This is a genomic window from Rhodococcus sp. NCIMB 12038, assembly GCF_002165735.1.
Taxonomy (GTDB): domain Bacteria; phylum Actinomycetota; class Actinomycetes; order Mycobacteriales; family Mycobacteriaceae; genus Rhodococcus_F.
In genome coordinates this window covers 1-57,359 of the sequence record NZ_NHML01000006.1, presented here as the reverse complement: position 1 = coordinate 57,359, position 57,359 = coordinate 1, and the positions used below count along the sequence as shown (strand labels likewise).

Below are 57,359 nucleotides of genomic sequence, written 5' to 3'. Positions count from 1 at the left end.
CGTCCTCGTCCGGCACCAGTCGCTGCGCACGATGTTCCCGGTCCGCGGGGACTGGCCGGTTCAGCAGATCCTCCCCGCCGCAGGCGCGGTGCCCGCGCTGATCCCCGTCCCCGTCGCGGAAGAGCACCTGCGGGACGAGGTGTCCCGGCTCGTCTCCGCGGGTTTCGATGTCACCGTGGAGCTTCCGCTGCGGGCCGGGCTGTTTTCGCTGAGCGCCACCGAGCACGTCCTCGCCGTGGTGGTACACCACATCTCGGCGGACGGGTTCTCGATGGGCCCGCTGGTGCGCGACGTGATGGCGGCGTACGGCGCCCGCGCGTCCGGCGGAGCGCCCGACTGGGCACCGCTTCCGGTGCAGTACGCCGATTACGCCCTGTGGCAGCGGGAACTGCTCGGTTCGGAGGACGACCCCGAGTCGCTGCTGTCGCGGCAGCTCGACTACTGGACGACCGCGCTGGCGGGCACCCCCGACCTGCTGGAACTGCCCACCGACCGGGATCGTCCGTCCCAGCAGTCGTTCCGCGGTGCGCGCATCCATTTCTCCGTCGACGCCGACCTGCATCGACGGATCCGGGAGCTGTCGCGACGTCTGGGCTCCACGGAGTTCATGACCGTGCACGCGGCCCTGGCGGTGTTGCTCAGTCGGCTCGGCGGCACCGCGGACGTCGCCGTCGGCACCCCGATCGCCGGCCGGGGCGATCCCGCACTCGACGGACTCATCGGCATGTTTGTGGGCACGCTTGCGCTCCGCACCCGGGTGGATGCGGCCGCGTCGTTCACCGCCCTGGCCGCGCACTGCCGGGACGTCGACCTCGGGGCGTTCGCCCATGCCGACGTTCCGTTCGAGCGGGTGGTGGACGCGGTCGGGCCGACCCGCTCGACGGCGTATGCGCCGCTCGTCCAGGTATCGCTGGAATTCCAGAACAACGAGCGGCCCGTCCTGACGCTGCCGGGGCTGGACGTCCGCGGCATCGACTCCGGGCTCGCCGTGGTCAAGGTGGATCTCGAATTCCTGCTGGCGGAGGAGTTCGACGCGGACGGTGGACCGGCGGGGATGAGCGGCGCCGTCGATTTCGCCACCGACCTCTTCGACGCCGGCACCGTCCGCGGGTTCGCCGACCGGTTCGTGCGGATCCTCGACGCCGTCACGGCGAACCCCGACCGGCCGGTCGGCGACCTCCCGCTGCTCGACGAGGCGGAGTTGCAGGCGATGGCGCCTGCCCGCGGCGAGCCGGACGTGCGAGCGCAGTTGTGGCCCGACCTGCTGACCGCTGCCGCCGCATTCGACCCCGACTCGGTGGCCCTGTCCTACGAGGATCGGCAGGTCAGCTACCGCGAACTCGACGAGTGGTCCAACCGGTGGGCGCGGGTTCTGCGCGGCCGTGAGGTGGGACCGGAGACGTTCGTGGCCGTCGGAATGCCCCGCTCGATCGAATCGGTGGTCGCGATCTGGTCGATCACCAAGGCCGGTGCGGCGTTCGTGCCCGTCGACCCCACCTATCCGCGCGAGCGCATCGACTACATGCTCACCGACTGCCGTGCCGCACTCGGCCTCACCGTGAGAAGTCGCCGCGGCGACCTGCCGGACACCGTCCCGTGGCTGATGCTCGACGACGAGGAGGTCGCCGCGCAGGTGGCAGCGGTATCGCCCGCGCCGGTCACCGACGAGGACCGGACGAGTCCGTTGCACCTCGCCCATCCGGCCTATCTCATCTACACGTCCGGGTCGACCGGAAGACCGAAGGGCGTCACCGTCACCCACCGGGGGATGGCCGATTTCACCGCGGAGACGCACGAACGGTTCCAGGTCACCCACGAGTCCCGGGTGTCGCAACTGGCGTCCCCGAGTTTCGACGCCTCCGTGTTCGAACTGATGATGGCGTTCAGCGCGTCGGCGCAGGTCGTGATCGTGCCGCCCGCCGTCCTCGGGGGCAGCGAGTTGGCGGACCTGTTCCGCCGCGAGCAGGTGACCCACGCGACCATCACCCCGACCGCACTCGCGGCGCTCGACAACGACGGACTCGATTCGCTCCGCGTCCTCGACCTGGTGGGCGAGGCGTGCCCGCCGGAGGTCGTCGCGCGGTGGGCGCCGGGCCGGAGCCTGCACAGTGGGTACGGACCCACGGAGACCACCATCCAGGCGAGTGTCAGCGCCCCGATGCGCCCCGGCGACGGTGTGAACATCGGTTCGCCCGCATTGGGATTCGCGTTCCTCGTCCTCGACGAGCGGCTGCAGCCCGTGCCTGCCGGGGTGCCCGGCGAGTTGTACATCGCCGGGCCGGGTATGGCGCGCGGGTACCACAACCGGCCTGCGCTCACCTCGGAACGATTCGTGGCCTGCAACTTCGGGGAGCCCGGCTGCCGGATGTACCGGACCGGCGACGTGGTGCGCTGGAGAAGCGACCACACCCTGGAGTATCTGGGCCGCAGCGACTTCCAGGTCAAGGTCCGTGGCTTCCGCATCGAACTCGGGGAGATCGACGCCGTGCTCGGCAGACACCCCGCCGTGGCCTTCGCCGCCACCGTCGGTCACACCGGCCCGTCCGGCGACACCGTGCTCGCCTCGTATGTGCGGGTTCAGGACGGACAGGACGTCGAGCCCGCCGGGCTGCGCACCTACGCGTCCGAGCGCCTGCCCGCCCACATGGTGCCGTCCGCGGTGGTCGTGCTCGACCGGATACCGATGACCCCGGTGGGCAAACTCGACCGGAAGGCGTTGCCTGCCCCCGAGTTCGGCTCCACCGGTGCCGCGTTCCGGGCCCCGGCCACGGACACCGAACGCATCGTCGTGGACGTCTTCGCGTCGGTTCTCGGGCTGGACCGGGTGGGCACCGCCGACAGCTTCTTCGATCTCGGCGGAAACTCCCTCCTCGCCACCAGGATCGTCAGCAGGCTGCAGGCCGAACTGGATCGGCGGGTTCCGCTGCAGTGGATGTTCCTCGACCCCACCCCGGCGGGGATCGCAGGCCGCCTCGACCTTCCGCACCGGAGCACAGGCCTGGAAGAGGCACTCGCCGTCGTGATTCCGCTGCGAGCGCAGGGCAGCGGCAGGCCACTGTTCTGCGTGCATCCGGGAATTGGGCTGTCCTGGGGGTACGCCGGTCTGGTGCAGTACCTCCCGCCGGACCGGCCCGCGTACGGGCTGCAACTGCCCACGATCAGCGGGGACGGCGACTACCGGACGATCGAGCAGCTGGCGCACCGCTACATCGAGGAGATGCGGGCGATTCAGCCCACCGGTCCTTACGATCTGCTCGGCTGGTCACTCGGTGGGGTCATCGCGCACGCCATGGCCGTCGAACTGCAGGCCGCGGGCGAGGAGGTCGGCACGCTGGCCGTCATGGACAGCTATCCAGTGGGCGGCGAGGAGCCGCCGACCGGCAGGCTGGACATCCGGGACCTCCTGCGTGGACTGGGACTGGAGGCAGACCCGGACGCCGAGATGACCTACGAGCACGCGGCCCGGCTGATCGACGAGTCGTTCGGCACCGAGACGGGTGTGCGGGGACGCGACCTCGAACGGATCTCCGCCGGCTACGAGAACTCCCGGTGGCTCGCGCACCACTTCGTGCCCCGGGCCTACGACGGGGACCTGCTCGTCTTCCACGCCACCGGCGACGGGGACGGGACCGCCCGCGCGCACTCGGCCGGCGAATGGCGGCCGCTCGTCACCGGCCGGATCGACGAGCAGCCCGTGGACTGCGGGCACAACGACATGATCGAGCCGCAGTCCCTCGCCGTCATCGGGCCGGTGCTCTCGCGCGCGCTCACCGACCGGCCGTGACCAGGGTCAGGCGATGCGGAACGGGGTGAGGCCGCGAATCGGCCACTCGCCGTTGACGTCCGACGCGTCGCGCCCCTGCCGGACGAGGTAGTCGGCGAAGTCGCGCTGCCGTTCCGCGTGCCAGTCGGCCTGATGGGTCATGATGTCGAGGGCCCGCAGATTCGGGAACTCCTGCGCCAGCCTCCGGGCGAGGTGCGCGGCGGCGAGCGCGTCGGCCTCCGCCTCGTGGGCGTCCTCCAGTGCGATGCCGTAGTACTCACACACCGCGCCGAGGGTGCGCCGGCCCTTCCGGTACCGGTCCATCTCGCGGTCGATGACGTACGGGTCGATCACGATGCCGGTGACGAGTTCGGGCAGCCCGAGCCGCAGACCCTCGGTGTGCATGACGGTCAGGTCGTAGGACGCGTTGAACGCGACGACGGCGTGGTCCCGGGTCCACGCGTCGTACAGGGCGTCGCGGATCTCGCCGTACCCGGTGGCGTAGTCCTGCCCGTGGGCCCGGGCGTACTCCGTGGAGATTCCGTGCACGTCCGACGCGCCCTGCGGGATGGCAACCTCCGGGTCGAGCAACCAGGTGCGCGACTCGAAGTGGTGAGCGTCGACGACGGCGATGCATGCGGAGACGATGCGGGCGTCGCTGGGGTCGGGCCCCGTCGTCTCCAGATCGAACGCGCAGATCGGTCTGTCCGACCAGCTGGTCATGGGGGCCTTTCGGTGGTGATTCGGTGCGCGCCCAGTATCTGCCGCGGGAGGCGCCGGATCCGGGACCGACACGGCGGGGATCCCAGGTTGTCGTGGCCGGTCGCCAGGGGTATCGTGTCCTGCGGTCTGCAGTTCGCCGAGGTCGTGAACTGCGTTTTCGAGAGGGTAAGGAGGTGTGGCATCCGATGAGAAGCCAACCTCCCAGTACCAACTGAAACCGTTCCACCGGTAGGTGCGCGGTTTCACGGTCCGTGTTCCTCAGTGCCGTCCCGCGCTGCCCTTTTCCCTCGAAAGCCCCGTGCCATGCCTCAGTTGCGCCCGATCCGTTCCCTCCTGCCCAGCCGCTCCGCCGGTCTGTCCGATGCGGCCGCCGGTCACGCCGTCACACGCCGCGCCGTCGAACCGACGCCCGCGGAGGAAACGGTCGTCAACAGCGCCGTCTATCGCGACGGCCGGAAGACGGCCACCCCGGCCACGCTGTCGGAGGCGCTCGCGAGCCTGCCGGATGCGGCGTCGATGGCGTGGATCGGGATGTACCGGCCCAACGACGCCCAGCTGTACGCGGCGGCAAAGCAATTCGATCTGCACGAGCTGGCCGTCGAGGACGCGATCGTCGCCCACCAGCGGCCCAAGCTGGAGCGTTACGGCAAGACGCTGTTCGTGGTGCTCCGCGCCGCGCGGTACTGCGACGAGACCGAGCGCGTCGAATTCGGTGAGCTGCACGTCTTCTGCGGTCCGACGTTCGTGCTCACGGTCCGGCACAGCGAATCCCCCGACCTGTCGGCGGTCCGCAGGCGGATGGAAAGCAACCCGGACCTGCTCCGGCTCGGACCCGAGGCCGTGCTCTACGCCATCCTCGATGCCGTCGTCGACGGGTACGCGCCGGTGGTCGCCGGGCTGCAGAACGACATCGACGAGATCGAGACCGAGGTGTTCAGCGGAGCGCCCGGCGTGTCGCGGCGCATCTACGAACTCACCCGCGAGGTCATCGAATTCCAGAGGGCCACAAGGCCGCTGCTCGGAATGCTGCGCGGGTTGTCGCAGGGTTTCGAGAAGTACAACACCGACGAGGAACTGCAGCGGTACCTGCGTGACGTCACAGACCACGCGACGGTCGTCGTCGAGCGGGCGGACGGGTTCCGTCAGCTGCTCGGGAACATCCTCACCGTCAACGCCACCCTGGTGTCGCAGGAGCAGAACGAGGAGATGCGCAACCTGACCCAGGCCAGTTACGCGCAGAACGAGGAGATCAAGAAGGTGTCGGCGTGGGCGGCGATCCTCTTCGCGCCCACCCTGATCGGAACTGTGTACGGCATGAACTTCGACCACATGCCCGAACTGCACTGGGTCGGCGGGTATCCGTTCGCGCTGTCGCTGATGATGCTCACCTGCGCCGGGCTGTACACGATCTTCAAACGCCGGGGCTGGTTGTGAGCGAGGCCGGCTGCGGGCGGGACCCGCAGCCGGCCTGACCCGCTGTCAGAGTTCGTCGACGCAGACGACGAACTTGCGTTCGGAGTATTCGTAGCCGTTGGACGACGTGCTGCACGAGTCCACGGACGTGGCGCCCTGCACGATCTCCGTCACCTTCACCCCGTCGACGGCTTTCGTGTCACCGCACTCGATGCGCGCGGGATCCTCGCCGCCGACGTCCATGCAGCCTCCGATAACCCAGTCCACGTCGAGGCAGATCGCGCCCTGCTCGATGCCGCCGAGGGTTTCGTAGTAGTACGAGTCGGCGTCGCTGATGCACTGGCTGTTCTTCGCGGCCTTTGCGATCACCTTGTAGTTCGAATCGGGGCTGCCGCACACCGCCTTGTCGATCTCGGCGTCGGTGACGGTGCCGCCGAGCTTCACGCACTCACCGATCGCGACCTCGAAGTCGACGTCGCCGCCCGCGTCCTCGCCTTCCTGCCCGTCGATCACGGTGGTCGATTCGCTCGTGGAGGTGGCTGCGGAGGCACCGGACTCCGGCACCGCGGTGGGCGTCGTGTCCGAACCGCACCCTGCCACCAGAACTGCCGTCGCCGACAACGCGACGACCGCGGTACACACCCGCCGAACTAACCCTGTCATGTCTGACCCCTCCGTCGGGTGACGGCCCGCCACCCGTGCCTCTGAGATGACCGTGCCACCTCGACCGTGTCCACCGCGATTGCCGTGTCGCGCATTATTTGATTACATCGCTGTCCGATTTGCCAATCGTGGTGACAGTATGGACGGGTGGACCTCCCCGTGATGCCCCCGTTACAGCCGATGCTCGCGAAGGCTGCGTCGTCCGTTCCGGCGCAACCGGAGTCCGGACTCGCCTGGTCGTACGAACCGAAATGGGACGGGTTCCGCGTCCTCGTCTTCCGCGACGGCGACGAGGTGGTGCTCGGTTCCCGCGGGGGAAAAGACTTGGCCCGGTACTTTCCCGAACTCGTCCGCGCCGTGAAGGACGAACTGCCCGAGCGGTGCGTGGTGGACGGCGAACTCGTCGTCCCGCGCAACATCGACGGACGCACCCGCCTCGACTGGGAGTCGTTGTCGGAGCGCATTCATCCCGCGGAGAGCCGGGTGACGATGCTGGCGGAGAAGACCCCGGCCCAGTTCGTCGCGTTCGACCTGCTGGCCCTGGGCGACCGCGACCTGAGTCAGGAGGACTTCTCCGTGCGCCGCGCGCAACTCGTCGACACGATCGGCGGCGGGCCCTCCTGCCACGTCACCGCGGCCACCGAATCCAGTGCGACGGCCACCGAGTGGTTCGAGGCGTTCGAGGGGGCAGGCCTCGACGGGGTGGTGGCGAAGAAGCTGGTGGGGCCGTACCTGCCGAACAAGCGGGAAATGGTGAAGGTGAAGCACGCCCGCACCGCCGACTGCGTCGTCATCGGATACCGGCCGCACAAGAGCCAGCCGGGAATCGGGTCGATGCTGCTCGGACTGTACGACGGCGACCAGATGGCGATGGTCGGTGGGGCGTCGGCGTTCACGGCGGCGCGGCGGATCGAACTGCTCGCCGAACTCGACGAACTGCGGGTCGGCGACGACGTCGTCGCGGACGGGGCGCCGACGCGGTGGCAGTCCGGCAACGACCGTACCTGGGTGCCGCTGCGACCCGAACGCGTCGTCGAGGTGGCGTACGACCAGATGGAGGGTGCCCGGTTCCGGCACGCCGCGCGGTTCCTGCGCTGGCGCCCGGACCGGACACCCGACGAGTGCACGTACCAACAATTGGAGGTCCCGGTGCGATACGACCTTGCCGACGTCCTGGCCGGAGGTTCCTAGATGGCGAGTCCTGCCGAAGAACTCGACGTCGACGGCGTCGCCGTGCGGCTGTCGAGTCCCGACAAGATCTACTACCCGAAACTCGGTGCCGACGGCGGCACGAAACGGCACCTGGTGGAGTACTACCGGACGGTGGCGTTGAACGGTGCGCTGCTGGGCGCCCTGTTCGATCGGCCGACGCACCTGCAACGGTTCCCGGACGGGATCGAGGGCGAGGAGATCTACCAGAAGCGGGTGCCCGCGAAGCGCCCCGACCACGTCGAGTCGTGCGAGGTCACGTTCCCGTCCGGCCGCAAGGCCGACGTGCTCCGCGTGCGCAGCGCCGCGAATATCGTGTGGGCGGCGAACCTGGGCAACATCACGTTCCACCCGTGGGCGGTGCGGTGTCCCGACGTCGATCACCCCGACGAACTGCGCATCGACCTGGACCCGCAGCCCGGCACCGGATTCGACGACGCCCGGGCGGTCGCGCTGGACGTGCTCCGGCCGCTGCTGGACGAACTCGGTCTGATCGGCTATCCCAAGACCTCGGGCGGTCGCGGCCTGCACGTGTACCTCCGCATCGAGCCGCGCTGGGATTTCATCGAGGTGCGGCGCGCGGGCATCGCCCTGGCGCGGGAGATCGAGCGGCGCAGCGGCGACCGGGCCACCACGTCCTGGTGGAAGGAGGAACGCGGCGAACGCATCTTCCTCGACTTCAACCAGAACGCCCGGGACAAGACCATCGCGTCCGCCTACTCGGCCCGCAAGACGCCGATCGCGACCGTGTCGACGCCGGTCACCTGGGAGGAACTCGTCGACGTCCACCCCGACGACTTCACCATCGCGACGGTGCCCGCGCTGCTCGAGAAACGCGGCGACCCGATGGCGACCATGGGTGAGGTGGCGCAATCCCTCGACGTGCTGCTGGAGTTGGCGGAACGGGACACCGCGAACGGCCTCGGCGATCTCCCGTATCCGCCCAATTACCCCAAGATGCCCGGGGAACCCAAGCGCGTACAACCGAGTCGGGACCGAGACCGCAAATAGCCGGCGCTCACGTAGGCTCGGGACGGTCGGGTCGGGAACAATGTGAGGTCGCCATGGAACGTAAGACGGTCGGAACTACCGGACTCGTCCTCGGTGTCGTCGCGACGGCACTCGGGACTCTGATGATCGCGCCTGCCACCGCGTCGGCCGTCTCCCTCTCCTGTGTGTCACCACCGGGCCGGGGAAACACGACGGTCGTCGACCGCACCGCATGCGGGGCCAACGCCGATAGGAGCAGCAATTCGGCGGCCTTGGGCACCGACGGTGTCGGTTTCGCCGACGCGGCCCGCGCGGGAGCGGCGCTCGGGGCAGGACTGGGCGGCGGTGTCGGCGCGGCCGAGGCGCACGGCGGCGTCGTCGCCGCGGTCGCGGTCGGGCCCGAGAGCGTCGCCATCGGAACGGTCGACGGCGTCGGTCCGGCGCTGGTGCTGAGCGGTCCCGGTGGGCAAGCGCTCGTCGCGGATCCGGGCAAAGGCGTGGTGTGTGCGGCCGGCCCCTCCCTGGCCATCAATTTCCTTGCAGGTCAAGCGTGTCTGAGCGATGGCATAACAGTGTGGCGGCTTCCCTGAACGCCACCCCGGTCCGCGTCGTATGGTGACGGTAGTCACAATGGGCTGACGCGCCGGCCGTAGGACTTACGGCAGCGAGATCGGAGGTGGTCGATGACGACCAGCGTTCGAGTTTCCCGGCCCGCGTCCGTGCCACGGACGGAACTGCACGTCGATCCGCGGTTCCTGCCGCTCGCCGACCGATTCTTCGCGATGTACCGGCAGCCTCAGCACGGCGGCGGGGCGCTCACCGCGTACTTCCGGGGCGAGAAGGTCCTCGACATCTGGGCCGGCTGGGCAGACCGCGACCGCCGGTGGGACCGCGACACCGTCGCACTGTCGTTCTCGACCGGAAAAGGCGTGGCCAGCACGGTCGTCCACCGGCTCGCCGAACGCAGGCTGATCGACTACGACGCCCCCGTGGCGCGTTACTGGCCCGAATTCGGTGCGGCGGGCAAGGACGACATCACCGTCCGCGACCTCCTCACCCACCGGGCCGGACTGCACAAGGTCCGGGGGCTGATGCGGAGCCCGCTCGACCTCCTCGAATACGACGCCGTCGTGGAGGCCCTCGCGGCCGCCCCGGCGGATCCGCGCAGGCTGCGCGGCCCCGGATATCACGCCGTCACCTACGGGTGGCTGGTGGCCGAACTGATCGCCCGCGTCACCGGAAAGCCGTTCGTGCAGGTCGTGCAGGATGAAATCGCGGGCCCGCTCGGTGTCGACGACTTCTGGTATCAGGTTCCCGGACAGTACCGTCCACGGATCGCGAAGCTGTTCCCGCACATCAACCCGGCCGGACTCAACTGGGACCTCACCTCGAACATGCTGTCGCTCGTCGGCCCCACCCGCGGGCTCGCCGAGGCGGCGATGCCGCAGGGATTCGACGCGCTGGTCCGGAACCCCGCGGTGCACGACGCGGTGATGCCCGGCTGGAACGGCGTGTTCAGCGCGCGGGCGCTCGCGCGGATGTACGGCGCCATCGCCAACGGGGGCAAGCTGGAGGGACGCCGGTTCCTGCGCAAGTCCACCATCGCGCGGATGGCGGAGGTGCAGACCCGTGACCGCGACTACGTCCTCGGTATCCGGCCGCTGTGGTCGCTCGGCTACCACCGGCCGATCCTCGCGTCCCGGGAGCAACCGCGGAACGCGATCGGGCACTACGGGGTCGGCGGGTCCGGCGCCTACGCGGACCTCGACAGCGGGCTGTCCCTGGGGTTCGTCACCAACCGCCTCGGCAGTTCCTTCACGGCTCTCGGAGATCTTCGTCTGGCCCGGCTCGGTGTCGAGGCACAGGCGATCGTCCGGAACGGCAAGTAACCCACGAAAGGAATACTGATGAGTGATCACGTGTACCGAGTTGTCGAGGTCGTCGGTTCGTCGAGCGACAGCACCGATCAGGCCATCAAGAACGCCATTGCGCGGACCAACGAGACTGTGCGGAACGTCGAGTGGTTCGAGGTCGTCAACACCAGGGGCCATGTCGAGAACGGCGCCATCGCGCACTACCAGGTCACGGTGAAGGTCGGATTCCGGGTGGAGCCCGGCGACGCGGTCTGACCTCGCGCACGGTTCTCGCACAAAAGTGGAACACGTTATAGTCTGGGGTCATATCTCGACGTTGGACTGCGCGTACTCAGGTAGGGGAGAACCGTGGCATATGTGATCACGCAGCCGTGCTGCAACGACGCGTCGTGCGTGGACGTCTGTCCGGTCAACTGCATCCATCCCACACCGGACGAGAAGCCGTTCGCGAGCACGGAAATGCTGTACATCGACCCGGACACCTGCATCGACTGCGGGGCCTGCGTCGAGGAGTGCCCGGTGGAGGCCATCTACGCGGAGAACGACCTCGAGGAAGTCGACGAGCCGTACCTCGACATCAACGCGCAGTACTACACCAAGCACCCGATCGGCCCCGACTGGCCCGAGCCGCTCAAGCTGCCGCAGATCGACGCAGCCCTCGGCACGCTCCACGTCGCGGTCGTCGGGTCGGGCCCGGCCGCCTGCTACGCCGCGATGGAACTGACGGCGAAGCCACGCGTCGAGGTCGACATCTTCGACCGTCTGCCCACCCCGTACGGGCTGGTGCGTGCCGGCGTCGCCCCGGATCATCCGGGCACGAAGGGCGTCACGGACCAGTTCCGTTCGGTGGTCGGCAAGCGGACGGTGCACTGCCACTTCAACGTGAACGTGGGCACGGACGTGACCCACGAGGATCTACTCGCGCACCACCACGCCGTCATCTACGCGGTCGGTGCGGCAGGCGACCGCGAACTGGGCATTCCCGGCGAGGACCTCGTCGGCAGCCACGCCGCCACCGAGTTCGTCGCCTGGTACAACGGTCATCCCGACTACGCCGACCGCACGTTCGATCTGTCGGGGGAGCGGGCCGTCATCGTCGGCAACGGCAACGTGGCACTCGACGTGGCCCGCATCCTCGTCACCGATCCGGAGGTCCTGGCCACGACGGATCTCGCCGACCACGCTCTCGAGGCGCTGCGGGCGAGCAACATCCGCGAGGTCGTCATTCTCGGCCGCCGGGGTCCCGCCCAGGCGGCGTACACCAACCCCGAACTCCTGGCGCTCGGTCGCATGCCGAACGTCGACGTCGTCGTCGACCCGGAGGAAGCGGTGCTCGACCCGGCGAGTCGCGCGTTCGTCGACGGCGACGACGCGGAGCCGTGGCAGCGCCACAAGGTGCGCCAGGTCGAGGAGTTCGCCCGGCGCACCCCCGATCCGGCGAAAAAGCGGATCGTGCTGCGCTTCCTGACCTCGCCCGTGGAAATTCTCGGCGCCGACGCCGTCGAATCGGTGCGCATCGCGAAGAACGAGATGGTCGCGGACGCGTCCGGCAGGCTCAGCGCCAAACCGTCCGACGACACCTCGACGCTGGACACCGGCCTGGTGCTGCGCTCGATCGGCTACCGCGGTCAGCCGGTGGCCGGCATCCCGTTCGACGACCGGCGCGGCGTCATCCCCAACGAGAACGGCCGGGTGATCGATCCGGAGACCGGTGCGCCGGTTCCCGGCGTGTACGTGGCGGGATGGATCAAGCGTGGGCCGACAGGCGTGATCGGCACCAACAAGTACTGCTCCGCGGAGACGGTCAGGATGCTCATCGACGACTTCTCCGCCGGACGCCTCGACGCGCCCGCCGACCGTGAGGGTCTCGACCGGCTGATCGCCGAGCGCGCGCCGGACGCCGTCGACTTCCAGGGCTGGCAGCGGATCGACAAGACCGAGCGCGCCGCGGGCAGGGCCGCGGGCCGCACCCGCACGAAGCTGATCACCATCGAGAGCATGCTCGCCGCCGCCCGCGCCGAGACCTGATCGTGAGCTCTTCTTGACCACTCGGTGACACCGACTGCCCGCAGGCCGCGGAGCGGCAACGATTGCGGGCAAATTGCTCGCGGCCGGATGATGTGTGTTAATGGCAGTGCGCGATTGATAGGTCCGTCGGGGACGCGCGTTGTACACGTCGTCGAACGAGAGTGGTCATATGGGCAAGTCAGGAATCGGTTCATCCAGGAATAAGCACTGGTCGTCACGCGTCGCTGTCGCACTGACCGGGGCCGTCGTCTCCGGAACTGCGCTGGTCGGTGCCGCACAGGCCGCGCCGCTCTTTCCCGGTGGACCGGAGATTCCAAGTCTTCCCACCCTGCCCGGTCTGCCCGGCGCGCCGCAGCTCCCGCTGCCCGAACCGGCACCGGCGCCCGCGAACTTCTCGGCCCCGTCCCTCAACCCGGGTGCGGGCGAGGTCGTGGGTGTCGCGCAACCGGTGATCATCCGCTTCAACGAGGCCATCGGCGACCGCGCCGCCGCCGAGAAGGCCATCAAGGTCACCACCAGCCAGCCGGTCGAGGGCGGCTTCTACTGGATCAACGACAGCCAGGTGCGCTGGAAGCCCACCGAGTTCTGGCCCGCGAACACCGAGGTCACGGTGGACGCCGGCGACGCGCACTCCACGTTCACCATCGGTGACGCATTCGTCGCGACCGCCGACGACAACACCAAGCAGATCACCGTCACCCGCAACGGCGAGGTGGTCAAGACCATGCCGACGTCGATGGGCAAGGTCGATCACGAGACGCCGAACGGCACGTACATCATCGGCGACAAGTTCCGTGACATGTACATGGACTCCTCCACGTACGGGGTCCCGGTCGACTCCGCCGAGGGCTACCGCACGTACGTCGAGTACGCCACCCGCATGTCGTACAGCGGCATCTTCGTCCACGCCGCACCGTGGTCGGTGAACGCCCAGGGCAACACGAACGTCAGCCACGGCTGCCTCAACGTCAGCACCGAGGACGCCAAGTGGTTCTACGAGAACTCGAAGAAGGGTGACGCCGTCGTGGTGCAGAACACCGCGGGCGGCACGCTGAGCGGCTCCGACGGTCTCGGCGACTGGAACCGCTGAATCTGATCCGCACCCGCATTTTGCCGTAGCCCGCACAGTTCAATGTGCGGGCTCCGGCAATTCACCGGCTATTCGTAAACGGTCGTCAGACTGCCGCAGTGAGATCGAGTCCGGAACGAACCCTGTCGTCGCCGGGAAAGCAGGGATTCCTCGGGCGTCCGTGGCGGGACTACGCGCTGTTTGCGGCGTTGGTGGGCCCCAATCTGGTTCTGCTCGTTCTGTTCACCTACCGTCCACTGGTCGACAACATCCGGCTGTCGTTCTTCGACTGGAACATCGCCGACCCCGCCGCCACGTTCGTCGGCTGGGGCAACTACCGCGAGTGGTGGAGCCGCCCTGATACCTGGCAGATCGTCGGGAACACCGTTGTGTTCACCGCCGCGACCGTGGTGGGATCGATGGTCGCGGGTCTCGCGCTCGCCGTGCTGCTGGACCGTAATCTGCACGGGCGCAACCTCGTTCGCTCCGCGATCTTCGCGCCGTTCGTCATCTCGGGCGCCGCGATCGGGGTGGCGTTCCAGTTCGTGTTCGACCCCCGGTTCGGGCTGATCCAGGATCTCCTGCACCGCGTCGGGGTCGACTCCGTTCCCGACTTCTACCAGGATCCGCACTGGGCGCTGTTCATGGTCACGGTCACCTACATGTGGAAGAACCTCGGCTACACGTTCGTGATCTACCTTGCGGCACTGCAGGGTACGCGACGCGAACTGGCGGAGGCCGCGGAGATCGACGGGGCGAGCGGGTGGACGACGATCCGCCGGGTCGTTCTCCCGCAGTTGCGTCCGACCACCTACTTCCTCTCGATCACGGTGATGCTGGGATCGCTTCAGGTGTTCGACATCATCAACGTGATGACCAGGGGTGGTCCGCTCGGCACCGGCACCACCACGATGGTCTACCAGGTCTACAACGAGTCGTTCCGCAACTTCCGGGCCGGATACGGCGCCACCGTCGCCACGATCATGTTCCTGGTCCTGCTCGGAATCACCGTCTACCAGGTGCGGATCATGGATCGCGGGGACGGCCGGTGACCGCGGGAGCCGTGCGCGAGCGGCGCAGCACGGAGGTGCCGGCGACGGTGGACGCGGCCCGCGACCACCGCAGGAGGGAAGCGCTCGTGACGGCGCTCGGCTACGCCGCGATGGTGGCCGTGCTGGTGGCGGTGGCCCTGCCGTTGTACTGGATCGTGATGACGTCGTTCAAGGATCGCCCGGACATCTACACCCTTCCGGTCACGTGGTGGCCCGCGACCTTTCACCCCGAGAATTATTCGGAGGCCACCACGTCGGTGCCGTTCTGGACGTTTCTGCGCAACTCGGTGATCATCACCGGAGTGCTGTCCGCCGTGAAGTTCGTGCTCGGCGTCCTCAGCGCCTACGGTCTGGTGTTCCTGCGGTTCCCGGGCAAGAATTTCGTGTTCCTCGGCATCATCGCGGCGTTGATGGTGCCCAACCAGATCACCGTCATCTCCAACTACGCCCTCGTCGCCGAATGGGGTTGGCGGAACAGCTTCCACGGCATCATCGTTCCTCTTGCGGGCGTCGCGTTCGGAACGTTTTTGATGCGCAACCACTTCCTGTCGATACCCACCGAGATCATCGAGGCCGCCCGGATGGACGGCGCCGGCCATGCCCGGCTGCTGTGGCGGGTGGTCCTGCCGGTGTCCGGCCCCACCATGGTGGCGTTCGCGATCATCACCGTCGTCACCGAATGGAACGAATACCTGTGGCCGTTCCTGATGGCCGACGACGCGTCCGTCGCGCCGCTGCCGATCGGGCTGACCCAGCTGCAGAACAACGACGGGCTCACCGACTGGGGTCCGGTCATGGCGGGGACGGTGCTCACGATGCTGCCGATCCTCGTGGTTTTCCTTGTGCTGCAACGGCACATGATCAAGGGCCTCACGTCGGGTGCGGTCAAGGGATAGCGGACACGAGGAGAGACATGAATCGGATGAATCGCCGGGGATTCCTCGGGCTCGCGGGCGCGGTGGCCGCCGGTGCCGCACTCACGGCCTGCGCGGGCTCGGGTTCGGGCTCGTCGGTGGCGTCCGGGGTGGCGGGGGATCCGAACACCATCACGTTCTGGTCCAACCACCCGGGCAAGTCCCAGGACGTCGAACGCGAGCTGATCAACCGTTTCCAGGCGGAACACCCCGGACTCACCGTCGACCTCGTCGACGCCGGGAAGAACTACGAGGAGGTGTCGCAGAAGTTCAACGCGGCACTGTCGGGCGGCGCACTGCCCGACGTCGTGGTCCTGTCCGACGTGTGGTGGTTCAACTACGCCCTGACCGGTGCCGTCGAACCGCTCGACGGACTGTTCGGCGAGGTCGGGGTCGACACCTCCGACTACGTCGACTCGCTGCTGGCCGACTACCTGTTCCAGGGAAAGCACTACGCCCTCCCGTACGCGCGGTCGACGCCGCTGTTCTACTACAACAAGCAGGCCTGGGCGCAGGCCGGTCTGCCCGACCGCGGCCCCGCCACCTGGCAGGAGTTCGACGAGTGGGGCCCCGAACTGCAGCGGGTGATGGGCAACGGCAAGCTGGCCCACGGCTGGGGCGACGCAAAGAACTACCTCGGCTGGACGTTCGAGGGACCGGTGTGGACGTTCGGCGGGGCGTACTCGGACCAGTGGGACCTGAAGTTCGGCGACGAGAGGACCCTCGCCGCGGGGACCTTCCTGAAGGACATGATCCACACGAAGAAATACGCGGCGGTGTCGAGCGACATCGCCAACGAGTTCGGGGCGGGCGTCCTCGCGTCGACGACCGCCTCGACCGGCGACCTGTCGGGGATCACCAAGTCGGCCGCGTTCGACTTCGGCACCGCCTTCCTCCCCGCGTCGGGCGCGCCGGGCTGCCCGACCGGCGGCGCCGGCCTCGCGATTCCGGCGCGGATCTCCGACGAGCGGAAGAAGAACGCGCTCACGTTCATCGACTTCGTGACGAACGGGGAGAACACCGCGTACTTCTCGCAGAACGTCGGGTACATGCCCGTCCGCAAATCCGCGGTCGAGGACCCGGGCATGAAGGCATATCTCGACGCGAACCCCAACGCGCGCACCGCCGTCGACCAGCTCGCGAAGACCCGGTCGCAGGACTACGCCCGGGTGTTCGTGCCCGGCGGCGACCAGATCATCGGCACCGGACTCGAACAGATCGCGCTCCAGAACGCGGACGTGGCGACCACGTTCGCCGGTGTCGGGGAGCAACTCCAGCAGATCGTCGACCGCCAGATCACCCCCAAGCTGCCCCAGTAGGAGGAGAAGGAACATTCATGGCCAACGTGCAGTTCGCGGGTGTCACCCACCGCTATTCCGGAGCCGACCGACCCGCGGTCGATCGGCTGGACCTCGACATCGCGGACGGCGAGTTCCTCGTCCTGGTGGGTCCGTCCGGGTGCGGTAAGTCGACGAGCCTGCGGATGCTGGCCGGCCTCGAAGCCGTCGAGGCGGGCCGGATCGAGATCGGCGGCGCCGACGTCACCGCGCTGCCGCCCCGGGCGCGGGACGTGGCCATGGTGTTCCAGAGTTACGCGCTGTACCCGAACATGACCGTCGCCGACAACATGGGGTTCGCGCTCCGCAACGCCGGCGTCGGGAAGTCGGAACGCACCGCGCGGGTGCTGGAAGCGGCGCGGATGCTCGAGCTCGAACCGCTGCTCGATCGCAAACCAGCGAAACTGTCCGGCGGGCAACGCCAACGGGTCGCGATGGGCCGCGCCATCGTGCGGCACCCCAAGGTGTTCTGCATGGACGAACCGCTGAGCAATCTCGACGCCACCCTGCGGGTGAGCACCCGCTCGCAGATCGCGGGGCTGCAGCGCCGGCTCGGCACGACCACCGTGTACGTCACCCACGACCAGGTGGAGGCCATGACGATGGGCGACCGAGTGGCGGTCATGCAGGACGGCCGTCTCCAGCAGGTCGCCCGGCCACGCGATCTGTACGACAACCCGGTCAACACGTTCGTCGCCGGGTCCATCGGCTCGCCGGGCATGAACCTCATGGACACCCCGATCCGTGGCGGCGTCGCCGAACTGGGCGACCTGCGTATTCCGTTGCCGCACTCGGCGATCGGGGACAGCTCCGTGATCGTCGGAGTGCGCCCGGAGTCGTGGACGCTGGTCGGGGCGTGGCGCAAGGACTCGTACACCGTCGAGACCGACCTGGTCGAGGAACTCGGTGCCGAGTCGTTCGTGTACGCGTCCGGCATGTCCGGGAAGGTGGTGGTGCGGGTGGATCGCACCCGCACCGTCGCCGCGGGGGAGAGGGTGCACCTGCAGCCGAAGCCCGGCGAGGTGTACTTCTTCTCCGCGGCGACGGGCGACCGCCTGCGGTAGCGGGCTACCAGATCTTGACGCGCTCCTCCGGATCCAGATACAGGGCGTCACCGGGCTGGACGTCGAATGCGTCGTGGAACGTGTCCAGGTTGCGGATCACGCCGTTGCAGCGGAACTCCGGCGGCGAGTGCGGGTCGACGGCGAGACGGCGGAGCGCCTCCGCGTCCCGGGCCTTGGTGCGCCACACCTGCGCCCAGCCGAAGAACACGCGCTGGATGCCGGTCAGGCCGTCGAGGACCTCCGGCTCGGACCCGTCCGTCGCGATGCGGTACGCGGCGATGGCGATGGACAGGCCACCGAGGTCGCCGATGTTTTCGCCGATGGTGAACTCGCCGTTCACCGTGTGCCCGGGCAGCGCTTTCGGCTCGAACTCGTTGTACTGCTCGATCAGTGCCTTCGTGCGCTTGCCGAACTCCGTCCGGTCGTCGTCGGTCCACCAGTCGATCATGTTGCCGTCGCCGTCGTACTTGGCGCCCTGATCGTCGAATCCGTGGCCGATCTCGTGACCGATGACGGCACCGATCCCACCGTAGTTGGCGGCGTCGTCGGCCGCGGCGTCGAAGAACGGCGGCTGCAGAATAGCTGCGGGAAAGACGATTTCGTTCATGCCCGGGTTGTAGTAGGCGTTGACGGTCTGCGGTGTCATGAACCACTCGTCGCGGTCGACCGGGCCGCCGAGCTTCGCGAGATCACGGTCGTACTCCGCCGCGTAGCCGCTGCGGTAGTTGCCGACCAGGTCGTCGCGGGAGATGGTGACAGCCGAGTAGTCCCGCCACTTGTCGGGGTACCCGATCTTCGGCGTGAACTTCTCCAGCTTGCGCAGCGCGGCCTGCCGGGTCTCCGGGCTCATCCAGTCCAGGTCGGAGATGTTGCGGCGGTACGCCTCCTGCAGGTTCGCGACGAGTTCCTGCATGCGGGCCTTCGCGTCCGCCGGGAAGTGCCGCTCGACGTACAGTTTGCCGACGGCCTCGCCCAGCAGATCCTGGACCAGCGACACGCCGCGCTTCCAGCGGTCCCGAATCTCCTCGGCGCCGGTCAGGGTCTTCCCGTAGAACGCGAAGTTCTCCTCGACCAGCGCCTGCGTGAGATACGGGGCGCGGGAGCGGATGACGTTCCACGTCGCCCACGCCTTCCAGTCGTCGAGGTCCTCGGACGTCCACAGCCCGGTCAGGGTGGTGAGATAGTCGGGCTGTCGGACCACGATCTCGGCGAACTGCTCCGACGTGCCCCCGAGCGCCCCGATCCACGAGGACCAGTCCAACCCGGCAGGCAGCTGGTCGAGGGTGAGCAGGTTGTAGCTCAGCTCGGCGTCGCGGCGCTTCACGACGTCCCAATGACCTGCCGCGATCTTCGTTTCCAGGTCGAACACGCGTTGCGCGTCGTAGTCGACACCGGCGAGGGCGAACATCTTCGCGATGTGCGCAACGTACGCGGTGCGGATCTCCGCGTGGTCGTCCTGGCGGTAATACGACTCGTCGGGCAGACCGATGCCGGCCTGACTGAAGTGGACCAGGTAACGCGCCGAGTTCTTGGCGTCCGTGTCGACGTAGTGACCGACCGCGCCGCCGACCCCCGTGCGCTGCAGGCGGCCGACGACGGCGGCGAGGGCGGAGCGGTCGGCGGCGGAGGCCACGTCGGCGAGCTCACCGGCGATCGGAGCGAGCCCCGCCGCCTCCACGACATCGGCGTCCATGAAGCTGCCGTACAGATCGCCGATGCGCTGCGCGTCGGTCCCCGGGGTCGCACCGGAGCCCGCCGCCTCCTCGATGATGTTCTGGACGTCGACCTCGGCCTTGTCGTAGAGCGTGCGGAACGCGCCGTCGATCGCCCGGTCCGCGGGAATCTCGTATTCGTCGATCCACTTGCCGTTCACGTGGACGAACAGGTCGTCCTGGGCGCGGGTGTCGCTGTCGAGGTGGGTGAGGTCGATGCCGGAGCGCTGAGCCGTGGTCATGCGTTCCATCCTTACACCGTTCCGCGCCGACAGGTCCACCACTGCGCTCAGGGCGAAACCAAGGACCGGGGAACGGTCAGACGTCGACGCCGAGGTTGATCGCCGCGAGGTAGCCGTCCGACTGCTTGGCGACGGTCACCAGTCCTGCGTCGTCGTAGATGCTGTCGGTGGCGTTGGTCACGTTGCTCTCACGCCCGGTGTGATCGGAGTACGGCGCCGTCGCGTACACCTCGTCGAGCAGGGCCTCGTCGAAGAACAGCTGGGTGGTGAGCACCGTCTTCTTGTCGATGTGCACCTTCAGGTGGATGTGGGTGGTCCGGCCGATGTACCAGCCGGGAAAGACGGTGGTGAACTGGGCGATGCCGTTCGCGTCCGTGGTCTGGGCGCCGCGCAGGTAGGTGCCGTCGTCCGTGGTGGTGGCCTCGCTGTCGCCGACACTGTAGGACCCGTCGGACGTCTCACCCGAGCCGCCGGACATGTCGCCACCGGGTCCGCCTTCGGGCGGCTGGCCGCCGCCGGGACCACCTGCCGGGGGTTGGCCGCCGCCACCGCGTCCGCCTTCCGGCGGCTGGCCACCGCCACCGGGCGCGCCGCCGAGGGCCGCGGCCTTCGAACCCGACTCGAAGCCGGAGTACACGCCGCCCGCGTCGCAGTGCCAGATCTCCACGACGGCATTGCTCACGACCGCGGCGGAACCGTCCGCGGAACAGTTCGTCAGGTCCTGCACCCGCAGTGCGAGCTGCAGGTTCGTCCCCGGTCGGTCTTTGCGGATGTCGCTGCGGATGGAGTCGACGTCGAACCAGTACGGTCCCTGCGTCTCCTCGACGGCCATCACGCACTGCGGCGCCTGGTCGAGCAGGGTCGTCACCGCGTCGGCGCTCGTCGTCGTCGCACTGGATGCGGCCGCGGTCGACGTGGCCGACGCCGACGTGCCGCTGCTCGCATTCCCGGTGCAGGCGGCGATGAGCCCACCCAGACTCACCGTTCCCCCGACCGCAAATGCGCGGCGGCGGCTGATGCGCAGTCGGCTCTTCTCGACGTCCTTGTTCACAATGCGTACCTCTCCATGATCGGGCTGTGTCCCCGATCGTGGCGCACGAAGCTGCGCTCGGCGTTCGGTCCGGCTGTGAACTTGCTGGGAACTCAGCCGCCGAGGCGGGCGTGCATCTCCCAGACAAGCACCTCGGCGCCGGAGTGGGAGGAGATCTGCTGGCCACCGGAGGCGCTCAACCGGACGGCGTCGCCCTCGTACAGGGTGCCGACACCCTCCATCTCCGCGGTGCCCCGGGCGACGAACACGTGGAGGAACGGCGCTTCGGGAATGGTCACCGGTGCGCCGGGGAAGATTCGCGCGACATGCAGCGCCGCGTGCTTGTTGTTGATCCGGATCGCCGAATTGTCCTTGTATTCCGGCATTCCGGACGCAACGGGCACCAGCCCGCCCATGAGGATCTCGTCCTCGATCTCGAGTTGTTCGTAACTCGGGGCGAGTCCGGGTTCGTCGGGTACCACCCACATCTGGACGAAATGCACCGGCTCGTGGTGCTGCTCACCGGCGAGGCGCCAGCTGTCGTTCTTCTCGGAATGCATGATGCCCTTGCCTGCGCTCATGCGTTGCGCAAGGCCGGGATAGATGATGCCGGAGTGGCCGATCGAGTCCTGGTGGACGAGCGAGCCGCGCAGCACCCAGGTGACGATCTCCATGTCCTTGTGCGGATGGGTGTCGAATCCCTGACCGGGGAGCACCGTGTCGTCGTTGTTGACGAGGAGCAGTCCGTGGTGCGTGTTGTCGGGGTCGTAGTGCTGGCCGAAGGAGAACGAGTGCTTCGAATCCAACCAGGAAATCTTGGTTTTCAGCCGATCGCCGGCGCGATGAACGTAGACGTGAGGTGTGGTGACTGCTGGCATATCGGTCCTCCTTCGGGTGGTACCGGTCCAGAGTACGAGGTGCCGGCGGCCGGTTCTCGCAAGACGGTGTCGATTGTGCATCGAATTCATCGCCTGCTCGTCGCGGTGGAGGTGCCCGCGTCGATCCCGAAATGAGGCTGCGCAGTGCGGCATTGGAGGATCGATGTTTCGTAAGGCGCTGCTCGGCAACGGGTTTCGGTCACGGTTCGAAAGGTGTGAAAGACGGCCGTCCAGTTCGTACCGTGACGAATGCCCGCTTTCGCCGAGCCCGCGGCGTACAGTTCGAATTGTGCGTCCAGGAGTCGCAGGATTGCGGCACGTCGCACCCGGCGGAAGGAGCGTGATGGAGGCGAATCCGGATCGACACGATCAGCTCCCCGAACACCAGCGGATCGCAGACCTTGTCGACGACATGGAAGACCGGCTGGCGGCCGAACGCGAGGCCAAGGGGATCGCCGGCAACGCGTCCGAGCGCAAGCAGGAGGAGCAGGTCGAGCCCGACGACCAGGCGCCCGAGTAGGTGGTGCGGCTGCGCCGCCCGTGAGTACTTGTTAACGTCGGGCGGTTAACAAGTACTCACGGGTAGGCTACTCGAAGAAGCGGTACACGGCCTCGACGACTACCGCGGGTCGCTCGCTGCCCTCGAGTTCGATCTGCCCCGCGACCGTCACCTGGACGCCGCCCTTGGGCAGTTCCTCGACGGACTGCAGCGTTGCATTCAGCCGGACACGTCCCTCGGCGGGCACCGGGTTGGTGAACCGGACCTTGTTCAGGCCGTAGTTGACGGCCATGGTCACGCTGTCGACGGTCAGGATCTCGTCCCACATGGGGATGATCAGCGACAACGTGAGGTACCCGTGGGCGATGGGCCCGCCGAACGGGCTCTCGGCCCGGGCGCGCTCGGGGTCGACGTGGATCCACTGGTGGTCGTCGGTGGCGTCGGCGAACGTGTCGATCCGCTGCTGCGGGATGTCGATCCACGAACTGGTGCCCAGCGACGTGCCCTCGAGCGCGGCGAGGTCGGCGAGGGTGGCGACCCGGGTGGTGGTGGCGGTGGTCATGAGTGCTCTCCTGGTTCGGTGGGGCCGGGTCAGTGCTTGATGCCGAGGACGCGCAGCGCGTTCTGCTTGAAGATCAGCGGCGCGACCTCCGGTTTGATGTCGAGGTTCTCGAAGTCCTTGATCCAGCGGTCGACCTGGATGACGGGGAAGTCGGACCCGAACAGCACCTTGCCGCGGAGCATGCTGTTGGCGGCCTTGACCAGCTGCGGCGGGAAGTACTTCGGCGACCATCCGGACAGGTCGATGTAGACGTTCGCCTTGTGGGTGGCGATGGAGATCTGTGCGTCGACCCACGGGACGGCGGGGTGGGCCATGATCACGGTGAGGTCGGGGAAGTCGGCGGCGACGTCGTCGAGGAGCATGGGGTCGGAGTAGCGCAGTTTGATGCCGTGCCCGCCGGGCAGTCCGGCGCCGATGCCGGTCTGGCCGGTGTGGAAGAGGGCGGGGACCCCGGCCTCGGCGATGGCGTCGTAGAGCGGGTAGAAGCGGCGGTCGTTGGGCTCGAATCCCTGCATGCTGGGGTGGAATTTGAAGCCCTTGACGCCGTAGTCGTCGACGAGGCGGTGGACGCGGCGGACGGCGGCCTTGCCCTGCCAGGGGTCGACGGAGCCGAACGGGATGAGCACGTCGTTGTGGCGGGCGGCGCCCTCGGCGATCTCCTCGACGGAGTTCGCGGCGTGTCCGCTGGCGGAGGCCGCATCGACGGTGAACACGACCGCGGCCATGTTGCGGGCCCGGTAGTGGTCGGCGACCGCGTCGATGGACGGGGTGCGTTCCTCGCCGGACTTGAAGTACTTCTCGGACGCGGCCATCAGTTCGTCGTCGAGGGACCGGTGTCCGCAGCCGTCGATCTCGACGTGGGTGTGGATGTCGATGGCGTCGATCTTGTCGAAGTCGATGCCGTACTCGTAGCGGCTCACTTGGCCATCAGCTCCTCGGGGAATTCCTCGCCGACGGACTGGACGGCGTCGCCGAACGTCCGGGTCCACCGGGCCGCGATGTCGTCGGCCGACCAGCCGCCGTCCTGGTACTCGACCGCGGTCAGTTCGGGGTGCGACCACAGTGCGAGCCGGTCGCCGCCGACGGCGAACGCCTGTCCGGTGATGTCGGCTGCGGCGTCGGAGGCGAGGAACGAGATGATGCCCGCGGCGTCGTCGGGGGTGCCCATCCCCACCTCGCGGCGGATGATGCCGGGCAGCGGTTCGCCGTTCTTCATGCCCTCGATGTAGGGGGCGAGGAAGGGGACGGTCTCGGTCATCGCGGTCGCGGCGACGGGGCAGACGGCGTTGGCGGTGATGCCGGCGCGCTGCAGTTCCATCGCCCAGGTGCGGACCATGCCGACGATGCCGGACTTGGCGCCGGAATAGTTGGTCTGCCCGAAGTTGCCGCGCTGACCGGCGGGGGAGCCGATGCAGATGATGCGGCCACCGTCGCCCTGGTCGCGGAAGCGCAGGACCGCTTCACGGACGCAGGTGAACGTGCCGCGCAGGTGCACGCCGACGACGGCGTCGAAGTCGTCGTCGGTCATCTTCCACAGCACCTTGTCGCGGAGGATGCCGGCGTTGGTGACCATGACGTCGAGGCGGCCGAAGGCGTCGACCGCGCCGGCGACCAGTTTCCGGGCGGTCTCGGTGCTGCCGACGGGGGCGACGACGGCGACGGCGCGGCCGCCGGCTGCGGTGATCTCGGCGACGGCGGCGTCGGCGGTGGCGGCGTTGACGTCGTTGATCACGACCGCGGCGCCGTGGCGTGCCAGGTCCTTGGCGTAGGCGAGCCCGAGGCCCTGTCCGCTGCCGGTGACGACGGCGACTTTGTCGGTGAGGTCCATGTCGTGATTCTCCTAAGGTCGTGTTCGCTGAATCACACGTAATCATTGATGATTGAGAAAGTCAATCGTTAAGATCTGCTACTCTAGCGACACTCATCGGAAGGGGGTCGTCACATGGCAGAGGCGCAGGCGTTATCAGACGACATCGGGTTCCTGCTCTCCCGCGTCGGCGGAATGGTGCTGGGCTCGGTGAACAAGGCCCTCGTTCCCACCGGACTGCGGGTGCGGTCCTACTCGGTGCTGGTCCTCGCGTGTGAACAGGCCGAGGGCGTCAACCAGCGCGGAGTGGCCGCCACCATGGGCCTCGACCCCAGCCAGATCGTGGGACTCGTCGACGAACTCGAGGAACGCGGACTCGTCGTGCGCACCCTCGACCCCTCCGATCGCCGCAACAAACTGATCGCCGCGACCGACGAGGGCAGGCGGCTCCGCGACGACGCCAAGGCCCGCGTCGACGCCGCCCACGGACGCTATTTCGAGGGCATCCCCGAAGCGGTCGTGAATCAGATGCGGGACACGTTGCAGAGCATCGCCTTTCCCGCACCTCCCGAGTAGGGCACGATGACCGACCTGCTCGCCCCGGCCCCGCCCGGCCTGTCGTTCCTCGCCACGTTCGTCGTGCAGGTCGCCGATCCGGTGGAGATCGGATCCACACCCGGAGGCAACCGCCGCATCATCCCCATCGTCGGGGGACGCGTCGAGGGCCCCGAACTCCGCGGCACCGTGCTGCCGGTCGGGGCGGACTTCCAGGTGCTCAGCTCGGCCACGCTCACCGAACTCGAGGCCAAGTACGCGATCGAGACCGACGACGGCGACCGGATCTACGTCACCAACTTCGGGCTTCGCTCGGGCACCCCGGAAGACATCGCCCGGCTGGTCGCGGGGGAGCCCGTGCCGCCCGAGCGCATCTACTTCCGCTGCACGCCGCGGCTCACCGCCGCCGAGGGCCGGTGGTCGTGGCTGCGCTCGCGGATCCTCGTCGGCACCGGCGAACGCCTGCCCGGCGAGGTCCGTCTCACGGTGTTCGTGGTGGACTGACCGGCCGTGGAAATCCGCTGGATGAAGTCGTTCGTCGCGGTCGCCGAGGAACTCAACTACGGCCGGGCCGCCGAGGTGCTGCACATCGCGCAACCGGCGGTGAGCCAGCAGGTGCAGCAACTCGAGAAGCGTCTCGGTGTGAAACTGTTCGACCGCACCACGCGCTCGGTCCGGCTCACGGCAGCGGGGGAGCGATTCCTGCAGCCGTGCAAGGACGCCCTCGCCGGGATCGATCGCGCCGTCGATGCCGCCGTGATCGCGGATCCGGAGGTCGAGGGGCGCGTCCGGGTCGGCTTCAGCGGAGCCTACGGGCAGACCGAATTGTCTTCTCTGGCAAGGTCGGTGCGCCGCCGTTACCCGCTGATCGACCTCGTCCTCGAGGGGGCGACGGTGAGTGGGCAGATCCTCGACGAGATCTGGGAGGGGCAACTGGACCTCGGGATCGTCTCCGACGCGGTCTCCCACCCCCACGTGCTCACGCGGCAGATCTCGGTGGAGTACCTCAGTGCGCTGCTCCCGAGCGATCACCCACTCGCCGAACGGAAGTCGATCGACCTCGCGGAACTGCGCGAGGAAACGTTCGTCGCAAATCCCGCCGCCACCGGATCCACGCTACGCCGGGACCTGCTCGCCGCGTGCCGTGATGCCGGGTTCACCCCGAACATCGTGCAGGAGACCACCGACGGCATCGTGCTGACTGCCCTCGTCGCGGCGGGCGTCGGCGTGGCGCTCGTGCCCGGCGACGTGCAGACGTATCCCAATCGGGTGGTGCTGATCCCCCTCGACGCCGGACGATTCGAAGTCCGGGCGGCGCTGGCCTGGTCGGACCGTCCCGTGTCGCCCGTCGTGCAGACGGTCCTCGACCTCGCCGCCGAGGTGCTGCCGACGCCGGGCACCGACTCCGACGAGTAATAAAGATCGGTTATCAATCACTGCCGATACTGCTCTTGGACGGTGATCGGTTTCTTTGGCCGAGTCTCCCTCGGCGGCAACGGATGTGACCTGGACAACTCCCGGTCCCCGGTGTCGCACCCACCTCGAGGCCTCTCCGAACTCCCGGAAGCCCTTCACTTTCAGGTAGGAACCACATGACTTCCACATTCGACGGCCGCGCCGTACGCGCCGACGCGAGCGCCCGGTCGCCCCACGCGCGCCGGGCCGCCCTGGCCTCCTTCGTGGGCAGCACGCTCGAGTACTACGACTTCTTCATCTACGCCTCCTTCTCCGCGCTCGCGTTCAACACCCTGTTCTTCCCGGATCTCGGTTCCTTCTGGGGAACCATCGTGTCGATGGGGACCATCGGGATCGGGTACGTCGTCCGGCCGCTCGCGGCTCTCGTCTTCGGGCACTTCGGGGACACGCTCGGACGCAAGCGGATGCTGGTGGTGACGCTCGTGATGATGGGCGTGGCCACGTCCCTCATCGGCTGCCTGCCCACCTACGGTGCGATCGGCGTCGCAGCGCCGATTCTGCTGGTCCTGCTCCGTGCCGTCCAGGGCGCGTCGGCGGCCGGCGAGTCGGCGGGAGCGGCGTCCCTGGCCCTCGAACACGCACCCGCAGGCCGTCGTGCGCTCGCGGCGAGCTGGGTGAACACCGGTGCGGCCGCAGGCATGCTGCTGGCGTCGCTGGTGGTCCTCGTGTTCTCCGGGCTGCCCGAGGACGCCTTCCTCGACTGGGGATGGCGTATCCCGTTCCTGCTCAGCATGTTCGTCGCGCTCGCGGGCCTCGTGATCCGCCGGATGCTGCCCGAGAGCGACGTGTTCGAGGAGGCCGTCTCCACCGGCGGGCCGAAGGAGATGCCGGCGAAGGTGATCTTCCGCGACCACTGGCCGAGCGTGCTGCGGGTCGTGGGCTGCGGACTGTTCGCGGTGGTGTCCACCATCTTCAGCGCCTTCGCCCTCTCGTGGGGCACCCACGAGGCCGGTGTCTCCCGGACCGTCATGGTGGGAGCCACCGTCCTCACCGCCGCGCTCGCTCTCGTCGCGCAACCGGCCGCCGGGATTCTCGCCGACCGGATCGGCCGCAAACCGATCTTCATCACCGGCAACCTCGTTTGCGCGGCCTCCATCTCGGGGTTCTTCTGGGCGATCAGCCAGCGTTCGACTGCCCTGATCCAGATCACCGCGTGCGTCGTGATGGTGGTCGGCTACTCGCTCGTCAACGCCATCGGCCCCGCGCTGTACGCCGAGATGTTCGAGACGCGCATCCGGTACTCGGGCATGGCGATCTCCGGACAGCTGGCCCTGGTGGCCACCGGATTCGCCCCCACCATCGCCGCGGCCCTCGTCCGGTCCGGGCCGAACGGCTGGATACCGGTGGCCGCGTTCACCGCGGGCTGCTGCCTGGTCAGCGCCCTCACCACCCTCACGGTCCGCGAAACCTACCGGACCAGCACCAGCGACCTCGGTAAATGACCCACCTCCCGTCGAAAGCGACCACACCTGTGAAACACGATGTACTGATCGAGAACGACGTCGAGGCGACGATGCGGGACGGCGTCGTCCTCCGCTCGACCGTCTACCGCCCGAATGCACGCGGCCGCTTCCCGGTGCTGCTCACCCGCACCCCGTACGGCCGCGACCTGTCCGTCAACTCCGGCTACCTCAACCCCACCACGGTCGCGGCCGGCGGATTCGTGGTGATCATGCAGGACGTCCGCGGCCGGTTCGGCTCCGACGGCGAGTTCGTGCCGTCCGAGAACGAAGGTCCGGACGGCTACGACACCGTGCAGTGGGCCGCCGAACTGCCGTACTCGACCGGAGCCGTCGGCATGTGGGGACGGTCCTACTTCGCCGAAACACAGTGGCGCGCAGCCCAGGAGAAGCCACCCGCCCTGCGCGGCATCGCGCCGGGAATCTCGGCAGGCGGCAACGCGCGGTCCGGTGGGCTCGTGCGCGGGGGTGCGGTCGAATTCGGCGCCCGGCTCGGGTGGGGGCACCTGTCGGCCGGACCGGCCGAGATCGCGAAACTGTCCCGGACCGATCCCGCACTCGCAGAACGCGAATGGGAGTCGTGGGCGCGGATCGATCGGGCGATGTCCGAGAACACGTACTTCGACGCCCTGCCCCTGCGCGGCCTGGCGGACGACGCCCCCGCGTTCTTCGCGTCGCCGATCGTCGAATCGCTCGGGTTCGCGATCGATCACCCCAGCCGCGACCTGTGGGACAGCGCGAGCGACCGGGCCGTCGACCTCCCCACGCTGCACATCGGCGGGTGGTACGACATCTTCGTCAACAGCACCCTCGACCAGTACTTCGGCCAACTCGCCCACAGTGATTCCGGTGCGGCCCCCGCGCCATACCTGATCGTGGGTCCGTGGAGTCACACCAACTTCTCCGGGCTCGGCGGGTCGGTGGTGTTCGGCAGTTCCGCCAACCAGGCGGTGCTCGACTCGGGTCAGGATCTGTCGGCGGTGCACGCGCAGTGGTACGCGGCGGTGCTCGGCGACGAGGAACCCGACTTGCCGCGGGTCCGGATCTTCGTGATGGGGGAGAACCGGTGGCGGACGTACGACCGTTTCCCGGCGCCCACCCACATTGCGGACCTGTTCCTCGCCCCCGGCGGAAGCCTCGCCGCGGAAGCGGCGCAGACGGATGGACGCGTCGACTACGACTACGACCCGGCGGATCCGGTGCCGACGGTCGGTGGGGCGACGATGATGCCGGGAACGTGCGCACCCGGCGCACTGGAACAGAGCCGGGTCGAATCCCGCGACGACGTCCTCGTGTTCACCGGCGAGGTCCTCACCGAACCGTTGACGGTGATCGGCCGGCTGTCCGCGACACTGTTCGCGTCGTCGAGTGCCGTCGACACGGACTTCGTCGTCAGGCTGTGCCGGGTCACGGCGGACGGCACGTCGATCACGCTCACCGACGGCATCGTGCGGGCCCGCTACCGCGACTCCTACCGGACACCGGGGGCGTACACGTCCGCCGAGCCGAGCCTGCTCGGGCCCGGGGAGGTGTACGAGTACGCGATCGACCTGTGGTCCACGGCCGTCACGTTCCAGCCCGGTGAGCGCATCCGCGTCCAGGTGACGTCCAGCAACCATCCCCGCTGGGACCGCAACCTCAACACCGGTGAATCCGCCTACGAATCAGACGAATTCGTGGTCGCCCACCAGAGCGTGCACACCGGCGTCCGGCACCCCAGCCGGGTGTCCCTGCCGGTCGTGCGCTGACGCGCCCGTGAGTACTTGTTAACCGCCGGACGTTAACAAGTGCTCACGGGGCGAAGCCATGTGCGTCGTCGCCGGCCTGCCGTTCAGCAGGCCGGCTTTCGCGTAAACCAGCGAACCCGTGCACACGCCGGCCATCAACGGGACCTCGGCGCGCTGCCTGCGAACCCAGCCGAGATGGGCGTCGTCAAGCAGTTGCGGCCGGGTGCCCTGACCGCCCGGGTGGATCAGGACGTCGATCGGCGGGGCGTCGGCGTAGGAATGATGCGCGCCCAGCACGAGCCCCTTGGCGCACTGCACACTCCCGCCTGATGCGGACAGGCAGAACACGGCGTAGCCGTCGTCCGGGTACATCGGCGTCCACGCGGACAGCACCTCCCACGGCCCGACGGCGTCCAACTCCTCGACGCCGTCGAACAACACGATCCCGATGTGCTTCACCCTCAAATGCTACCGCCCGTGAGTGCGGGTGCATCGAGCGCTGATGCCGGGCACTGAGTTCGAGTGCTGGACGGTGCACGGCGATGACCAGGTTCCGGTGGGCCGACCGAGCCGTAGCTGTCGTATTTGGTATCGATCGAGGAGTCGCCGAACACGGTCATGGCATATGCGCACGACTTGAAGGACGAGCTGACCTACCTGAATCGACACGGGATCGAATGACGGTCGGTGAGGCTTGACGACGTCGCCAGGTTCGTGGCTTGGCTTCGGATGTACCCGGTTTGTGATGTGGGGGTGCGTGTCATCCAAGATCATCTGTTATCCCGTCGATCTCCTACGACGGATGTACGCCAGACGGTGGGACTGCAGCCGAAGCTGGTTTTGAACCAGCGGGAGAAGTTGCTGGGTGAGGAGAAGGAGAGCATGTCGGCGATTTCGATGAGTGAGCGCCGCGAGTTGCCGACCAAGCGCCCTGCCAGTTCCGCGCGGACCGAGTCGAGTACCGAGGAGAAGGTATTTCCCTCGGCGGCGAGTTTGCGGTGCAGGGTCCGGCGGTCGACTCCGAGGCTGTGGGCTACCCGCTCCATCGAGCAGCGGCCGGTGGGTAGCAGAATTTCGATCAGTTCGCGGACCCGGTTGACTGTGGTCGCTTGGTGTGAGGCTTCGATCGATTCGAGAAACTTCTGGGCGTATGGGCGAAGAAGGGGATCGGACATGGCGTTGGGTGCGTCGAGATCTGTGGCGTAGAGCGATATTCCGTCGAAGACCTGACCGAACTGCACGATGGGTCCGAACAGTCGCGTGTAGGTGCTTCCATGCCGCGGTGCAGGGTGCGAAAAGGATACGGCGAGGGGTTGTATCTGCGGGCCGAGGAGATCCCGCAGCAGGCGGTACAGCACGCCGACCGTCAGGTCGATCGATTGCCGGAGTTCCCCGGGTTTGCCGACGTCGACTGAGACTTCGAGAGCGGCGATCCCGCCGTCTTCGCTCATGCGAGTGCGCAGCGATTCGTTGTACGTGTGCTGATAGCGCATGAGGACCTTCAGCGCGCTACGGACATCCGGCTCTTCGCGGATGACCAGGCTCAACGGTCCGAGATTGGAGAAGCGCCGGAGTGTGGCGAGGGCGAAGCCGAAATCGTCCCGTCCGGATGTGGCTGCGGAGCGCTCGAGCAATTCGGCGACCGCTGCTGCCGGCGCCCATTGGTCCTGCAGGCTGAGGCTGGCCGGATCCAGGCCGACCTCCCTGAGTGAGCGCACGGGGTTCAGGCCCAGGGACTGGGCGAGTTCGACGTAGTTGTTCAGCGCGGCGTACCGGGCAAGGGGCTTCATGACTCCACCATGTGTCCTATTTTGAATAGAAACGCGTCCCGAAATGATAAGCATCCCGGGGCCGTTCCCTCTAGCTTTAGGTCCATCACAACGACGTGGGGAAGGGAAGACCGATGCGTCTCCGCAGGTAGCGTCACCGTCCGGCGCTGGACTCCATCACCGACCCCGCCGAACTCGCCGGGGAGTCCGCCCTCGGCATCGGCTCGTCGGTCCTCGCTCTCCGACCACAAATTCGACCTGACCTACACGGTGCTTNCCGATGTACTCAGTGAAACTCCGACGATAGGGGACGCCTCATGACGACGACTGACAACACGAATCGCTTCGCGGACGGCTGCGCATGGATCGAGGGCGAATGGGTGCCCATCGACCAAGCGCGGATACCGATCCTCGACAGCGGCTTTATCCGCTCGGATCTCACCTACGACGTCGCCGCNGTCTGGGAAGGCCGTTTCTTCANGCTCGACGATCATATCGATCGGCTGCTCGGTAGCTGCGAAAAGCTGCGTCTCGCACCTCCTCTCAGNCGAGGTGAGATCAAAGACATCATGATCGACGGNGTNCGCCGATCCGGCCTCCGGAACGCCTACGTCGAAGTCATCGTCACCCGNGGCGTACCGGGNCCTGGCGACCGCGATCCCCGCAATTGGGCACCCCGCTTCTACGCGTTCGCGATTCCCTACGTATGGATAGTCNGGCCCGAACNGCAGNAAACCGGCGCNGACATGGTCATCTCCCAGCGCACCCAGCGCATCCCACCGAACTCCGTCGATCCGACCGTCAAGAACTTCCATTGGGGTGACCTCGTCCGCGGTCAGTTCGAGGCCTATGACCGCGGCGCCTGGCTGGGGGTCCTTCCCGACAGCCACGGGATGATCACNGAAGGCGCCGGCTACAACGTCTTCGCGATGATCAACGGCNCGCTCCGGACACCTGCTCGCGGAGTACTTCTCGGAATCACCCGCAGAAGCGTGCTCGAGATAGCGGAGGAGCTAGGGATCCCCTGCGTGGTAGGCGATCTCAGCGTCGACGAACTCCGCGCCGCGGACGAGGTGTTCGTAACCAGCACGGCCGGGGGCATAATGCCCGTCGCCACCCTNGACGGAACACCGATCGGCGCAGGCCTCCCGGGTCCGCACACCACAAAAATCCGCGACGAGTACTGGCGCCGCCATGCCGACCCGAGGTTTACCGAACAAGTCGACTACTGACGCGGCGAACGCGCAGTGCTGCAGAAACTTTCGTACTACCTGAGAAGCCGACGGCCCGCTCCAGGACGCAAGCCGGAACGCGGCACCAGAGTTCCCTCCCTCGAGACCATGCCCCAAGCGGGGCAGAAGCGGATACTCAGATGACAATCCAACAAAGTACAGAACCCTCCACCGGCAGCGGGCAGTCGCGCACTACGCAGCCTCGTGGGCTTTGGAACTTGGCGTTCACCGAGATCTGGGAACGCTTCAGCTACTTCGGCCTACAAGTCACCCTGACCTACTACCTGGTCGCTTNCCTGGCGGAGGGGGGCCTTGCGCTCGATCCGGCGACTGCCGTCAGCATTGTCGGGGCCTACGGCGGCTCCGTCTACCTCTCTCAGCTTATCGGCGCCTGGGTGTCCGACCGTGTGCTCGCACCGCGGTCCGGGGTTCTGTATGGCGCCGTCATCATCATGTCCGGCCACATTTGTCTAGCTCTGATTCCGGNAATGCCCGGCTTAGCTGCAGGCCTTGGCATGATCGCTCTCGGTACCGGGGCGCTCAAGACGAATATCGCCACCATGGTGGGAATTCTCTACGACGGCCGTGACCGGATAGAACGCGATGCAGGCTTCTCGTACTTCTTTCTGGCCATCAACATCGGTGTGATCGCGGGTCCGGTACTGACCGGATTCTTGCAGAGCCGTTTCGGATTCCACATAGCCTTCCTGGCTGCGGCGATTGGAATGTTCTTGGCACTCGTGCAATACAGTGCGACCTTCCGCGCCTTGCCGGCAACAACGGCTGTGGTCAAATACCCGATCAGTCCCCAGCGCCTGGCCGCGGTTGCCGTCGGCACAGTTGTGGTCATTGCAATTTTCGCGTTGCTATTCCGGATTCACGTCATCACTCAGGCCAACATGACCTACTTCGTCGGCNTGCTCATCGTGGTCGTAGTGGCCTGCTACTTCGCACTCATGCTGCGCACCGACACAATCTCTCCGAGCGAGAAGCGTCGGGTCCGCGGCTACATCCCGATGTGGGTTGCCGAGGCGGTGTTCTATGGGCTGCTGCTACAGGTCTTCACCACTGTTCCACTGTTTGTCCTCGACCGTGTCAATCTCGACGTCGGTGGATGGACGATCCCGCAGGCGTGGTTCTCCGTCGTCGGNTCAGTTGCGTTGGTGATTGTGCTGCCACTCATGGCCTCAGTGTGGAAGGACAGCGCGGTTGGGCGACTCTCGCCGTCAAAGAAGTTTGCCGTCGCTTTGTCCGTCGTCGGAGCCTCCTACCTACTCATGCTGTTCTCCGAAGCCTCGCCAGGGCGCACCGTCTCGCCCTTCCTGATCGCCTTCTGCCTCATCGTCGCGGGTGTCTCCGAGGTCCTCGTAGCTCCCGTCGGGTTGTCGCTGATCACTCGCATCGCACCGGAACGGTTCAAATCCCAGTCAGTNGCCTTGACGATCCTCTCCTTGGGTGCGGGATCGTCNCTGGCCGGAGCCCTTGCCGTGCTGTACACCAGGATTCCCGTCGCCGCCTTCTTCTGTCTGAACGGCATTCTGGGTCTTGTTGGTGCGCTACTCCTCGCGGCCGCCGCCCGAAAGATCGATACGGCGCTGGCGGTGTGACGGTTGCGCGCTGACGCACCCGTGAGTACTTGTTAACCGCCGGACGTTAACAAGTACTCACGGGCGGAGGTTCGCAAGTCGGGTTTGCGGATCTTGCCGGTCGCGGTGCGGGGGAGTCCCTCCGCGATCCGGATGAACGTGGGAATCTTGAACCCTGCGAGCTTCTCTCGCAGCCGGGCGCGCACCGTGTCCTCGTCGAGGGCTGTGCCGTCGGCGGCGACGACGAATGCCATGCCGGTCTCGCCCCACTTCTCGTGCGGGACGCCGATCACCGCCGCCTCCCGGACGCCGTCGAGCTTCAGCAGCGCCGCCTCGACCTCGGCGGGGTAGACGTTCTCGCCGCCCGAGATGTACGTGTCCTTGTAGCGGTCGCAGATGAAGAGGAAACCATCGTCGTCGAAGTAGCCGGCGTCGCCGGTGTGCAGCCAGCCGTTCACGATGGTGCGGCCGGTCGCCTCGGGCTGATTCAGGTAGCCGAGCATCACATTCGGTCCCTTCGCGACGATCTCACCGATCTCGTTCGGTTCGGCGCTCGACCCGTCCGGGCGGACGACATCGACGTCGGTGAAGAACGTTCGCTTGCCTGCCGATCCGACCTTCGCGCGGACGTCGTCCCCCGACAGCATGGTCACCGACGGCGCGGTTTCCGTCAGACCGTAGGCCTGCGCGATCGCGACGCCGCGTTCCTGCCACGGCGAGATCAGCGCTTCGGGCAGGGGAGCCCCGGCGACGCAGATGGCCCGCAGGCTGGACAGGTCGGCGCCCGCGAACCGGGGGTGGTGCCACAGTTCCTGGATCATCGTGGGGACGGCGAAGAACGTGGTGATGCGTTCCTTCTCGATCGTGTCGAGGACGGCGCCGGCGTCGAACTTGCGCAACAGCACGACGGTGCCCCCGGACAGCAGGGTCGGTGTGACAGCCCCGCCGATACCGCCGATGTGGAACAGCGGCGCCACCGACAGTGTGCGTTCCTTCGACGTCATGTCCTGGGCGAGAAGCTGGTTCATGGCGTTCCACAGCATGTTTCCGTGGCTGAGCATGACGCCCTTCGGTGCCCCGGTGGTGCCCGACGAGTACATGAGCACCGACAGGTCGTCGAGACCGACCTGCTCGTCGATGCGGGTGTCCGGCTGCCCGGCGAGCACCCCCTCGTAGGTGTGGGCGGACCACGAGTCGCCCAGCCCGATCCAGGTCGTGACCGGGGACTCCGACAGCGCCAGCTCCTGTGCGACGTTGGCCTGCTGATCGCCGAAGATCACTGTGGTGCAGCGTGAATCGCCGAGAACGTAGCGCGCTTCCTCGGCGGTGAGGCGGGCGTTGAGCGGGAGGTACGTGGCGCCAAGAAGCCCGGCGGCGAACATCACCTCGAGCGCGGCGGGGTCGTTGAACCCGAAGAAGCCTACGCAGTCACCCTTCTCGACGCCGAGGGCGCGCAGGCCGTGGGCGAGTCGGCGGGTCCGCAGGGCCATCTCCTCGTAGGTGACCGCTCGTCCGTCGAAGACGAGCGCCTCGTTCCTCGGCGTCATGGTGATGCGGCGCTCGAGCCACGAGCCGATGCCTTCGTTGTCCATGGTGACTCCTCGTTCTCTTCGAAACTACTCTCGGGCTCGTGTCAGGCCGACGGGGTGTCGGCGCTCAGGTCGTTGTCCTTGCTTTCCTTCGTCGCGACGAGGAAGACGGCGCTGACCACGCACAGTGCGATGACGAACAATCCGACCGGGACGATCGACTTGCCTGACGACGCGAACAGCGACGCCAGGATGACGGGGGTGAATCCGGCGCCGACGAGGGTGGCCAGCTGGTATCCGAGCGACGCCCCGGTGTAGCGCGCGCGGGTGCCGAACTGCTCGGAGATGAATGCGGCCATCGGCCCGTAGGTGGCCGAGTGACAGATGGTGTACCCCACGAAGGCGAGCGCGATGAACAGGAACCGACCCGTGCCCAGCAGCAGGAACAGCGGGTAGACGCTGAGGATCATCGCCGCGAGACCCGCGAGCATGACCGGCCTGCGGCCGATCCGGTCGGACAGCCGCGCCGATCCGAGGACCAGGAAGATCGCACAGAACTGGCAGAAGGAGAACGCCAGCAGCGCGTCGGATCGCTGGGCGCCGCTCGACACGGCGTAGGTGATGGCGAACGTGGTGAACGCGGTCTGCATTCCGAAGCTCGCGATGCAGCTCATCGATGCCACGACGACCGCGCGGGGCCGCTTCAGGATGGTGACGATGGGCGGGGTGGTCTCCTTCTCGGCCGATTCCTTCAGCGCCGCCGTGAACAGCGGGCTCTCCGCCACCTTGGACCGGACGAACAGGCCGAGGGCCAGCATGAGCGCCGAGAGCAGGAACGGGATGCGCCAGCCCCACGTCAGGAACTGCTCGTCGGGCAGCAGGGACACGGCCGCCAGGGCGAGGGTGCCGAGCAGGGCACCGGTCGGTGCGCCCGCGTTGGTGAACGCCGCGGCGAAGCCGCGCTTGCCGGATTCGGCGTGTTCGAGCGACATCAGTGCTGCGCCACCCCATTCGCCACCGACGGCGAGTCCCTGGCAGACGCGGAGGAGGACGAGGAGCACCGCCGCCCAGGACCCGATCATCTCCGGTGGGGGAATGAGCCCGATCGCGAACGAGGCGATGCCCATGACGGTCATGGAGATCAGCAGCATCGCCTTCCGGCCGACCGTGTCGCCGAAGTGGCCGAAGACGATTCCGCCCAGCGGGCGTGCGACGTAGCCGGCCGCAAACGTTCCCATCGACGCGATGGTCGCGGCGAGGGGGTCCAGATCGGCGAAGAACACCGGACCGAAGACGAGGGACGCCGCGGTGGCGTAGAGCAGGAAGTCGTAGAACTCGATGGTGCTGCCCAGGTAGCTCGACAGGAGCACCCTGCGAACTTCCTTCTTGCGTCGGGTGGCCGACATGGTGCCGGCGGTGGCGGTGACCGTCATCGATACTCCTTGGCCGAGCGTGGGACAACAGAGCGGAGCGCATGTGTAGCGCGGATCACAATTAAACATTAATCATTGAACTTGTCAATGGAAGAGATCGCCAACGCTTCGCGGATCGTGATCGCAGACGGCCGCCGAGGCCGCAGTTTGCATGAATTGCCTTGGTGAGCAACCGGACCCGTCAGGACCGCGTGAGCCTGCGCCCGATGATCTCCTTCATGATCTCGGTGGTGCCGGCGTAAATCGGCCCGCCGCGGCAGTCGAGGTAGTCCTGCGCGACGTCGTACTCGCGCATGTATCCGTAGCCGCCGTGCAGCTGGACCGCCCGCTGGACGACCCGCTGCTGCAGCTCGGTGATCCACCATTTCGCCATCGCCGCGGTCACCTCGTCGAGCGTGCCGTGTGCGGCGTCGAGGATGCAGCGGTCGGTGAAGCACTGCGCGATCTCGATCTCGGTGGCGAGTTCCGCGAGGTAGAAGCGGTTGGCCTGGAAGTCGGCCACCCGCCGGCCGAATGCCGTGCGGTCGCAGCTGTATGTCAGGGCCTGGTCGAACGTGCGTCGCATCGACTCCATGGACGTGACGGCCACGCTGAGGCGCTCCTGGGGCAGATTGTGGCGCAGGTAGCCGAAGCCCTCGTTCGGTTCGCCGAGGACGTTCTCGCGGGGGACGCGGACGTCGTCGAACACGAGCTCGGCGGTGTCCTGCGCGCTCAGGCCGACCTTGTGCAGCGGGCCGTTGCGGGTGAATCCGTCCATTCCGGACTCGACCACGAGCAGGCTCACGCCCTTTTTGCCCGCGGCCGGATCCGTCTTGGCCACCACGATCACGAAGTCGGCGAGCATGCCGTTGCTGATGAAGATCTTGGTGCCGTTCAGGACCAGGTCGTCGCCGTCGACGACGGCGGTCGTGGAGATCGCGCCCAGGTCGCTACCCGCGCCCGGCTCGGTCATGGCGATCGCGCCGATCTTCTCGCCGGTGCACAGGGGTGTCAAGAAACGGTGCTTCTGCTCCTCGTTCGCCAGCGAGGTGAGGTAGGGCGTGACGAGGTCGTTGATGCCGGCCAGGCCCATCACTACGGCGGGCGCCCCGACGCGGCACAGTTCTTCGATGACGATGGCGTTGAAACGGAAGTCGTCGGTTCCGCCGCCGGCGAATCGCTCCTCGACGTTTATCCCGAGGAGCCCGAGCTTGCCGGCCTGACGATAGACGTCCCGGTCGACCTGCCCCGCATCGGCCCATTCGCGAAGGAATGGCGCGACGTCGCGTTCGGCGAACCGGCGCACCGTGTCCCGGAACGCGTCGTGATCGGCGTCGAAGATGTTCCGTTCCAGTGCAACCGGAGACATGGATAGGTTCCTTTCGTCGGCAGGCTCGCGTCGCACGCCTGCATACCCGAAAGGAACCTATCTATCAATCATTGAAAATGTCAATGGTTGAGGAGAGTCGGCGACGTCAATACCAGTACTTCCGGCCGCCGACCGCGCGGCCCGTCGTGCCCAGCAGTAGAAGGACGAGGCCGATGACGAGCAGGATGATTCCGATCGTCGTGAGAATCGAGATCCCCGCGACGAGGCCGATGACGAGCAGGATGATTCCGAGAACGATCACGGTCTTCCCTCTTTTCCGTTGGCTGCTAGGAACTACTGACTCGGTTGCGGCACTTCACAATCGATCTTCGGGTTCACACCCGCATAGTTGAGCGGTCCGGCGATCACGGTGACGGCGATCGTTCCGGCGCTTGCGCAATCGGCCTGCGCGTCCTTGAAATAGCCGCGCTGGAACACGGCGATGGCGCCGATGATCAGCCAGATGATCACGATCAGCGACAGGAGCCGTCCGATACGCATTTCCGACCTCCCGTGTGGGCACCGGCACCGGGCCGGTGTACCTGTCGTACTCGAACGCTACGTCGACGAGGTGTCGGTCGGCTTCGCGTGTGCTCCATGGGTATTCGTGGAACTCGTGCCGTCGGTCCGGGCGTTGGCCGGTCCGCCGTCCGTGGTGCGAGCGTCTGCGGCGCGGGCGTCGGTGGTGCGGGCGTCCTTCGAGGCGGTACCCGTCGTCTTGACGTCGGGATCGAGTTCGTCCGCCCTCTTCCATTCCTGCTTCAGGTCGTCACGAGACGTGGTCGCTGTGTTCTGGTGTGTCTGCGCATCGACCTGCAGTCGCTTGGCCTCCGCGGCCTTCGCCTCCGCCTCTGCCTGGGCCCTCCGTGCATTGGCCGCGGTCTCCTCCGCCAGCGCTTCGCGCTTCTCGACGACGGACGTCCGCTCCTGCGCCTTCGCGCGGATGCTGTCGGCCTCCTGGCGTCGGCGCTCGTTCCGCTTGCGCGATGCCGCAATGAGCAGCGCGGCCACGGCGAGTATGACGACGATCGCGACGATGATCCAGATGATGGTCATGGTGTCCATTGGCTACTCCCAGCAGTCGTGATTGTTAAAGTACCCAGCTCGCAAACCCTGCAAACAGATCGTGAGCCAATCGCAACCAACGAGCAGTTCCGGCAGGCAGGTCCAGTAATCGGAATTCTGGAACGGCCCGGCATTCCACTACCGTGAACCGCATGAGCGAGTTGCTGGACCGCGACGGCGTGCGTGGACATCTTCACCGCCCCGCGGGAGGCGCGTCGGCCGGGCTGGTCCTGACGCACGGAGCGGGAAGTGACTGCGACACAAAGCTGTTGCGTGCCGTCGCCGAGGGGTTCGTGGAGCGGGGAGTGGTGGTCCTGCGGTTCGACCTCCCGTTCCGGCTGCGCCGCGCGTCGGGCCCGCCGCACCCGTCGAAAGCGGCGGAGGACCGGGAGGGGATCGCGGCCGCGGTGTCCGTGATGCGGGAGTTGGTGCCGGTGCCGGTGTGGGCAGGTGGGCACTCGTACGGCGGGCGTCAGGCGTCCATGCTCGCCTCGGAGCGTCCGGGTCTCGTCGACGCCCTGCTCCTGCTGTCGTACCCGCTGCATCCACCGGCCAAGCCGGAGAAACTCCGCACCGAGCACCTTCCCGGCCTCCGCACCCCGGCCGTGGTGGTGCACGGGTCGAAGGACCCGTTCGCGACCCCCGAGGAAATGCGGTCGGCACTCGAACTGATCCCCGCTCCGACGACGCTCGTCGAACTCGAGGGCGCCCGGCACGATCTGGCCCCGGACAGGTTCCCGGTGGTCGAACGCGTGGTCGCGGCCATGCTGGACCTTCGGTAGGGCGGCCGAGAGCGTCTGCACGTGGTCGGTATGTTCGGTGAATGAGCAACGTGCAGACGGACGCGCCCCACTGGTTCACCGCGGCAGTGGCGGCCCCGGTCGACATCGGCCGGGTGGACGTCGCCGGCGCGGAGGTCCACTACCGCGCGTGGGGCCCGACGGGCGCGCCCGGACTCGTGCTCGTCCACGGCGGCGCCGCCCACAGCCGGTGGTGGGACCATGTGGCGCCCATGCTGGCCACGGGCCGCCGCGTCGTCGCACTCGACTTGACCGGGCACGGTGACAGCGACCGACGTCCGGAATACGGACTGGAACGGTGGGCGGAGGAAGCCCTCGCCGTGGCCAAGCCGGCGGGCATCTCGGGGGCGCCGGTGCTGGTCGGGCACAGCATGGGCGGCATGGTGTCGTACGTGGCCGCGCAACTGTTCGGCGAGGACCTGGCCGGTGTCCAGCTGATCGATTCTCCCGTCCTCGCCCGCACACCGGAAGAGGAAGAAGCGCGGAAGCAGCGGGCCTTCGGTCCGAAGAAGGTCTACCCGTCCCGGGAGGTGGCGCTGGAGCGGTTCCGGTTCGTCCCGCCGCAGGACACCGCGGTGCCCGCCGTCCTGCGTCACGTCGCGGAGACCTCGATGGAGGAGGTGGACGGCGGGTGGTCGTGGAAGTTCGATTCCTCGTTCTTCGCCCGCGAGGGCAGCGGGCATCTGGGCGCATCCGACCCGCGCTGCCGTCTCGCCTACTTCCGCGCCGAGAACGGCATCGTCACCGACGAGATGATGGACAGCATGCGCAGCCGATTCGGCCCGACCGCGGTGGTCGTCGAGATCCCCGACGCCGGACACCATGTGATGATCGATCAGCCGCTCGCGCTGGTCGTCGGCATCCGGACGGTGCTCGCATCGTGGGACGTCGAGGATTCCGTGACCGGGATGCCGCGCTGACTCGGATGCCGGGCTGACTCAGATACCGGGCTGAATCAGATACCGGACTGACTCAGTCGCCGGACCGCACGGCCGCGACGAACTGCTCGATCAGCGCCGCATCCTTCACACCGCGGGACGATTCGACACCGCTCGACACGTCGACACCCCACGCGCCGGTCGCGTCGACGGCGGCCCGCACGTTGCCGGGATGAAGCCCGCCGGCCAGGATCCATTCGCCGTCCGGCCTGCTCTGGTTCGCCCAGTCCCAGGGCACCCCGGCCCCGGCGGTGGCACCGTCGACGAGGATGCGGTCTGCTCCGAAATCGCCCGACGTGTCACCGGCGACGACGGCACGGATCACGCCGAGCCCCGCCTCCCGCAACCGGGTGACGTCGTCGGCGGATTGCAGGTCGTGCACCTGGACGGTGCCGAGACCTGCCGCCGCGGCGACCTCGATCACCTCCGGCACGGAACTCCCCTTGAACACGCCCACCGCGACGGTGTGACCGGTGACCCGGCGGACCAGCGGCGCGGCGTCGCCGGGGGAGATTCGGCGGACGCTGTCGGCGAACACGAAACCCACGGCGTCCACGCCGAGGCGCACGGCCAGATCGACGGAGGCCGCGTCACGCAGACCGCACACCTTGATGAAAGTCACCCCCGCGATTTTACCGGTCGCTCCGACTCGCCGACGCGGTGCGGGTTCGCGCTCTAGGCTTCGTGAGGTGGACTGGCTCAGCGACCTCAGCGTGATCACCGGGCCTCTGCCCTGGATCCTCACGGTGATCGGCGCGCTCGGTGGCGTGTGGCTGCTCGCCGCCCGCGCACCGTGGTACCGCAGGAAGGCGATTCCGATCTTCCTGGCCGTGTCGGTGGTCGTCACCGTCGTCCTGTACGTGATGGTCGAGAAGGTTCTCCGGCCGTTCCCCGACCCCATCGAGATCTCCATCTACGTGTGGATCGGTCTGGGGCTCTTCGCGATCGTCCTGCTCGTGCCGCGGATCCGCGCCGGCCGGACGGTGAAAGCCGCAATCGTGTCGGTGCTCGCGGTCGTCGCCGTCCTCCTCTCGTCGGCGACCCAGATCAATCTGGTGTTCGACGCCTACCCCACGGTGGGCACGGCATTCGGGGCGGAACCGTTCGACCGGGTCCAGATGAACGACCTCGGCAGCGCCACCGAGAACGTGGTGACGGGAACGCCGCTCGACGCGTCGTGGACGGCCCCGCCCGGGATGCCGTCCGAGGGACGGGTCCTGACGGCGCCCGTTCCCGGGACGGAGTCGGGGTTCGCCGCCCGCGACGCCGAGATCTACCTCCCGCCCGCCTACTTCGCCAACCCGCGCCCGCTGCTGCCCGTGCTCGTGATGCTGGCCGGTCAGCCGGGCTCGCCGGAGGACTGGTTCGCCGGCGGCAAGCTCGCCACCACGATGAACGAGTTCGCCGCGAAACACGACGGGCTGGCCCCGATCGTGGTGGTGGCGGACGGCACCGGTTCGCAGATCGCGAACCCCCTGTGCACCGATTCGAAGCTGGGCAACGTGGCCACGTATCTGGCGAAGGACGTTCCGGCCTGGGTGAAGTCGAATCTGCAGGTGAACCCGGACCCGAAGGCGTGGGCCATCGGCGGCCTGTCCTACGGCGGCACCTGCTCGCTGCAGATGGCCACCAACTATCCCGACGTGTATCCGACGTTCCTCGACATCTCGGGTCAGGAAGCGCCCACCCTCGGCGACCACCAGCGCACCCTCGACGACGGCTTCGGCGGTGACGAGGCGGCGTTCAAGAAGGTCAATCCGCTCGACCTGATGGCGTCGAACAAATACCCGGACACGGCCGGGGTCTTCGTCATCGGCAGCGACGACGACGCCTACAAGCCGGGAGCGCAGAAGGTCTATCAGGCCGCGAAGAACGCCGGCATGGACGTGCAGTACGTGGAAGTGCCGGGCGGGCACAGCTTCGCGGTGTGGTCCGCCGGGCTGGAGAAGGAATTGCCCTGGCTGGCACAGCGGTTGGGGCTGATCGGTTCGTAGGAACCCGCCACGGCGGAGAGGGGCGACATGACGGCGGCAGCGAAGGTACTGCGGGTGGGTTCGGCCCTGCCCGACCCGCCGTTCGAGTTCCGCGACGGTGCGGCGCCTGCGGGGTTCGACGTCGAGTTCACCCGGGCACTCGCGCGGGAACTCGGCCTCGAGTGGTCGCTCGTCCCGTACCGGGGCACCGACTTCAACGGCATCTTCGGCGCACTGGCGAACGGCGAATTCGACTGCATCGCCTCGGGAACCACCGTGACGCCGGAGCGGCGGGAGCGCGCCGATTTCTGCGCCCCGTACCTCGTGTCGGGTCAGTCCCTGGCCGTCGACACGTCCCGGCATCCCGGCGTGCGCGGGGTCGACGACCTGCGCGGCCTGACGGTCGGTGTCCAGCACGGCAACACCAGTCAGCCGATCGTCGAACGCCTCGTCGCGGACGGCCGCGCGGGCGCGATCCGGGTGTATGCGTACGACCGGATCGGGCAGGCCCTCGACGACCTGTCCTCGGGCGGGTGCGACGCCGTCATGAAACTCGCGCCGGTCCTCACCTGGCTGGTTCGGGACCGTCCGCACGTCGAGGTGGTCGAACGGGGGATTTCCCGGGAGGAGATCGCCGTCGCTGTCCGCACCGGTGATCACGCGCTGCGCGACCGCATCGAGTCGGCGCAGCGCGCCCTGGCCGCGGACGGCACCCTCGACCGGTTGCGGTCGACGTGGCTCGGGATCGGTGAAACGAAAGGTGGCTCGGCATGATTCGCTGTGTGCGACTGTGGACCGGCGCGGACGACGCGTCCCACTTCGAGGAGGGGTTCCTCGCCATGGACCCGGGGCGGAAGGACGACCTCTGCACGGCAGGGATCGACGTGACCCACCTCAGTTTCGAGGAGACCACGTCGGGCGGATCCTTCGACTGGCACACCGCGCCGGTGCGGCAACTCGTACTCACGCTCGGCGGCACCCTCGACTTCCGGACCCGGGGCGGTGACCAGTTCCGCCTTCGCGAGGGCGACGTCCTGCTCGCCGAGGACACGTCCGGCAGCGGTCACGAGTGGACTCTCGTCGGGTCGGACCCGTGGCGTCGCGCATATGTGGTGCTCGCCGAGGGTGCTCCGGTGCCGTTCCGGACGAGTGCACCGTCCGGCACACCTGTCCAAGAATAGGAACGTGTTCTATATTTGCGGCAACCCTTTGTCTCTCGGCGACTGGAGTGCCCGGCATGTATGAGTGGTCAGATACCGACCTGATGTTCCGCGACGCGATCCGCGGTTTCATCGACAAGGAGATTCGACCGCACGTCGACAAGTTGGAGACCGGTGAGCTGCCTCCGTTCGACATCATCCGCAAGCTCTTCGCCACCTTCGGCCTGGACGAGATGGCCCGGGAGGCGCTGACGAAGTCCCTGGACCGCGAACGCAGTGGCGACGCCGCGTCCGGCGCGAAGGACGAGAAATCCGGCGGCCTCGGCGGCGCGGGCAGCATGGGTGTCATCATGAACGCCGAACTGGCAGGCGTCAGCCTCGGACTCGTCGCCTCGCTCGGGGTGAGTCTCGGGCTCACGGCGGGCACCATCCGCAGTCGCGGGACGCTGGCGCAGAAGGAACGCTGGCTGCCCGGTCTGGTCACGTTCGAGAAGGTCGGGGCGTGGGCCATCACCGAGCCCGACTCCGGCTCGGACGCGTTCGGCGGCATGAAGTCCTACGTGCGCCGCGACGGCGACGACTACATCCTCAACGGGCAGAAGACGTTCATCACCAACGGTCCCTACGCCGACGTCATCGTCGTCTACGCGAAACTCGACGAGGGGGACTCGTCCGTCGACCGCCGCGACCGGAAGGTGCTCGCCTTCGTCCTGGACGCGGGCATGGAGGGGCTCACGCAGGGGGCGCCGTTCAAGAAGATGGGCATGAACTCCTCGCCCACCGGGGAACTGTTCTTCGACAACGTGCGCGTCACCCGTGACCGTCTGCTCGGCGAGACGGAGGACGGCGGCAAGTCGGACGGCAAGTCCAGCGCGAAGGAGAACTTCGCGGCCGAACGGATCGGTATCGCGTCGCTGTCGCTCGGCATCATCAACGAATGTCACCGGCTCTGCATCGACTACGCCAAGTCCCGCAAGCTGTGGGGCAAGGAGATCGCCCAGTTCCAGCTCATCCAGCTCAAGCTCGCCGAGATGGAGATCGCGCGCATCAACGTGCAGAACATGGTCTTCAACGCCATCGAGCGCACCGCGGCGGGGGATCGGGTGAGCCTCGCGGAGGCGTCGGCGATGAAGCTCTACTCCTCGCGGGCCGCCACCGAGGTGGCGATGGAGGCGGTGCAGCTGTTCGGCGGCAACGGCTACATGGCCGAGTACCGGGTCGAGCAACTCGCGCGCGACGCGAAGTCGCTGATGATCTACGCGGGCAGCAACGAGATCCAGGTGACGCACATCGCGAAGGGCCTGCTGGCGATGTGAGGTCCGGCCCCGGGAACAAATGCCGTACGGCGTACGTTAGTGGGGTGTCGTCAACGAAAGGACACCACCGTGAAGGTCACCGCGAGCGCACTGTCGCTGAACGTCGCCGACCCCGTCGCGTCGGCCGAGTTCGCCAAATCCCACCTGGGCTTCGTCGAGGAGATGGCCGCGGAGGGCTTCGTGTCACTGAAACGCGCGGACGTCGGCTTCAATCTGGTCTTCCTGAAGACCGGACTGGAGACGTTCAAACCCGCGCGGATCGCCGGTGACGCCGGCCAAGGGCTGTTGATCGCACTCGTCGTCGACGGCATCGACCGCGAATACGAGCGACTGCAGGCGGAAGGCGTCCCGATCGTGACGCCCATCGAAACCGAGCCGTGGGGCGAACGCTACTTCCAGATGAGCGACCCGAATGGGGTGATCATCCAACTGGTCGAATGGGTGTAGCGGTCACACCGCGGCGAGAAACGGCTCGACGGCCGCGAGCACCTCGGTGCTCGCGGCCACGGCCGTCGAATGGTCGAAACCGGGCAGGATCGCCAGCGACGCACCGGGAATCAGCGCCGCCACCCGCCGGGTGTCGCCGATCCGCTCGGCGTCCTCCGAGCCGACGAACAGCAGGGTGGGGACGGCGATCCGGCGCAGGACGTCGTCGTCGACTCCCGGCTCCACACCCGACCGTCGCATGTACGCGGCGAGGGCCTTCGCGTCGTTCGCCATGAACGCCACCCGCGTTCCGGCGTCGATCGGCCACGCACGCCGGGCATTCCACTGCCCCAGGAACGCGTCCATGCCGTCCCGTTCGAGGACGTCGATGCAGCCCGGGAAGAACAGCCGGTCGAACGCGCCGGCCTGCGGGAGGCTGCTGCCACCGCCGACGATCAGGCTCTCCAGGCGGTCGGGCGCGCCGACCGCCAGCGCCAGCGCGACCCGGCCGCCGAGCGAATACCCCAACACGTGCGCGCTGGGAAGCTCCAGGTGGTCGAGGACCGCCAGGACGTCGCCGCTGAGCAGATCCATCGCGTATGCGTCCTCGTCGTGCGGCTTGTCGCTGCGCCCGTGGCCCCGCAGATCGACCAGGATCAGCCGGTACCGATCGCGCAGCGCGGCGACGTAACCGAACCCGCGCCAGATCGCGTGGGAGAGGGCCGTGCCGTGGACGAGGACGAGCGGTTCCCCGTCGCCGACCGTCCGATACGCGATCCGGACGCCGTCGACGGGATTGGTAGCGTGCTGCACCCGCCCAGTCTGCATCACGCGCGTCGCGGCCGACTCCCGGACTGCACTCGGGCGCAGGGGCCGGGGGCGATACTGGTGGCATGCCGATTCCCCCGAACCCCGCGCTCGACCCCGACGAACTGCTGGCCGTCGCGATCGCCGAGGCGGAACTCGGCAAACGCGAGGGTGGAATCCCGATCGGGGCCGCGCTGTTCGCCGGCGACGGCACCCTGCTCGGCCGCGGCCGCAACCGGCGGGTCCAGCACGGCGACCCGTCCGTCCACGGTGAGACGGACGCGTTCCGCGCCGCCGGGCGCCAGCGCGACTACCGCTCGACGATCATGGTGACCACCCTGTCACCGTGCTGGTACTGCAGCGGACTGGTCCGGCAGTTCAACATCGGCGCGATCGTCGTGGGGGAGAGCGTCACCTTCACCGGCGGACACGAATGGCTCCGCGAGAACGGCGTCGACGTCACCGTCCTGCGCGACCATCACTGCATCGACCTGATGGCCGAATTCATCGCGAGCAGACCCACACTCTGGCACGAGGACATCGGCGTCGCCGAATAGCTCTCGCCCGTGCGCCTTTCTGGTCGCTGGGACTACCGGAAAGGCGCACAGGGCCGCAGGCCCTCCCCGGTCAGTTCGAGCCATCGGGTGACACCGATGTCGTGGAGGAACTGCCGGTCGTGGCTGACCACGATCAGCGCGCCGCGGTAACTGCGGAGCGCCTGCGTGAGGTGCGCGAGGCTCGGCAGGTCGAGGTTGTTCGTCGGCTCGTCCAACAGCAGCAGTCGCGGGGCGGGCTCGGCCAGCAGGATGGTCGCGAGGGCCGCCCGCAACCGTTCCCCGCCCGACAACGCCGACGCGAGAACATCGGAATCGTTGCCCCGGAACAGGAACCGGGCCAGCTGGGCGCGGATCTGTTCCTGCGACGCGTGCGGCGCCGCCGCGGCCACGTTCTCGGCGACCGTCAGCGACTCGTCGAACACGTCGAGTCGCTGCGGCAGGGCCTTGAACGGCACCCGCGGTCCCGCGGCCACGACGGCGTCGAGCAGGGTCGTCTTCCCGACGCCGTTGCGTCCGACGAGGGCGATCCGCTCGGGACCGACCACGTCCAGCGACACCTGCTGTCCGCTGCGCAGGCTCAGGTCCCGGACGGAGACCACCTCCTGACCCGAGTACACCTCCGTGGCGGGCAGGTCGATGCGCACCTCGCGGTCGTCCCGCAGGGCACTCTCCGCTTCCGTCAACGAATCCCGCGCCTCGTCGACCTTCGCGATGTGATTGTTCCGCAGCTTCCCTGCCGACTCCTGAGCCTGCCGCTTCCGCAGTCCCATCACGATCTTCGGTTCGCGCTTGTTCTCGAACATTTTCTGCCCGTACCGCTTACGCCGGTCGATCTTGATGCGGGCCTCGACGAGTTCCCGCTTCTGCTTCTGCACGTCGCTGCGGGCGTCGCGCACCGCGGCCCGCGCGGCCTCCTGCTCCGCCTCGACGATCTCCTGGTACGCGCTGAAGTTGCCACCGAACATGCGGATCTCGCCGGCGCGCAGTTCCGCGATCGAAGTCATGAGGTCGAGCAGGGCGCGGTCGTGGCTGACCACCAGCAGCGTGCCCGGAAACTGTTGCACGACTTCATAGAGCTTGCTGCGGGACGCGCCGTCGAGGTTGTTGGTGGGCTCGTCGAGGAGCAGCACCTCCGGTTCCCTCAGCAGTTGCGCGGTGAGACCGAGCAGCACGGTCTCACCACCGGACAGGGTGCCGACGGTGCGGTCGAGGTCGAACGTGCTGCCGAGTACCCGCTCGAGACCGAGCCGGTGCAGCGTCGACACGGCCCGCTCCTCGATGTCCCAGCGGCCGGTCGCGGCATCGAAATCCTCGGGGGTGCCGTCGCCGGACTCGATGCGGTGCAACGCCGCCCGAAGATCGTCGATGCCGAGGATCCGGTCGATCTTCAGCGTGGGGTCGAGTGTGATGTCCTGCGGCAGGTACGCCACCTCGCCCTGCGCCGTCACCGACCCGTGGTCGGGACGCAGGCGCCCGGCGATCAGCCGGAGAAGCGTGGATTTACCGGAACCGTTGAGACCTACCAGGCCGGTGCGTCCGGGGCCGAAGACGGCGTCGAGGCCGTCGAACACAGGCTCGCCGTCGGGCCAGGTGAACGTGAGGTCGGACAGGGACAGATATGACTGTGCCATGGGGTACTCCCGAGGTGTGTGCGGATGAAGACTCGCGTGACTACCTCGTCAGGAGCAATGGACCGTTCCCCTCTGTCTGACGCGCCCGGTGCGCATCGGTGACGTTCACGATAGGACGCCGCCGATGCCCGCGCAATCGAATTAAATCTGGGGGCCGTCGGCCCTGAGTTCGTCCACCTTCGCCATGGCCTCGCGCAGTTCGGCCAGCCACTGTTCGCTGTGCTGGCCTGCCAGGCGCACCGTCCACATCAGCGCGTCCGACCGCGAACGCGCCACGCCGGCGTCGACGAGCGTGTCGAGCACCTTGCGTTCGGGTTGGCGGAGCCGGGTCATCACGGGGACGGCGAGGTGGGTGAAAAGTGTCTTGTGGTCGTCGAGGCTGACACCCCACGCGACCTTGCGTCCATAGCGCCGCTCGGCCTCGTCCGCGATGCGCATCCGATCGCCTCGGGTCGTCTCGCGGAAGCGCGAGATGCGCCCCTCGATCGCGGCCTCGGAACCGGAGTCGGCGGACTCGACGGGCGGCAACTCGCCGACCACCACGATCTCCTCCCGGTCGACCTCGACGGTCGCGGGGCCGGTGAACCAGTCGTCGGGGAGTCGGCCGGCGAACCACTCGGCCGCGTCGCTCGTGTCGGGGACATCCGCCTGCTGCCATCCACCGGGGCGGCCGAAGCGGCGGGGTCCCGGACCTTGTGCGTTCTTCATGGCGTCCTCCTGGGAGCCGGGTGCCACTATCACTGTGATGCAGCACTGATTACATGATTACACCGATTATTCGAAGCGCGCCACCACGTCAGGCATGATCGAGTCCGTGCGCACCTCAACCGTTCGTCACAGCCCCATCCGTCCCACCCCCACCCGGAAGGCGACCGCCGGAATCGCCGTCCTCGCGACGGTGCTCTCCGCCTGCGGACTGTTCGGGCCCGACCAGCCCGATACCGTGTCGCAGCAGTTCGCCGACGCCCTGAACAGCGACGACGTGCAGGCCGCCGCCGCACTCACCACCGACCCGGCAGCCGCCACCGCCGCGATCACGGCCATGTACGACGGGCTCGGAAACCAGGACGGCACGTACACCCGCACCGACGTGCAGGAGTCGGGCGACGACGGCGGAACCTTCACGATGGACGTGTCCTGGCCGTTCGCCCCGGGACAGGAATGGAAGTACAGCACCACCGGCAACGCCACCAAGGACGGCGACGACTGGAAGATCGTCTGGGACCCGGCCGTGCTCGCACCCGGACTCACCGACGACACCACCGTCCGGTACACCACCACGACGGGGACACCGCCGAAGGTCCTCGCCGCGGGTGGCGCCCCGATCCTCGAGCAACAGGTCGTCACGCTGGTCAACCTCGACCAGGGCGCCGACACCGCGGCGGTCGCGTCGTTGCTGTCGCCCATCGTGCCGACCATCACCGCGGCCTCGCTCCAGCAGGACCTGGCCGGCGCCCAGGGCAAGCCGGGCACCGCCATCTCGCTGCGGGCCGAGGACCTCGCGCCGATCGAACCGCAGCTGCGGCAACTCGCCGGAGTCACGCTCGCCCCGCAGACCAGGCTGCTCAGCACCGACAAGGCGCTGGCCTCGCCCACCCTGGCGGGGCTGGGCGACCTGTGGCAGCAGGGGCAGGACGCGTCCGCGGGCTGGGCGGTGCAACTGGTCGGGCAGGACGGATCGGTGAAGAGCGTCGCCGGAGAGCAGGGCCCCGACGCCCCCGACATCGCGACGACCCTCGACCTCCCGATGCAGATGGCCGCCGAGCGGGCTCTCGCCGACGTGCCGCAGCAGGCCGCGATCGTCGCCCTGCGACCCTCCACGGGTGAGGTGCTCGCGGTCGCGCAGAACGCCCCGGCCGACGCGCTCGGCCCGATCGCGCTCACCGGCCTCTACCCGCCGGGATCGACGTTCAAGACGGTGACGACGTCCGCCGCCCTGCAGGCCGGTGCCGCCACCCCCGACACCGTCCTGCCCTGCCCCGGCACCGAGAACATCGAGGGCAGGCAGATCCCCAACGACGACGAATTCGACCTCGGCGCGGTCCCGCTGCACACCGCGTTCGCGCGGTCGTGCAACACCACCATGGGACGGCTCGCGGTCGGGCTGCCGCCCGACGCCCTGCAGAAGGCCGCGCTGCAGTTCGGGCTCGGCGTCGACTACGTCACGCCCGGACTGACCACCGTCACCGGCAACGTGCCGATCGCCGACAGTCCCGCCGCCCGGGTCGAGTCCGGCATCGGGCAGGGGCAGGTGACCGCGTCGCCGTTCGGGATGGCTATGGTGGCCGCATCGATCGCGGACGGTTCCACGCCGTCGCCGATGATCGTGCAGGGACAGCCCGGCACCGCCGACAAGACGGCGCCCGCCGTGCCTGCGAACGTCACCGCCGACCTCCGGACGATGATGCGTGAAACTGTGACGGGAGGTACCGCTACTGCGCTGCAGGACATTCCGGGGCTGCTCGGAAAAACCGGCACGGCCGAGTCCGGAAGTGGTCCCGCTCACGGCTGGTTCGTCGGAATCAAGGACGACCTAGCATTTGCCGTCTTTATTGCAACAGGTGACAGTTCGGCCCCTGCTGTGCAGGCTGCGGGGCGTTTTCTTCGATAAACCCGTTCACGCGTTGCTGTTCGGGGATAAGTTGTGGCTCAACCGTAACTCCTTCGTAGGCAAATGGTGCTTGTTACGCATGTGACTGAAAGCAAGATGGTGGACATGGGGAATGGACGATCGCTTGGCCGCCGCAACAGATACGTGATCGCCCTGACGTCGGCTGTCGTTCTGGCGGTAATTCTGGCGTCGTGCGTGCTGTCGAAAGAGGAGGCGACCGCGCAGTCGGTCGTCGACGACTTCGTCAACGCACTGAATGAGGGCGATGCCGCTACAGCTGCAGCGCAGACCTCCTATCCCAACGCCGCGGAGACGGCGATACAGCAGATGTTCGACGGACTCCATCCCGAGGACGCCAAGTTCGACGTGACCCAGTTCATGGACCTCGGCTCGGACTCCGGCTTCTTCACCGTCGGTGCCGCTTGGCATTTCGGTGAGGGCAAGGATTGGACCTACCAGGTTCAGGGCGGCGTGCGGAACCTGTCCGTCGGCTGGCGCATCTCCTGGGATCCGTCGATCCTCGCGCCCGACCTGGGCAACGGGCGCGTCGTCCGCTACGACCGGACGGACGCCGCACCGCCGCGGGTGTTCGACGCTGTCGGCGGGTTGCTCATGAACGAGCAGACCATCAACTCGGTCACCCTCGATCCCGCGACGATGCCCGATCCCGTCGCGACCACCCGGCGTCTGGCGGAGGTCCTCGAGCCGGTGGCTCCCCTCGTGACGGCCGACTCGATGATGGCGGAGATGGCCGAGAAACCCGGCCAGCAGGTCACCGCCGTGCTGTTGCGCGACCAGGACTGGCAATTCCTCGAGGAGGACCTCGCGATCCCCGGCGTCATCACCATCAAGACGCCGAAGCTCATCACGTCGGATCGGCGCATCACGACACCGCTGCTGGATCCGCTGCGCAAGGTGTGGCAGGCCAACCGGGACGCGACGGCCGGCTGGGCCGTCCACCTCGTCGACCCCGACGGCACGCTCATTCCGCAGGCCGGTTTCCAGGGCCCGCCCGGACCGGACATCGTCGCGACGGTGGACTCCCACCTCCAACTGGCAGCCGAGGAAGCCGTCGTCAGCGTCGGCACCCCCGCGGCGATCGTCGCGATCCAGCCGTCCTCCGGCGCCGTTCTGGCCGCCGCCCAGAACAACCAGGCGATGGAGCAGGGGCCGATCGCGTTCCAGGGTCTCTACAACGCCGGATCGAACCTCGACCTGGTGAAGAAGGCCGCCGGACTGCAGAAGGGCGTCGACCCGTCCTCGCTGTCGATCGAGGACATCGAGAAGGCGGGCAATCAGCTCGGGCTCGGCATGAACTACAAGATCCCGGGCCTCGACCATCAGACCGCCGTCTTCACCGCCGACCAGTCGGGCATGAACCAGGTGATGAACCGCAAGGACAGCGACCTGCCCGCCGTCACGCCGTTCGGGATGGCCATGCTGGCCGCGTCGATCGCACGGGGCAGCGCGCCGGCGCCGATGATCGTCCAGGGGCAGCCGGGCACCACCGACGTGGCCGCTCAGCCGCTTCCGGCGAACGTCAACGACCAGTTGCGCGCCATGATGCGCGACAACGTCGTGCGGGGCGGGGCGTCGTTCCTCAACGGCTACCCGGACCTCATGGGCATGAACGGTGCCAGCGGCGACGACCGCTGGTTCTACGGCTCACGCGGCGACCTGGCCTTCGCGGTCTTCGTCGCCGACGCCGACGGCGGCGACCGCGCGGTGAAGATGACCGACATGCTGTTCCGTGAGATGGCGAAGCCGGCGAACTGAGGGGTGGGACCGTCGGCGCTGAGGGGCGGGCCGTCCGCGCTGAGGGAGTAAGTGAGCAAGGGTAAGTTTCTACCTTGTGTCCCTGCTTGATATCGGTCTTCTCGTCGTAGCGGGGTTCTTCGCGGGACTGGTCGGATTCGTCACCGGCCTGGCGTCCATCGTGTCGTATCCCGCACTCCTCGCCGTCGGTCTGCCGCCGGTGACCGCCAATGTGACCAACACGGTCGCGATGGTGGCGGTCGGCGTGGGCGCGCTGTCCAACTCGACGCGGGAGGTCGCCGACACCGGTCCCAAGCTGTGGCGGTGGGCGCTGTACTCGGCGGCGGGCGGCCTGGTCGGTGCGGGAATCCTGCTGCTGGCGCCCGCGGGGTCGTTCGAGGCGATCGTCCCGTTCATGGTTGCGTTCGCCGCGTTGGCGCTGCTGCTGCAACCCCGGTTGCGTGCGCTGGCGGGCGGGCGGGACATGCCCCGCACCTATTCGGTGTCGCTGTTCGTCGTCGCCATCTACGGCGGGTACTTCGGTGCGGGCGCCGGCGTCATCTTCCTGGCGATCGCCCTGATCCTCACGTCGGAGAAGATCTGGCGCGCGACCATACTGAAGAGCTTTCTTCTCGGCGTCGCGAACCTGGTCGCCGCGATCGGGTTCGCGGCCTTCGGCCCCGTCCACTGGGGCGCCGCCGCCGCGATGGCGATCGGCGCCCTGGCCGGTGGATGGTGCGGCCCGCCCGTGGTCAGGCGGATCCCGCCGTCCATCCTCCGCGTCGTCATCTCGATGGCGGGATTCGGCTTGGCCGTGTGGTTGTGGGTGCGCTGAGACCGTTTCTCAGCCCAGACGGTTTCTCAGCCCAGACGGTTTTTCAGCGCAGACGGTCTCAGTGCACGCCCTTCATCAGACGCTTGATCCACGGTGCCCCGATGGCGAGGAGCACACCCACGGCGATCGAGCCGAGCCCGACCGCGGTGAAGTACGGGACCTCGTTGTTCTCGTCGTAGTACTTCGCCAGCGTTCCCGCCATCGCGGTGCCCAGGGCGACGGACAGGAAGAACAACGCCACCATCTGGGTGTGGAACGCCTCGGGCGCCAGCTTGGTCGACAGCGACAGGCCCACCGGCGACAGCAGCAGTTCCGCGAACGTGAACAGCAGGAGGATGCCTGCAAGACCCAGGAGCGGTGCGCTGTTCGCGCCGCCACCCGACATCGGGATGAACGCGAGGAACGCGAGCCCCATGATGATCGTCCCGGCCGCGAACTTGATCGGCGACGACGGCTGACGGGGGCCGAGTTTCGTCCACGCGGCCGCGAAGACACCCGCGAAGATGATGATGAAGACCGGGTTGATGGACTGCACCCACGACGGCGGGAAGTCCCAGCCGAACAGGTTGCGGTCGAGTCGCTTGTCCGAGTAGACGGCGACGGTGGTGAACTGCTGCTGGAAGAGTGACCAGAACACGGCGCTGGCGATGAACATCGGGATGAACGCAAAGACGCGGCTGCGCTCGACGGCCGTGATGCGGTGACTCGTCAGCATGATCGCGAAATAGCCGATCGCCGCGACGATGGTGAGACCGACGACGATGTCCGACATGTTGGCCGCGGTGATGACCCCGGTGAGCGACAGGGCGGCGATCACGATCACCGCGCCGGCGCCGATCGCGATCCACTTGCTGCGCTGGTCGTGGGGGAGCGGGTTGGTCGGCTCGGCGCCCACACCCCGGAGGTGCTTGCGGCCGAGCGTGTACTGGATCAGTCCGAGCGCCATGCCGATCGCGGCCAATGCGAAGCCGGCATGGAAGCCGATGGCGTCCTGCGCCCAGCCCGTCAGCAGTGGGCCGACCAGGGCGCCCAGGTTGATACCCATGTAGAAGATGGAGAATCCGGCGTCGCGGCGCTCGTCCTGTTCGTCGTACAGATCGCCGACCAGGGACGTGGCGTTGGCCTTGAGCCCACCGCTACCGAATGCGACACAGACCAGACCGATGCCCACACCCCACAGGCCCGGGAACACCGCCAGGGCGATGTGGCCGAGCATGACGAGGATGGCGCTGTAGAAGAGGGTGCGTTCGGAGCCGAGGAGACGGTCCGCGACCCACGCGCCCAGGATGGTGGACAGGTACACCGTTCCGCCGTAGGCGCCGACGATGCTGGTCGCGGACGATTCGGCGATTCCGAGACCGCCGTCGGCGGCCGAATAGTAGAGATAATAGATCAGGATGCCCTGCATCCCGTAAAAGGAGAATCGCTCCCACATCTCGACGCCGAACAGGTTCGCGAGGGCGAACGGCTGGCCGAAGAAACCGCGGTCGGCCCGCCGCTCGTCCCGGGCCGGATCGATGGTGTCACTCATGGGAAAACTGTCTCACCTCGAGCGGAAGTTCGTGTGCCGTCGGGGCGGATTCGCTGCGATCAGGTGGTGGCGCGCGCCCTCGTCACGATCTTCGCGACGGCCCGCCAGCCGAGGAGGAACACGGCGAGGACGGTGCCGGCCACGATGATGAAACTGAACGCCGTTCCCTGGCCGCTGACCACGCGCAACAGCATGCCCACCACGAGCGTCGACAACCACACCACGATGCCTGTCGGGACGATGAGGAACGCGTCGAACTTGTCGCGGTAGAGCGCGACGGTCGCGAGCCAGCCGACCGCCAGACCGGACAGGAACGGCCACGCCGTGGTCGCCAGGCCCGCCAGTGCGTTGGCTTCGTCGTGGCTGCGGCGGCCGATCGCGCAGAACACGATGACGAGGACGACATCCAGGGCGAGAGCGGGAAGGTACTTCTTCACACGGCCAGCCTAGAGGTGGTGCCGTCGCGGAGTTCCGGCCGATCGGTTTCGCGACGACCGCGCCCCGTCGTCCGGGTGGACGACGGGGCGCGGGTGGTGCCGGTGGTGCGGGTGGGTCAGGCCTGCAGGGCGGCCTCGATCTCGAGGGTGATGGTGATCTTGTCGCCGACGACGGCGCCGCCGCCTTCGAGGGGCATGTCGATGGTGATGCCGAAGTCCTTGCGGTTGAGGACGGTGGTGGCTTCGAAGCCGGCGACCGGTCCGTTGCCCATGCCGGGGTTGACGCCGTTGAATTCGAGGGCGAGCTCGACGGGGCGGGTGACGCCGCGGAGGGTGAAGTCGCCCTCGACGACGTAGTCGTCGCCCTTGGTGCGGACGGCGGTGGAGGTGAAGGTGGCGGTGGGGTACTGCTCGGCGTCGAAGAAGTCGGCGGACTTGATGTGGGCGTCGCGGTCGGCGTTCTTGGTGTCGATGGACGCGACCTGGATTTCGGCGGTGACGGCGGGGGGGCCGTCCTCGGCGGCGGGGATCGCGCCCGCGAAGTCGGTGAAGGGGCCGCGGGCCTTGCTGACC

General features: G+C 67.6%; 54 protein-coding genes and 1 pseudogene (1 of these 55 running past the window's edge). 32 read left to right on the top strand and 23 right to left on the bottom strand.

Going from position 1 to position 57,359, the window contains the following annotated elements; translation table 11 throughout:
* Positions 1 to 3,784, top strand: partial view of a non-ribosomal peptide synthetase gene (locus CA951_RS10700; RefSeq protein ID WP_087556826.1) — the end only. Its footprint begins 15,053 nt before the window's first position; the window shows 3,784 of its 18,837 coding nt (coding positions 15,054–18,837); the start codon falls outside the window, past its left edge; it ends in the stop codon at positions 3,782 to 3,784.
* A gap of 6 nt (positions 3,785 to 3,790) precedes the next feature.
* Here CA951_RS10700 and CA951_RS10695 read toward each other — a convergent pair whose 3' ends face one another.
* A complete protein-coding gene (locus CA951_RS10695; RefSeq protein WP_087556825.1) occupies positions 3,791 to 4,486 on the bottom strand; it encodes a 3'-5' exonuclease in 696 nt (231 codons plus the stop codon).
* A 303-nt stretch (positions 4,487 to 4,789) separates the two neighbouring features.
* On the opposite strand from CA951_RS10695, the gene CA951_RS10690 reads away from it, so the two are divergent.
* A complete protein-coding gene (locus CA951_RS10690) occupies positions 4,790 to 5,920 on the top strand; it encodes a magnesium and cobalt transport protein CorA (RefSeq protein ID WP_087556824.1) in 1,131 nt (376 codons plus the stop codon).
* Between the two features lie 45 nt (positions 5,921 to 5,965).
* Here CA951_RS10690 and CA951_RS10685 read toward each other — a convergent pair.
* Positions 5,966 to 6,657 (bottom strand): annotated as a pseudogene (locus CA951_RS10685) (hypothetical protein).
* Between the two features lie 52 nt (positions 6,658 to 6,709).
* On the opposite strand from CA951_RS10685, the gene CA951_RS10680 reads away from it, so the two are divergent.
* The 11 genes from CA951_RS10680 to CA951_RS10630 all read left to right on the top strand — a co-directional run bounded on the left by CA951_RS10680 (position 6,710) and on the right by CA951_RS10630 (position 18,099).
* Complete coding sequence (locus CA951_RS10680) at positions 6,710 to 7,753, top strand: ATP-dependent DNA ligase (RefSeq protein WP_087556822.1); 1,044 nt, start codon at positions 6,710 to 6,712, stop codon at positions 7,751 to 7,753.
* Entirely contained in the window at positions 7,754 to 8,782 is a 1,029-nt protein-coding gene (locus tag CA951_RS10675; RefSeq protein WP_087556821.1) for a DNA polymerase domain-containing protein, read from the top strand.
* Between the two features lie 53 nt (positions 8,783 to 8,835).
* Complete coding sequence (locus tag CA951_RS10670; RefSeq protein WP_087556820.1) at positions 8,836 to 9,351, top strand: DUF6764 family protein; 516 nt, start codon at positions 8,836 to 8,838, stop codon at positions 9,349 to 9,351.
* A gap of 93 nt (positions 9,352 to 9,444) precedes the next feature.
* A complete protein-coding gene (locus tag CA951_RS10665; protein ID WP_087556819.1) occupies positions 9,445 to 10,650 on the top strand; it encodes a serine hydrolase in 1,206 nt (401 codons plus the stop codon).
* Between the two features lie 18 nt (positions 10,651 to 10,668).
* Positions 10,669 to 10,890: a dodecin gene (locus tag CA951_RS10660; protein WP_087556818.1), complete on the top strand. Its 222-nt coding sequence runs from the start codon at positions 10,669 to 10,671 to the stop codon at positions 10,888 to 10,890.
* A 93-nt stretch (positions 10,891 to 10,983) separates the two neighbouring features.
* Positions 10,984 to 12,663: an FAD-dependent oxidoreductase gene (locus tag CA951_RS10655; RefSeq protein WP_087556817.1), complete on the top strand. Its 1,680-nt coding sequence runs from the start codon at positions 10,984 to 10,986 to the stop codon at positions 12,661 to 12,663.
* Between the two features lie 169 nt (positions 12,664 to 12,832).
* A complete protein-coding gene (locus tag CA951_RS10650) occupies positions 12,833 to 13,753 on the top strand; it encodes an Ig-like domain-containing protein (RefSeq protein WP_087556816.1) in 921 nt (306 codons plus the stop codon).
* 59 nt (positions 13,754 to 13,812) lie between these two features.
* Positions 13,813 to 14,784, top strand: coding sequence for a carbohydrate ABC transporter permease (locus tag CA951_RS10645; protein WP_373413737.1), 972 nt, complete (start codon positions 13,813 to 13,815; stop codon positions 14,782 to 14,784).
* Complete coding sequence (locus CA951_RS10640) at positions 14,781 to 15,680, top strand: carbohydrate ABC transporter permease (protein WP_143543036.1); 900 nt, start codon at positions 14,781 to 14,783, stop codon at positions 15,678 to 15,680. Before CA951_RS10645 ends, CA951_RS10640 begins: the two co-directional genes overlap by 4 nt.
* Positions 15,681 to 15,697: 17 nt before the next feature.
* Complete coding sequence (locus CA951_RS10635) at positions 15,698 to 17,017, top strand: ABC transporter substrate-binding protein (protein WP_087556815.1); 1,320 nt, start codon at positions 15,698 to 15,700, stop codon at positions 17,015 to 17,017.
* A 17-nt stretch (positions 17,018 to 17,034) separates the two neighbouring features.
* Positions 17,035 to 18,099: an ABC transporter ATP-binding protein gene (locus CA951_RS10630; protein ID WP_087556814.1), complete on the top strand. Its 1,065-nt coding sequence runs from the start codon at positions 17,035 to 17,037 to the stop codon at positions 18,097 to 18,099.
* A 4-nt stretch (positions 18,100 to 18,103) separates the two neighbouring features.
* On the opposite strand, the gene CA951_RS10625 is transcribed toward CA951_RS10630, so the two are convergent.
* From CA951_RS10625 to CA951_RS10615, 3 genes are all read right to left on the bottom strand, one after another.
* Entirely contained in the window at positions 18,104 to 20,053 is a 1,950-nt protein-coding gene (locus CA951_RS10625) for a M13 family metallopeptidase (protein WP_087556813.1), read from the bottom strand.
* Between the two features lie 76 nt (positions 20,054 to 20,129).
* Entirely contained in the window at positions 20,130 to 21,104 is a 975-nt protein-coding gene (locus CA951_RS10620; RefSeq protein ID WP_087556812.1) for a protocatechuate dioxygenase, read from the bottom strand.
* 92 nt (positions 21,105 to 21,196) lie between these two features.
* On the bottom strand, positions 21,197 to 21,961 hold the full coding sequence (locus CA951_RS10615) for a pirin-like bicupin family protein (RefSeq protein ID WP_087556811.1): 765 nt from the start codon (positions 21,959 to 21,961) through the stop codon (positions 21,197 to 21,199).
* A 343-nt stretch (positions 21,962 to 22,304) separates the two neighbouring features.
* On the opposite strand from CA951_RS10615, the gene CA951_RS43385 reads away from it, so the two are divergent.
* Positions 22,305 to 22,481 carry a hypothetical protein gene (locus CA951_RS43385; protein ID WP_179220167.1) on the top strand — a complete coding sequence of 59 codons (177 nt, stop codon included), beginning with the start codon at positions 22,305 to 22,307 and terminating at the stop codon, positions 22,479 to 22,481.
* Positions 22,482 to 22,548: 67 nt separating this feature from the next.
* Here CA951_RS43385 and couM read toward each other — a convergent pair whose 3' ends face one another.
* From couM to couN, 3 genes are read right to left on the bottom strand one after another with little or no spacing between them, the layout of a single operon-like run.
* Positions 22,549 to 23,022, bottom strand: coding sequence for a p-hydroxycinnamoyl-CoA hydratase (couM, locus tag CA951_RS10610; protein ID WP_087556810.1), 474 nt, complete (start codon positions 23,020 to 23,022; stop codon positions 22,549 to 22,551).
* A 29-nt stretch (positions 23,023 to 23,051) separates the two neighbouring features.
* Complete coding sequence (couO, locus tag CA951_RS10605) at positions 23,052 to 23,942, bottom strand: 4-hydroxyphenyl-beta-ketoacyl-CoA hydrolase (protein ID WP_087556809.1); 891 nt, start codon at positions 23,940 to 23,942, stop codon at positions 23,052 to 23,054.
* Positions 23,939 to 24,850, bottom strand: coding sequence for a 4-hydroxyphenyl-beta-hydroxyacyl-CoA dehydrogenase (couN, locus tag CA951_RS10600; protein WP_087556808.1), 912 nt, complete (start codon positions 24,848 to 24,850; stop codon positions 23,939 to 23,941). The genes couO and couN overlap by 4 nt, the downstream gene beginning before the upstream one ends.
* Before the next feature lie 114 nt (positions 24,851 to 24,964).
* Between couN and couR the strand changes: the two genes are divergently transcribed.
* From couR to CA951_RS10575, 5 genes are all read left to right on the top strand, one after another.
* The gene (gene couR, locus CA951_RS10595) at positions 24,965 to 25,405 is read left to right on the top strand and encodes a MarR family transcriptional repressor CouR (protein ID WP_087556807.1); all 441 of its coding nucleotides are present in this window, start codon (positions 24,965 to 24,967) and stop codon (positions 25,403 to 25,405) included.
* A 6-nt stretch (positions 25,406 to 25,411) separates the two neighbouring features.
* Positions 25,412 to 25,888, top strand: a complete 477-nt coding sequence (locus CA951_RS10590; protein ID WP_087556806.1) for a DUF3237 domain-containing protein — start codon at positions 25,412 to 25,414, stop codon at positions 25,886 to 25,888.
* 6 nt (positions 25,889 to 25,894) lie between these two features.
* The gene (locus CA951_RS10585) at positions 25,895 to 26,800 is read left to right on the top strand and encodes a LysR family transcriptional regulator (protein WP_087556805.1); all 906 of its coding nucleotides are present in this window, start codon (positions 25,895 to 25,897) and stop codon (positions 26,798 to 26,800) included.
* A gap of 176 nt (positions 26,801 to 26,976) precedes the next feature.
* On the top strand, positions 26,977 to 28,302 hold the full coding sequence (locus CA951_RS10580) for an MFS transporter (RefSeq protein ID WP_087556804.1): 1,326 nt from the start codon (positions 26,977 to 26,979) through the stop codon (positions 28,300 to 28,302).
* Positions 28,299 to 30,068: a CocE/NonD family hydrolase gene (locus tag CA951_RS10575; protein WP_087556803.1), complete on the top strand. Its 1,770-nt coding sequence runs from the start codon at positions 28,299 to 28,301 to the stop codon at positions 30,066 to 30,068. Before CA951_RS10580 ends, CA951_RS10575 begins: the two co-directional genes overlap by 4 nt.
* Positions 30,069 to 30,086: 18 nt before the next feature.
* Here the strand turns inward: CA951_RS10575 and CA951_RS10570 are convergent, their stop codons facing one another.
* On the bottom strand, positions 30,087 to 30,506 hold the full coding sequence (locus tag CA951_RS10570; RefSeq protein WP_087556802.1) for a DJ-1/PfpI family protein: 420 nt from the start codon (positions 30,504 to 30,506) through the stop codon (positions 30,087 to 30,089).
* Between the two features lie 311 nt (positions 30,507 to 30,817).
* Entirely contained in the window at positions 30,818 to 31,837 is a 1,020-nt protein-coding gene (locus tag CA951_RS10565; RefSeq protein ID WP_087556801.1) for an AraC family transcriptional regulator, read from the bottom strand.
* Between the two features lie 296 nt (positions 31,838 to 32,133).
* On the opposite strand from CA951_RS10565, the gene CA951_RS10560 reads away from it, so the two are divergent.
* Together CA951_RS10560 and CA951_RS10555 are read left to right on the top strand one after the other, a co-directional pair.
* Positions 32,134 to 33,048, top strand: a complete 915-nt coding sequence (locus CA951_RS10560; protein WP_087556800.1) for an aminotransferase class IV — start codon at positions 32,134 to 32,136, stop codon at positions 33,046 to 33,048.
* 140 nt (positions 33,049 to 33,188) lie between these two features.
* On the top strand, positions 33,189 to 34,655 hold the full coding sequence (locus tag CA951_RS10555) for a peptide MFS transporter (protein ID WP_087556799.1): 1,467 nt from the start codon (positions 33,189 to 33,191) through the stop codon (positions 34,653 to 34,655).
* 32 nt (positions 34,656 to 34,687) lie between these two features.
* Here CA951_RS10555 and couL read toward each other — a convergent pair whose 3' ends face one another.
* The 6 genes from couL to CA951_RS10525 form a co-directional block, all read right to left on the bottom strand.
* Positions 34,688 to 36,226 carry a p-hydroxycinnamoyl-CoA synthetase gene (couL, locus tag CA951_RS10550; RefSeq protein WP_087556798.1) on the bottom strand — a complete coding sequence of 513 codons (1,539 nt, stop codon included), beginning with the start codon at positions 36,224 to 36,226 and terminating at the stop codon, positions 34,688 to 34,690.
* Between the two features lie 41 nt (positions 36,227 to 36,267).
* Entirely contained in the window at positions 36,268 to 37,596 is a 1,329-nt protein-coding gene (couT, locus tag CA951_RS10545; protein ID WP_087556797.1) for a p-hydroxycinnamate MFS transporter, read from the bottom strand.
* 181 nt (positions 37,597 to 37,777) lie between these two features.
* A complete protein-coding gene (gene couH / locus CA951_RS10540) occupies positions 37,778 to 38,944 on the bottom strand; it encodes a dihydro-p-hydroxycinnamoy-CoA dehydrogenase (RefSeq protein WP_087556796.1) in 1,167 nt (388 codons plus the stop codon).
* Positions 38,945 to 39,050: 106 nt separating this feature from the next.
* Positions 39,051 to 39,206: a DUF6131 family protein gene (locus CA951_RS43380; protein ID WP_005263616.1), complete on the bottom strand. Its 156-nt coding sequence runs from the start codon at positions 39,204 to 39,206 to the stop codon at positions 39,051 to 39,053.
* 32 nt (positions 39,207 to 39,238) lie between these two features.
* Positions 39,239 to 39,445, bottom strand: coding sequence for a hypothetical protein (locus CA951_RS10530; RefSeq protein ID WP_072947562.1), 207 nt, complete (start codon positions 39,443 to 39,445; stop codon positions 39,239 to 39,241).
* A gap of 57 nt (positions 39,446 to 39,502) precedes the next feature.
* A complete protein-coding gene (locus CA951_RS10525; protein ID WP_087556795.1) occupies positions 39,503 to 40,009 on the bottom strand; it encodes a hypothetical protein in 507 nt (168 codons plus the stop codon).
* A 152-nt stretch (positions 40,010 to 40,161) separates the two neighbouring features.
* On the opposite strand from CA951_RS10525, the gene CA951_RS10520 reads away from it, so the two are divergent.
* Both CA951_RS10520 and CA951_RS10515 read left to right on the top strand, forming a co-directional pair.
* On the top strand, positions 40,162 to 40,791 hold the full coding sequence (locus CA951_RS10520; RefSeq protein WP_373413662.1) for an alpha/beta fold hydrolase: 630 nt from the start codon (positions 40,162 to 40,164) through the stop codon (positions 40,789 to 40,791).
* 41 nt (positions 40,792 to 40,832) lie between these two features.
* Positions 40,833 to 41,729: an alpha/beta fold hydrolase gene (locus tag CA951_RS10515; protein ID WP_087556793.1), complete on the top strand. Its 897-nt coding sequence runs from the start codon at positions 40,833 to 40,835 to the stop codon at positions 41,727 to 41,729.
* Between the two features lie 52 nt (positions 41,730 to 41,781).
* On the opposite strand, the gene CA951_RS10510 is transcribed toward CA951_RS10515, so the two are convergent.
* The gene (locus CA951_RS10510; protein ID WP_087556792.1) at positions 41,782 to 42,369 is read right to left on the bottom strand and encodes a phosphoribosylanthranilate isomerase; all 588 of its coding nucleotides are present in this window, start codon (positions 42,367 to 42,369) and stop codon (positions 41,782 to 41,784) included.
* A gap of 67 nt (positions 42,370 to 42,436) precedes the next feature.
* Between CA951_RS10510 and CA951_RS10505 the strand changes: the two genes are divergently transcribed.
* The 5 genes from CA951_RS10505 to CA951_RS10485 all read left to right on the top strand — a co-directional run bounded on the left by CA951_RS10505 (position 42,437) and on the right by CA951_RS10485 (position 46,643).
* Positions 42,437 to 43,741, top strand: coding sequence for an esterase family protein (locus CA951_RS10505; RefSeq protein ID WP_087556791.1), 1,305 nt, complete (start codon positions 42,437 to 42,439; stop codon positions 43,739 to 43,741).
* Between the two features lie 27 nt (positions 43,742 to 43,768).
* Entirely contained in the window at positions 43,769 to 44,494 is a 726-nt protein-coding gene (locus tag CA951_RS10500; protein ID WP_087556790.1) for an ABC transporter substrate-binding protein, read from the top strand.
* A complete protein-coding gene (locus CA951_RS10495) occupies positions 44,491 to 44,901 on the top strand; it encodes a hypothetical protein (RefSeq protein WP_087556789.1) in 411 nt (136 codons plus the stop codon). Before CA951_RS10500 ends, CA951_RS10495 begins: the two co-directional genes overlap by 4 nt.
* 56 nt (positions 44,902 to 44,957) lie before the next feature.
* On the top strand, positions 44,958 to 46,196 hold the full coding sequence (locus tag CA951_RS10490; protein ID WP_087556788.1) for an acyl-CoA dehydrogenase family protein: 1,239 nt from the start codon (positions 44,958 to 44,960) through the stop codon (positions 46,194 to 46,196).
* A 69-nt stretch (positions 46,197 to 46,265) separates the two neighbouring features.
* Complete coding sequence (locus tag CA951_RS10485) at positions 46,266 to 46,643, top strand: VOC family protein (protein WP_087556787.1); 378 nt, start codon at positions 46,266 to 46,268, stop codon at positions 46,641 to 46,643.
* 3 nt (positions 46,644 to 46,646) lie between these two features.
* Here CA951_RS10485 and CA951_RS10480 read toward each other — a convergent pair whose 3' ends face one another.
* Complete coding sequence (locus CA951_RS10480) at positions 46,647 to 47,450, bottom strand: alpha/beta fold hydrolase (RefSeq protein ID WP_179220165.1); 804 nt, start codon at positions 47,448 to 47,450, stop codon at positions 46,647 to 46,649.
* A 65-nt stretch (positions 47,451 to 47,515) separates the two neighbouring features.
* Here CA951_RS10480 and CA951_RS10475 point away from each other — a divergent pair, with 65 nt between their 5' ends.
* The gene (locus tag CA951_RS10475) at positions 47,516 to 47,986 is read left to right on the top strand and encodes a nucleoside deaminase (protein ID WP_087556785.1); all 471 of its coding nucleotides are present in this window, start codon (positions 47,516 to 47,518) and stop codon (positions 47,984 to 47,986) included.
* A gap of 32 nt (positions 47,987 to 48,018) precedes the next feature.
* On the opposite strand, the gene CA951_RS10470 is transcribed toward CA951_RS10475, so the two are convergent.
* Both CA951_RS10470 and CA951_RS10465 read right to left on the bottom strand, forming a co-directional pair.
* Complete coding sequence (locus CA951_RS10470) at positions 48,019 to 49,617, bottom strand: ABC-F family ATP-binding cassette domain-containing protein (protein WP_087556784.1); 1,599 nt, start codon at positions 49,615 to 49,617, stop codon at positions 48,019 to 48,021.
* Positions 49,618 to 49,758: 141 nt separating this feature from the next.
* The gene (locus CA951_RS10465; RefSeq protein WP_087556783.1) at positions 49,759 to 50,325 is read right to left on the bottom strand and encodes a hypothetical protein; all 567 of its coding nucleotides are present in this window, start codon (positions 50,323 to 50,325) and stop codon (positions 49,759 to 49,761) included.
* Between the two features lie 94 nt (positions 50,326 to 50,419).
* On the opposite strand from CA951_RS10465, the gene CA951_RS10460 reads away from it, so the two are divergent.
* The 3 genes from CA951_RS10460 (at position 50,420) to CA951_RS10450 (ending at position 54,818) form a co-directional block, all read left to right on the top strand.
* Positions 50,420 to 52,228 (top strand): penicillin-binding transpeptidase domain-containing protein, encoded by a 1,809-nt coding sequence (locus tag CA951_RS10460; RefSeq protein WP_087556782.1) that lies wholly within the window; start codon positions 50,420 to 50,422, stop codon positions 52,226 to 52,228.
* 96 nt (positions 52,229 to 52,324) lie between these two features.
* Positions 52,325 to 54,004, top strand: coding sequence for an NTF2-like N-terminal transpeptidase domain-containing protein (locus CA951_RS10455; RefSeq protein WP_087556781.1), 1,680 nt, complete (start codon positions 52,325 to 52,327; stop codon positions 54,002 to 54,004).
* 76 nt (positions 54,005 to 54,080) lie between these two features.
* Complete coding sequence (locus tag CA951_RS10450; RefSeq protein ID WP_087556780.1) at positions 54,081 to 54,818, top strand: sulfite exporter TauE/SafE family protein; 738 nt, start codon at positions 54,081 to 54,083, stop codon at positions 54,816 to 54,818.
* Between the two features lie 58 nt (positions 54,819 to 54,876).
* Here CA951_RS10450 and CA951_RS10445 read toward each other — a convergent pair whose 3' ends face one another.
* The 3 genes from CA951_RS10445 to CA951_RS10435 all read right to left on the bottom strand — a co-directional run.
* Positions 54,877 to 56,349 (bottom strand): peptide MFS transporter, encoded by a 1,473-nt coding sequence (locus CA951_RS10445; RefSeq protein WP_087556779.1) that lies wholly within the window; start codon positions 56,347 to 56,349, stop codon positions 54,877 to 54,879.
* A 59-nt stretch (positions 56,350 to 56,408) separates the two neighbouring features.
* A complete protein-coding gene (locus CA951_RS10440; protein WP_087556778.1) occupies positions 56,409 to 56,786 on the bottom strand; it encodes a DUF3054 domain-containing protein in 378 nt (125 codons plus the stop codon).
* A 116-nt stretch (positions 56,787 to 56,902) separates the two neighbouring features.
* A partial coding sequence (locus CA951_RS10435; RefSeq protein WP_087556777.1) for a YceI family protein occupies positions 56,903 to 57,359 on the bottom strand: 457 nt, incomplete at its 5' end.

Excerpts from the sequence above, each read along its gene's own strand:
- CA951_RS10520 (WP_373413662.1), top strand. The coding sequence starts at position 40,162 with ATGAGCGAGTTGCTGGACCGCGACGGCGTGCGTGGACATCTTCACCGC.
- CA951_RS10690 (WP_087556824.1), top strand. The coding sequence starts at position 4,790 with ATGCCTCAGTTGCGCCCGATCCGTTCCCTCCTGCCCAGCCGCTCCGCC.
- CA951_RS10445 (WP_087556779.1), bottom strand. The coding sequence starts at position 56,349 with ATGAGTGACACCATCGATCCGGCCCGGGACGAGCGGCGGGCCGACCGC.
- CA951_RS10665 (WP_087556819.1), top strand. The coding sequence starts at position 9,445 with ATGACGACCAGCGTTCGAGTTTCCCGGCCCGCGTCCGTGCCACGGACG.
- CA951_RS10460 (WP_087556782.1), top strand. The coding sequence starts at position 50,420 with ATGATCGAGTCCGTGCGCACCTCAACCGTTCGTCACAGCCCCATCCGT.
- CA951_RS10580 (WP_087556804.1), top strand. The coding sequence starts at position 26,977 with ATGACTTCCACATTCGACGGCCGCGCCGTACGCGCCGACGCGAGCGCC.
- CA951_RS10490 (WP_087556788.1), top strand. The coding sequence starts at position 44,958 with ATGTATGAGTGGTCAGATACCGACCTGATGTTCCGCGACGCGATCCGC.
- couM (WP_087556810.1), bottom strand. The coding sequence starts at position 23,022 with ATGACCACCGCCACCACCACCCGGGTCGCCACCCTCGCCGACCTCGCC.
- couR (WP_087556807.1), top strand. The coding sequence starts at position 24,965 with ATGGCAGAGGCGCAGGCGTTATCAGACGACATCGGGTTCCTGCTCTCC.
- CA951_RS10565 (WP_087556801.1), bottom strand. The coding sequence starts at position 31,837 with ATGAAGCCCCTTGCCCGGTACGCCGCGCTGAACAACTACGTCGAACTC.
- CA951_RS10590 (WP_087556806.1), top strand. The coding sequence starts at position 25,412 with ATGACCGACCTGCTCGCCCCGGCCCCGCCCGGCCTGTCGTTCCTCGCC.
- CA951_RS10660 (WP_087556818.1), top strand. The coding sequence starts at position 10,669 with ATGAGTGATCACGTGTACCGAGTTGTCGAGGTCGTCGGTTCGTCGAGC.
- CA951_RS10480 (WP_179220165.1), bottom strand. The coding sequence starts at position 47,450 with ATGCAGACTGGGCGGGTGCAGCACGCTACCAATCCCGTCGACGGCGTC.
- CA951_RS10455 (WP_087556781.1), top strand. The coding sequence starts at position 52,325 with ATGGTGGACATGGGGAATGGACGATCGCTTGGCCGCCGCAACAGATAC.
- CA951_RS10670 (WP_087556820.1), top strand. The coding sequence starts at position 8,836 with ATGGAACGTAAGACGGTCGGAACTACCGGACTCGTCCTCGGTGTCGTC.
- CA951_RS10615 (WP_087556811.1), bottom strand. The coding sequence starts at position 21,961 with ATGCCAGCAGTCACCACACCTCACGTCTACGTTCATCGCGCCGGCGAT.
- CA951_RS10465 (WP_087556783.1), bottom strand. The coding sequence starts at position 50,325 with ATGAAGAACGCACAAGGTCCGGGACCCCGCCGCTTCGGCCGCCCCGGT.
- CA951_RS10530 (WP_072947562.1), bottom strand. The coding sequence starts at position 39,445 with ATGCGTATCGGACGGCTCCTGTCGCTGATCGTGATCATCTGGCTGATC.
- CA951_RS10525 (WP_087556795.1), bottom strand. The coding sequence starts at position 40,009 with ATGGACACCATGACCATCATCTGGATCATCGTCGCGATCGTCGTCATA.
- CA951_RS10630 (WP_087556814.1), top strand. The coding sequence starts at position 17,035 with ATGGCCAACGTGCAGTTCGCGGGTGTCACCCACCGCTATTCCGGAGCC.
- CA951_RS10475 (WP_087556785.1), top strand. The coding sequence starts at position 47,516 with ATGCCGATTCCCCCGAACCCCGCGCTCGACCCCGACGAACTGCTGGCC.
- CA951_RS10495 (WP_087556789.1), top strand. The coding sequence starts at position 44,491 with ATGATTCGCTGTGTGCGACTGTGGACCGGCGCGGACGACGCGTCCCAC.
- CA951_RS10695 (WP_087556825.1), bottom strand. The coding sequence starts at position 4,486 with ATGACCAGCTGGTCGGACAGACCGATCTGCGCGTTCGATCTGGAGACG.
- couN (WP_087556808.1), bottom strand. The coding sequence starts at position 24,850 with ATGGACCTCACCGACAAAGTCGCCGTCGTCACCGGCAGCGGACAGGGC.
- CA951_RS10625 (WP_087556813.1), bottom strand. The coding sequence starts at position 20,053 with ATGACCACGGCTCAGCGCTCCGGCATCGACCTCACCCACCTCGACAGC.
- CA951_RS10515 (WP_087556793.1), top strand. The coding sequence starts at position 40,833 with ATGAGCAACGTGCAGACGGACGCGCCCCACTGGTTCACCGCGGCAGTG.
- CA951_RS10650 (WP_087556816.1), top strand. The coding sequence starts at position 12,833 with ATGGGCAAGTCAGGAATCGGTTCATCCAGGAATAAGCACTGGTCGTCA.
- CA951_RS10470 (WP_087556784.1), bottom strand. The coding sequence starts at position 49,617 with ATGGCACAGTCATATCTGTCCCTGTCCGACCTCACGTTCACCTGGCCC.
- CA951_RS10635 (WP_087556815.1), top strand. The coding sequence starts at position 15,698 with ATGAATCGGATGAATCGCCGGGGATTCCTCGGGCTCGCGGGCGCGGTG.
- couL (WP_087556798.1), bottom strand. The coding sequence starts at position 36,226 with ATGGACAACGAAGGCATCGGCTCGTGGCTCGAGCGCCGCATCACCATG.
- CA951_RS10675 (WP_087556821.1), top strand. The coding sequence starts at position 7,754 with ATGGCGAGTCCTGCCGAAGAACTCGACGTCGACGGCGTCGCCGTGCGG.
- CA951_RS10500 (WP_087556790.1), top strand. The coding sequence starts at position 43,769 with ATGACGGCGGCAGCGAAGGTACTGCGGGTGGGTTCGGCCCTGCCCGAC.
- couH (WP_087556796.1), bottom strand. The coding sequence starts at position 38,944 with ATGTCTCCGGTTGCACTGGAACGGAACATCTTCGACGCCGATCACGAC.
- CA951_RS10575 (WP_087556803.1), top strand. The coding sequence starts at position 28,299 with ATGACCCACCTCCCGTCGAAAGCGACCACACCTGTGAAACACGATGTA.
- couT (WP_087556797.1), bottom strand. The coding sequence starts at position 37,596 with ATGACGGTCACCGCCACCGCCGGCACCATGTCGGCCACCCGACGCAAG.
- CA951_RS43385 (WP_179220167.1), top strand. The coding sequence starts at position 22,305 with ATGGAGGCGAATCCGGATCGACACGATCAGCTCCCCGAACACCAGCGG.